Annotated in this window: 58 protein-coding genes and 1 riboswitch (2 of these 59 only partly in view); of the genes, 38 read left to right on the forward strand and 20 right to left on the reverse strand. The window is 65.9% G+C overall.

The window, feature by feature from the left end; translation table 11 throughout:
• From AC5RWA_RS06245 to AC5RWA_RS06265, 5 genes are all read left to right on the forward strand, one after another.
• Window positions 1-898 carry the 3' portion of an ABC transporter substrate-binding protein gene (locus tag AC5RWA_RS06245; protein WP_079598404.1) on the forward strand. It extends 392 nt beyond the left edge of the window, so 898 of the gene's 1,290 nt are visible here — the last part of the coding sequence; its start codon lies off the left edge, out of view; it ends in the stop codon at window positions 896-898.
• Between the two features lie 6 nt (window positions 899-904).
• Window positions 905-1,939, forward strand: coding sequence for a carbohydrate ABC transporter permease (locus AC5RWA_RS06250; RefSeq protein WP_079598405.1), 1,035 nt, complete (start codon window positions 905-907; stop codon window positions 1,937-1,939).
• Complete coding sequence (locus AC5RWA_RS06255; RefSeq protein ID WP_079598406.1) at window positions 1,936-2,832, forward strand: carbohydrate ABC transporter permease; 897 nt, start codon at window positions 1,936-1,938, stop codon at window positions 2,830-2,832. The genes AC5RWA_RS06250 and AC5RWA_RS06255 overlap by 4 nt, the downstream gene beginning before the upstream one ends.
• Entirely contained in the window at window positions 2,829-3,077 is a 249-nt protein-coding gene (locus AC5RWA_RS06260) for a hypothetical protein (RefSeq protein ID WP_079598407.1), read from the forward strand. The genes AC5RWA_RS06255 and AC5RWA_RS06260 overlap by 4 nt, the downstream gene beginning before the upstream one ends.
• A 115-nt stretch (window positions 3,078-3,192) precedes the next feature.
• Complete coding sequence (locus AC5RWA_RS06265; RefSeq protein WP_079598408.1) at window positions 3,193-4,245, forward strand: LacI family DNA-binding transcriptional regulator; 1,053 nt, start codon at window positions 3,193-3,195, stop codon at window positions 4,243-4,245.
• Between the two features lie 31 nt (window positions 4,246-4,276).
• On the opposite strand, the gene AC5RWA_RS06270 is transcribed toward AC5RWA_RS06265, so the two are convergent.
• Window positions 4,277-5,161 (reverse strand): DUF8083 family protein, encoded by an 885-nt coding sequence (locus AC5RWA_RS06270; RefSeq protein ID WP_494056953.1) that lies wholly within the window; start codon window positions 5,159-5,161, stop codon window positions 4,277-4,279.
• A 34-nt stretch (window positions 5,162-5,195) separates the two neighbouring features.
• Entirely contained in the window at window positions 5,196-6,002 is an 807-nt protein-coding gene (locus tag AC5RWA_RS06275; RefSeq protein WP_115526259.1) for an exodeoxyribonuclease III, read from the reverse strand.
• Window positions 6,003-6,160: 158 nt separating this feature from the next.
• On the opposite strand from AC5RWA_RS06275, the gene AC5RWA_RS06280 reads away from it, so the two are divergent.
• The 4 genes from AC5RWA_RS06280 to AC5RWA_RS06295 are packed head-to-tail and all read left to right on the forward strand — an operon-like array spanning window position 6,161 to window position 10,545.
• Entirely contained in the window at window positions 6,161-7,660 is a 1,500-nt protein-coding gene (locus tag AC5RWA_RS06280; protein WP_494056954.1) for a CoA-acylating methylmalonate-semialdehyde dehydrogenase, read from the forward strand.
• Window positions 7,660-8,784 (forward strand): enoyl-CoA hydratase/isomerase family protein, encoded by a 1,125-nt coding sequence (locus AC5RWA_RS06285; protein WP_494056955.1) that lies wholly within the window; start codon window positions 7,660-7,662, stop codon window positions 8,782-8,784. The genes AC5RWA_RS06280 and AC5RWA_RS06285 overlap by 1 nt, the downstream gene beginning before the upstream one ends.
• Window positions 8,777-9,772, forward strand: a complete 996-nt coding sequence (mmsB, locus tag AC5RWA_RS06290) for a 3-hydroxyisobutyrate dehydrogenase (protein ID WP_079598413.1) — start codon at window positions 8,777-8,779, stop codon at window positions 9,770-9,772. The genes AC5RWA_RS06285 and mmsB overlap by 8 nt, the downstream gene beginning before the upstream one ends.
• Window positions 9,769-10,545 (forward strand): enoyl-CoA hydratase, encoded by a 777-nt coding sequence (locus tag AC5RWA_RS06295; RefSeq protein WP_494056956.1) that lies wholly within the window; start codon window positions 9,769-9,771, stop codon window positions 10,543-10,545. Before mmsB ends, AC5RWA_RS06295 begins: the two co-directional genes overlap by 4 nt.
• Here the strand turns inward: AC5RWA_RS06295 and AC5RWA_RS06300 are convergent.
• Complete coding sequence (locus AC5RWA_RS06300; RefSeq protein ID WP_494056957.1) at window positions 10,532-11,524, reverse strand: NAD(P)/FAD-dependent oxidoreductase; 993 nt, start codon at window positions 11,522-11,524, stop codon at window positions 10,532-10,534. The two genes, AC5RWA_RS06295 and AC5RWA_RS06300, sit on opposite strands and share 14 nt — an antisense overlap.
• Before the next feature lie 66 nt (window positions 11,525-11,590).
• Between AC5RWA_RS06300 and AC5RWA_RS06305 the strand changes: the two genes are divergently transcribed.
• Together AC5RWA_RS06305 and AC5RWA_RS06310 are read left to right on the forward strand one after the other, a co-directional pair.
• A complete protein-coding gene (locus tag AC5RWA_RS06305) occupies window positions 11,591-12,175 on the forward strand; it encodes a helix-turn-helix domain-containing protein (protein ID WP_494056958.1) in 585 nt (194 codons plus the stop codon).
• Window positions 12,176-12,271: 96 nt separating this feature from the next.
• Entirely contained in the window at window positions 12,272-12,925 is a 654-nt protein-coding gene (locus AC5RWA_RS06310; protein WP_494056959.1) for a DedA family protein, read from the forward strand.
• Between the two features lie 40 nt (window positions 12,926-12,965).
• Here AC5RWA_RS06310 and AC5RWA_RS06315 read toward each other — a convergent pair whose 3' ends face one another.
• On the reverse strand, window positions 12,966-13,472 hold the full coding sequence (locus AC5RWA_RS06315; protein WP_494056960.1) for a MarR family winged helix-turn-helix transcriptional regulator: 507 nt from the start codon (window positions 13,470-13,472) through the stop codon (window positions 12,966-12,968).
• Window positions 13,473-13,600: 128 nt separating this feature from the next.
• Here AC5RWA_RS06315 and AC5RWA_RS06320 point away from each other — a divergent pair, with 128 nt between their 5' ends.
• Both AC5RWA_RS06320 and AC5RWA_RS06325 read left to right on the forward strand, forming a co-directional pair.
• Window positions 13,601-14,734, forward strand: a complete 1,134-nt coding sequence (locus tag AC5RWA_RS06320; protein ID WP_494057077.1) for an acyl-CoA dehydrogenase family protein — start codon at window positions 13,601-13,603, stop codon at window positions 14,732-14,734.
• Between the two features lie 155 nt (window positions 14,735-14,889).
• A complete protein-coding gene (locus tag AC5RWA_RS06325) occupies window positions 14,890-15,879 on the forward strand; it encodes an SDR family oxidoreductase (RefSeq protein WP_494056961.1) in 990 nt (329 codons plus the stop codon).
• A gap of 36 nt (window positions 15,880-15,915) precedes the next feature.
• Here AC5RWA_RS06325 and AC5RWA_RS06330 read toward each other — a convergent pair whose 3' ends face one another.
• The 5 genes from AC5RWA_RS06330 to AC5RWA_RS06350 form a co-directional block, all read right to left on the reverse strand.
• Window positions 15,916-16,701, reverse strand: a complete 786-nt coding sequence (locus tag AC5RWA_RS06330) for a MerR family transcriptional regulator (RefSeq protein ID WP_494056962.1) — start codon at window positions 16,699-16,701, stop codon at window positions 15,916-15,918.
• Between the two features lie 67 nt (window positions 16,702-16,768).
• Window positions 16,769-17,119: a hypothetical protein gene (locus AC5RWA_RS06335; RefSeq protein WP_115526248.1), complete on the reverse strand. Its 351-nt coding sequence runs from the start codon at window positions 17,117-17,119 to the stop codon at window positions 16,769-16,771.
• 133 nt (window positions 17,120-17,252) lie between these two features.
• Window positions 17,253-17,456, reverse strand: coding sequence for a cold-shock protein (locus AC5RWA_RS06340; protein WP_013599688.1), 204 nt, complete (start codon window positions 17,454-17,456; stop codon window positions 17,253-17,255).
• A gap of 132 nt (window positions 17,457-17,588) precedes the next feature.
• Entirely contained in the window at window positions 17,589-18,215 is a 627-nt protein-coding gene (locus AC5RWA_RS06345) for a response regulator (protein ID WP_079598421.1), read from the reverse strand.
• Complete coding sequence (locus tag AC5RWA_RS06350) at window positions 18,212-19,444, reverse strand: sensor histidine kinase (protein ID WP_115526246.1); 1,233 nt, start codon at window positions 19,442-19,444, stop codon at window positions 18,212-18,214. The genes AC5RWA_RS06345 and AC5RWA_RS06350 overlap by 4 nt, the downstream gene beginning before the upstream one ends.
• Window positions 19,445-19,642: 198 nt before the next feature.
• Here AC5RWA_RS06350 and AC5RWA_RS06355 point away from each other — a divergent pair, with 198 nt between their 5' ends.
• Together AC5RWA_RS06355 and AC5RWA_RS06360 are read left to right on the forward strand one after the other, a co-directional pair.
• The gene (locus AC5RWA_RS06355) at window positions 19,643-20,212 is read left to right on the forward strand and encodes a GlcG/HbpS family heme-binding protein (RefSeq protein WP_494056963.1); all 570 of its coding nucleotides are present in this window, start codon (window positions 19,643-19,645) and stop codon (window positions 20,210-20,212) included.
• Between the two features lie 9 nt (window positions 20,213-20,221).
• Window positions 20,222-20,941: an ankyrin repeat domain-containing protein gene (locus AC5RWA_RS06360; protein WP_494056964.1), complete on the forward strand. Its 720-nt coding sequence runs from the start codon at window positions 20,222-20,224 to the stop codon at window positions 20,939-20,941.
• A gap of 82 nt (window positions 20,942-21,023) precedes the next feature.
• Here the strand turns inward: AC5RWA_RS06360 and AC5RWA_RS06365 are convergent, their stop codons facing one another.
• Genes AC5RWA_RS06365 through AC5RWA_RS06375 form a run of 3 tightly spaced genes read right to left on the reverse strand, consistent with a single transcriptional unit; the run spans window position 21,024 to window position 23,647 of the window.
• Entirely contained in the window at window positions 21,024-22,220 is a 1,197-nt protein-coding gene (locus AC5RWA_RS06365) for an acetyl-CoA acetyltransferase (RefSeq protein ID WP_494056965.1), read from the reverse strand.
• Window positions 22,217-22,888, reverse strand: a complete 672-nt coding sequence (locus tag AC5RWA_RS06370; RefSeq protein WP_494056966.1) for a CoA transferase subunit B — start codon at window positions 22,886-22,888, stop codon at window positions 22,217-22,219. Before AC5RWA_RS06370 ends, AC5RWA_RS06365 begins: the two co-directional genes overlap by 4 nt.
• A gap of 27 nt (window positions 22,889-22,915) precedes the next feature.
• Complete coding sequence (locus AC5RWA_RS06375) at window positions 22,916-23,647, reverse strand: CoA transferase subunit A (protein ID WP_494056967.1); 732 nt, start codon at window positions 23,645-23,647, stop codon at window positions 22,916-22,918.
• A 176-nt stretch (window positions 23,648-23,823) separates the two neighbouring features.
• On the opposite strand from AC5RWA_RS06375, the gene AC5RWA_RS06380 reads away from it, so the two are divergent.
• Window positions 23,824-24,618 (forward strand): IclR family transcriptional regulator, encoded by a 795-nt coding sequence (locus AC5RWA_RS06380; RefSeq protein ID WP_494056968.1) that lies wholly within the window; start codon window positions 23,824-23,826, stop codon window positions 24,616-24,618.
• Between the two features lie 110 nt (window positions 24,619-24,728).
• Here AC5RWA_RS06380 and nadE read toward each other — a convergent pair whose 3' ends face one another.
• Window positions 24,729-25,583 (reverse strand): NAD(+) synthase, encoded by an 855-nt coding sequence (nadE, locus tag AC5RWA_RS06385; protein WP_079598440.1) that lies wholly within the window; start codon window positions 25,581-25,583, stop codon window positions 24,729-24,731.
• Window positions 25,584-25,657: 74 nt separating this feature from the next.
• On the opposite strand from nadE, the gene pyrE reads away from it, so the two are divergent.
• The 4 genes from pyrE to AC5RWA_RS06405 all read left to right on the forward strand — a co-directional run bounded on the left by pyrE (window position 25,658) and on the right by AC5RWA_RS06405 (window position 28,959).
• Complete coding sequence (gene pyrE / locus AC5RWA_RS06390; protein ID WP_494056969.1) at window positions 25,658-26,242, forward strand: orotate phosphoribosyltransferase; 585 nt, start codon at window positions 25,658-25,660, stop codon at window positions 26,240-26,242.
• 134 nt (window positions 26,243-26,376) lie between these two features.
• Entirely contained in the window at window positions 26,377-27,144 is a 768-nt protein-coding gene (locus tag AC5RWA_RS06395; protein WP_079598430.1) for a GAF and ANTAR domain-containing protein, read from the forward strand.
• 84 nt (window positions 27,145-27,228) lie between these two features.
• Entirely contained in the window at window positions 27,229-27,849 is a 621-nt protein-coding gene (locus tag AC5RWA_RS06400; protein WP_494056970.1) for a hypothetical protein, read from the forward strand.
• A gap of 69 nt (window positions 27,850-27,918) precedes the next feature.
• Window positions 27,919-28,959 (forward strand): alpha/beta fold hydrolase, encoded by a 1,041-nt coding sequence (locus tag AC5RWA_RS06405; RefSeq protein WP_494056971.1) that lies wholly within the window; start codon window positions 27,919-27,921, stop codon window positions 28,957-28,959.
• Here the strand turns inward: AC5RWA_RS06405 and AC5RWA_RS06410 are convergent.
• Window positions 28,956-29,786, reverse strand: a complete 831-nt coding sequence (locus AC5RWA_RS06410; protein ID WP_104443630.1) for an HAD-IIA family hydrolase — start codon at window positions 29,784-29,786, stop codon at window positions 28,956-28,958. The genes AC5RWA_RS06405 and AC5RWA_RS06410 overlap by 4 nt on opposite strands.
• Window positions 29,787-30,059: 273 nt before the next feature.
• On the opposite strand from AC5RWA_RS06410, the gene AC5RWA_RS06415 reads away from it, so the two are divergent.
• The 5 genes from AC5RWA_RS06415 (at window position 30,060) to AC5RWA_RS06435 (ending at window position 34,537) form a co-directional block, all read left to right on the forward strand.
• Window positions 30,060-31,073, forward strand: coding sequence for a hypothetical protein (locus AC5RWA_RS06415; protein ID WP_494056972.1), 1,014 nt, complete (start codon window positions 30,060-30,062; stop codon window positions 31,071-31,073).
• 20 nt (window positions 31,074-31,093) lie between these two features.
• The gene (locus AC5RWA_RS06420) at window positions 31,094-31,783 is read left to right on the forward strand and encodes a TrmH family RNA methyltransferase (RefSeq protein ID WP_494056973.1); all 690 of its coding nucleotides are present in this window, start codon (window positions 31,094-31,096) and stop codon (window positions 31,781-31,783) included.
• 244 nt (window positions 31,784-32,027) lie between these two features.
• The gene (locus tag AC5RWA_RS06425) at window positions 32,028-32,861 is read left to right on the forward strand and encodes a putative endonuclease domain-containing protein (protein ID WP_494056974.1); all 834 of its coding nucleotides are present in this window, start codon (window positions 32,028-32,030) and stop codon (window positions 32,859-32,861) included.
• A 231-nt stretch (window positions 32,862-33,092) separates the two neighbouring features.
• Window positions 33,093-34,112: a class II fructose-bisphosphate aldolase gene (gene fbaA / locus AC5RWA_RS06430; protein WP_050056496.1), complete on the forward strand. Its 1,020-nt coding sequence runs from the start codon at window positions 33,093-33,095 to the stop codon at window positions 34,110-34,112.
• 2 nt (window positions 34,113-34,114) lie between these two features.
• Window positions 34,115-34,537 carry a DUF3151 domain-containing protein gene (locus tag AC5RWA_RS06435; RefSeq protein WP_079598171.1) on the forward strand — a complete coding sequence of 141 codons (423 nt, stop codon included), beginning with the start codon at window positions 34,115-34,117 and terminating at the stop codon, window positions 34,535-34,537.
• Window positions 34,538-34,741: 204 nt separating this feature from the next.
• On the opposite strand, the gene AC5RWA_RS06440 is transcribed toward AC5RWA_RS06435, so the two are convergent.
• Window positions 34,742-35,371 carry a uracil-DNA glycosylase family protein gene (locus AC5RWA_RS06440; protein WP_494056975.1) on the reverse strand — a complete coding sequence of 210 codons (630 nt, stop codon included), beginning with the start codon at window positions 35,369-35,371 and terminating at the stop codon, window positions 34,742-34,744.
• 217 nt (window positions 35,372-35,588) lie between these two features.
• Window positions 35,589-36,794, reverse strand: a complete 1,206-nt coding sequence (locus AC5RWA_RS06445; protein ID WP_079598169.1) for a cobalamin-independent methionine synthase II family protein — start codon at window positions 36,792-36,794, stop codon at window positions 35,589-35,591.
• Window positions 36,795-36,807: 13 nt separating this feature from the next.
• Window positions 36,808-36,912, reverse strand: a riboswitch (SAM riboswitch).
• A gap of 213 nt (window positions 36,913-37,125) precedes the next feature.
• On the opposite strand from AC5RWA_RS06445, the gene AC5RWA_RS06450 reads away from it, so the two are divergent.
• The 6 genes from AC5RWA_RS06450 (at window position 37,126) to AC5RWA_RS06475 (ending at window position 42,611) form a co-directional block, all read left to right on the forward strand.
• The gene (locus tag AC5RWA_RS06450; RefSeq protein WP_494056976.1) at window positions 37,126-38,187 is read left to right on the forward strand and encodes a M14 family zinc carboxypeptidase; all 1,062 of its coding nucleotides are present in this window, start codon (window positions 37,126-37,128) and stop codon (window positions 38,185-38,187) included.
• Window positions 38,188-38,446: 259 nt separating this feature from the next.
• Window positions 38,447-39,736, forward strand: coding sequence for an adenylosuccinate synthase (locus tag AC5RWA_RS06455; RefSeq protein ID WP_079598167.1), 1,290 nt, complete (start codon window positions 38,447-38,449; stop codon window positions 39,734-39,736).
• 309 nt (window positions 39,737-40,045) lie between these two features.
• A complete protein-coding gene (locus AC5RWA_RS06460; RefSeq protein WP_079598166.1) occupies window positions 40,046-40,396 on the forward strand; it encodes a YegP family protein in 351 nt (116 codons plus the stop codon).
• A gap of 295 nt (window positions 40,397-40,691) precedes the next feature.
• Window positions 40,692-41,243, forward strand: a complete 552-nt coding sequence (locus tag AC5RWA_RS06465; RefSeq protein WP_494056977.1) for an RNA polymerase sigma factor — start codon at window positions 40,692-40,694, stop codon at window positions 41,241-41,243.
• Window positions 41,240-42,127 (forward strand): hypothetical protein, encoded by an 888-nt coding sequence (locus tag AC5RWA_RS06470; RefSeq protein WP_115526144.1) that lies wholly within the window; start codon window positions 41,240-41,242, stop codon window positions 42,125-42,127. The genes AC5RWA_RS06465 and AC5RWA_RS06470 overlap by 4 nt, the downstream gene beginning before the upstream one ends.
• A 58-nt stretch (window positions 42,128-42,185) precedes the next feature.
• Entirely contained in the window at window positions 42,186-42,611 is a 426-nt protein-coding gene (locus AC5RWA_RS06475) for a CoA-binding protein (protein ID WP_494056978.1), read from the forward strand.
• A gap of 27 nt (window positions 42,612-42,638) precedes the next feature.
• Here the strand turns inward: AC5RWA_RS06475 and AC5RWA_RS06480 are convergent, their stop codons facing one another.
• Window positions 42,639-43,667: an isopenicillin N synthase family dioxygenase gene (locus AC5RWA_RS06480; protein WP_079598162.1), complete on the reverse strand. Its 1,029-nt coding sequence runs from the start codon at window positions 43,665-43,667 to the stop codon at window positions 42,639-42,641.
• A gap of 45 nt (window positions 43,668-43,712) precedes the next feature.
• Here AC5RWA_RS06480 and AC5RWA_RS06485 point away from each other — a divergent pair, with 45 nt between their 5' ends.
• The 5 genes from AC5RWA_RS06485 to AC5RWA_RS06505 all read left to right on the forward strand — a co-directional run bounded on the left by AC5RWA_RS06485 (window position 43,713) and on the right by AC5RWA_RS06505 (window position 46,335).
• Window positions 43,713-44,120, forward strand: coding sequence for an MmcQ/YjbR family DNA-binding protein (locus AC5RWA_RS06485; RefSeq protein WP_115526146.1), 408 nt, complete (start codon window positions 43,713-43,715; stop codon window positions 44,118-44,120).
• Complete coding sequence (locus AC5RWA_RS06490; RefSeq protein ID WP_115526147.1) at window positions 44,113-44,670, forward strand: DUF1990 domain-containing protein; 558 nt, start codon at window positions 44,113-44,115, stop codon at window positions 44,668-44,670. Before AC5RWA_RS06485 ends, AC5RWA_RS06490 begins: the two co-directional genes overlap by 8 nt.
• Entirely contained in the window at window positions 44,667-44,984 is a 318-nt protein-coding gene (locus AC5RWA_RS06495) for a putative quinol monooxygenase (RefSeq protein ID WP_115526148.1), read from the forward strand. Before AC5RWA_RS06490 ends, AC5RWA_RS06495 begins: the two co-directional genes overlap by 4 nt.
• Complete coding sequence (locus AC5RWA_RS06500; protein ID WP_115526149.1) at window positions 44,984-45,277, forward strand: DUF503 domain-containing protein; 294 nt, start codon at window positions 44,984-44,986, stop codon at window positions 45,275-45,277. The genes AC5RWA_RS06495 and AC5RWA_RS06500 overlap by 1 nt, the downstream gene beginning before the upstream one ends.
• Before the next feature lie 248 nt (window positions 45,278-45,525).
• Window positions 45,526-46,335, forward strand: a complete 810-nt coding sequence (locus AC5RWA_RS06505; protein WP_494057078.1) for a type IV toxin-antitoxin system AbiEi family antitoxin — start codon at window positions 45,526-45,528, stop codon at window positions 46,333-46,335.
• 70 nt (window positions 46,336-46,405) lie between these two features.
• Here the strand turns inward: AC5RWA_RS06505 and purL are convergent, their stop codons facing one another.
• Genes purL through purS form a run of 3 tightly spaced genes read right to left on the reverse strand, consistent with a single transcriptional unit; the run spans window position 46,406 to window position 49,738 of the window.
• The gene (gene purL / locus AC5RWA_RS06510) at window positions 46,406-48,715 is read right to left on the reverse strand and encodes a phosphoribosylformylglycinamidine synthase subunit PurL (protein WP_494056979.1); all 2,310 of its coding nucleotides are present in this window, start codon (window positions 48,713-48,715) and stop codon (window positions 46,406-46,408) included.
• On the reverse strand, window positions 48,712-49,485 hold the full coding sequence (gene purQ, locus AC5RWA_RS06515; protein WP_079598155.1) for a phosphoribosylformylglycinamidine synthase subunit PurQ: 774 nt from the start codon (window positions 49,483-49,485) through the stop codon (window positions 48,712-48,714). Before purQ ends, purL begins: the two co-directional genes overlap by 4 nt.
• A 1-nt stretch (window position 49,486) precedes the next feature.
• Complete coding sequence (gene purS / locus AC5RWA_RS06520; RefSeq protein ID WP_003798434.1) at window positions 49,487-49,738, reverse strand: phosphoribosylformylglycinamidine synthase subunit PurS; 252 nt, start codon at window positions 49,736-49,738, stop codon at window positions 49,487-49,489.
• Window positions 49,739-49,994: 256 nt separating this feature from the next.
• Here purS and AC5RWA_RS06525 point away from each other — a divergent pair, with 256 nt between their 5' ends.
• A complete protein-coding gene (locus AC5RWA_RS06525) occupies window positions 49,995-50,180 on the forward strand; it encodes a hypothetical protein (protein WP_079598154.1) in 186 nt (61 codons plus the stop codon).
• Between the two features lie 250 nt (window positions 50,181-50,430).
• Window positions 50,431-53,420 carry the 5' portion of a S8 family serine peptidase gene (locus AC5RWA_RS06530; RefSeq protein ID WP_494056980.1) on the forward strand. The gene runs 142 nt beyond the window's last position, so only the first 2,990 of its 3,132 coding nucleotides appear in the window; it begins with the start codon at window positions 50,431-50,433; the stop codon falls past the right edge of the window.

Below are 53,420 nucleotides of genomic sequence, written 5' to 3' on the forward strand. Positions count from 1 at the left end.
TGTGGAAACCGAGGGCATGCTCGAACCCACTGTTGAGGCTGGTTCCTATAAGGGCACCCTCTACGCGGCTCCGGTCTCCTCCGATGGCGGCATCCTCTACTACCGCAAGGACCTGGTGCCCGAAGCGCCCAAGACCTGGGCCGAGATGATGGAGATGTGCTCCATTGCCAAGGCCAACAACATTGGGTGCTACTCAGGCCAGTTCAAGCAGTATGAAGGCCTCACTGTCAATGCTTCCGAGGCCATCAACTCTGCCGGCGGTTCTGTCCTGGATGACGAGGGCAAGCCGAACCTGAACACCCCGGAAGCTGAAGAAGGCCTGAACAACCTGGTGGAAGCCTTTAAGAACGGGAACATTCCCGCTGAGGCGATCACTTACCAGGAAGAGGAAAGCCGCCGTGCCTTCCAGGAAGGCAAGCTGCTGTTCCTCCGCAACTGGCCTTACGTGTACAACCTGGCCACCACTGAAGGTTCCTCGCAGGTGAAGGACGTTCTGGGCATGGCTGCCCTGCCCGGCGCGGACGGCCCCGGTGCCTCGTCCCTCGGCGGCCACAGTGCAGCCATCAGCGTCTACTCCGACCACAAGGCGACCGCCCTGGACTTCGTCAAATTCCTGATCGAAGAGGAACAGCAGAAGTTCTTCGCAACCCAGGGGTCCCTGGCTCCGGTATTCGGCGCTCTCTACGAGGACCAGGAACTGGTTGCCAAGCTGCCGTACCTGCCGGTCCTGAAGACCTCCATCGAGAACGCTGTTCCCCGTCCGGTGACGCCGTTCTACCCAGCTGTCACCCAGGCAATCCAGGAAAATGCCTACGCGGCACTGAAGGGTGAAAAGCCTGCCAAGGATGCGCTGTCCGACATGCAGAAGTCGATCGAGACCGCCGGCGCGGGATCGTAGCAAACCATGGCTACCGAATTGGGCCCGACGCCGGTCAAGCCGGCGTCGGGCGCCGCCCCGGTCCACCACGGACCTAAGGGTGTAGGCGAAGACAACAAGATCCTCAGCCAGGGCAAGTGGGCCACCTGGCTTCTTGCCCCGACCATCATTGCCCTGGGTATTGTGATCGTTTACCCGATCATCAGTGCCATCGTCATGTCCTTCCAGAAGGACGCGGGACTCGATCCGGTTACAGGTCTGTTTACGGCCGGCGGCCCGGCGGGCATCCAGAACTATGTGAACTGGCTGGGGCAGCAGTGTGCGGCCCAAGGGGGCGGCACGGTCGCTTGTCCGCCCGGCACCCTCGGAGGCCAGTTCTGGACGGCGACAGGCACCACGTTCCTGTTCACGGTAGTTACTGTGGCCTTCGAAACCGTCCTCGGTTTCTGGATGGCCATGATCATGTCCCGGACGTTCAAGGGCCGTGGGCTGGTCCGCGCGGCTGTGCTCGTCCCATGGGCTATCCCTACCGCCGTTACCGCCCAGCTGTGGCTCTTTATGTTCGATTTCAACGGCATCATCAATAAGCTGTTCAATGTCTCCATCCTGTGGACCGGCAGTGAGTGGCCCGCAAAATGGGCGGTGATCATTGCTGACACCTGGAAGACCACGCCGTTTATGGCGCTGCTCATCCTTGCCGGCCTGCAGATGATCCCTGCCGAAGTGTATGAAGCCGCAAAGGTTGACGGCACCACCGCCTGGCAGCGTTTCCGGCTGATCACCCTGCCGCTTGTGAAGCCTGCACTGATGGTCGCCATCCTGTTCCGTACCCTGGACGCGCTGCGTATGTTTGACCTTCCGTACATCCTCACCGGCGGTGCCAACAACACCACTACGCTGTCCATCCTGGTGATTAACCAGATCAGGCAAGGGTTTAATTCAGCAGCCGCGTTGTCCACCATTACGTTCATCATCATCTTCCTGGTCGCCTTTATCTTCGTCCGGTTCCTTGGTGCGAATGTTGTGGAGCAAAGCGGAGCCACCGGCAAGGGGAAGAAATGACAACCACAGCTGCCTCAACGGCATTGCGGGCGGAGCAGGACAAGGGGCGTAAGGCTTCGCAGACCCGTGAAAAGTGGGCGAGCGCCAGGACGTACATCAGCGCCGCCGTCATCCTGGTCTGGTGCCTTGCACCCGCGTACTGGATGGTGGTGACGGCCTTCCGTGAAGTGGGCTTCACCTACGACACGACGCCCTGGCCCACCCATGTGACGCTGGACAACTTCATCACGGCCTTCGATACCTCGTTCGGAAACCGGTTCGGCCAGGCCCTGCTGAACAGTATTTTTATTGGTGTCACTGTCACGGTGATCTCGCTGGTCATCGGTGTGTTCGCCGCGTATGCACTGGCGCGCCTGAACTTCCGGTTCAAGTACCTGGTGCTGGGCTTCATCCTCGGCGCTTCCATGTTCCCCGGCGTTGCCCTGATCACCCCGCTGTTCCAGCTGTTCACCAACATCGGCTGGATGGGCAGCTACCAGGCCCTGATCATCCCGAACATCTCCTTCGTCCTGCCGCTCACCGTCTACACCCTGACCTCCTTCTTCCGCGAGATGCCGTGGGAGCTCGAGGAATCAGCCCGTGTTGACGGCTGCACGCAGGGCCAGGCGTTCCGGAAGGTGATCATGCCCCTGGCAGCACCGGCCATCTTCACCACCGCGATCCTGGCGTTCATCTCCTCCTGGAACGAGTTCCTGATCGCCAGCCAGCTGTCGAATGAGGCCACGAAACCGGTCACGGTTGCCATTGCCAGCTTTGCCGGCGCGCAGCCGAACCAGATCCCGTACACGGCCATCATGGCCGCGGGCACCATCGTCACCATTCCGCTGGTGATCCTGGTGCTGGTCTTCCAGCGCAAGATTGTGGCCGGCCTGACGGCAGGTGCAGTCAAGTGACGGGCGATGCTTCCCGTTCCCGCTCCACGGGGGCGGGAAGCAGCCGCCGGCGTGCCAGGTCCGGCGAGGACTTCGACATCATCATCGGATTCCTCGGTTTTTGGGCCCTGGTTCTGCTGGTCGTCACCGTCTGGATGGAGGTGACGGCCCAGCCCGCCCTCGGCTGGGCCCTTGGCCTGCTCGCAACGCTCCTGGCGCTGTACGGCATGGTTCGGCTCCGCCGCAAGCTCCCGGCACGCAGGTAACCGGTCACATCCCGCTGCGTTTAACGCCGCGCCTGGACGGGATGCAAAAATACGAAGGTTTGGGGTAACGCAGGGCGGAGCGCCTTACGCTGCAAGGAGTTATTGAGGGGACACCGTGGCACGCACAACTGAGAGGTCCCAACGGGGCGGCCACAACGGCGTCAGTATTGAGGACGTTGCTGCGGCGGCAGGTGTCTCAACTGCCACCGTGTCGCGGGCGGTCCGGGGACTGCCCCGGGTTTCGCCGGCAACGCGGGAAAAGATCCTCGAGGTTGCCGCGAACCTGGGCTACGTGGCGTCGTCGTCCGCCTCCGGCCTTGCCACCGGCCGCACCAAGACCATCGGCGTTCTGGCCCCGTTCGTCAGCCGGTGGTTCTTTTCCAAGGCCATTGAGGGGGCTGACCGGGAACTCCATGCCCGGCACTACAACCTCTCCCTCTTCAACCTGGGCGGGCACGGCAGCAACCGGGAACGGCTGTTCAGCAAGACCATGGTCTACAAGCAGATCGACGCCCTCCTGGTCCTGTGTATGGCGTTGACGCACGAAGAGCTGGACCACCTGCAGAAGATCGATATCCCGCTTGTTGTGGTGGGCGGCCATGTGGAAGAGTGCGCCTACATCGGCATCGATGACTACGCCGCCGCCTCAACAGCAGTCCGGCACCTCATCGACCTGGGCCACCGGGACATCGCCCTGTTGCATGGCGACGACGAGACTGACCTCAACTTCGATGTTCCCCGCGTGCGTATCCTGGCGTTCAAGGACGTGATGACGGCGGCCGGACTTCCCACCCGGCCGGAGTGGGACGAATGGGGCGACTTCACTGTACGAAGCGGGCAGGAGGCCCTTCGCAGGCTGTGGTCCAGGCCGGGCGACAAACCAACCGCTATTTTCTGCGCCTCGGACGAAATGGCCATGGGGGTCATCTTCGAAGCATCCAGGCTTGGTGTCCGGGTGCCGGAGGACCTCTCGGTGGTGGGCATCGATAACCACGATTTTGCCGATCCCATGGGCCTGACCACAGTAGGGCAGCGGCCGGATGAGCAGGCGGAGCTGGCCACCAAGATGCTCCTTGACGAACTGGACGGCCAGCTGGGATCAGTCCAGTCCGCCGTCGCACCCCACGAACTTATCGTGCGGCGCACCACTGCCCCGCCGCAGGGCTAACAGTCCTGCTACACCCTAAGGCGCGCGGCCGTCAGGACGCGCGGGCCAGTTGCCGGATGGGGATCCAACGGGAAGCCAGCCGGCGGTAGGCGGCGGCCGCTCCGGTCATGTCGCCCTCCGCAAGGCACTCGATGCCCAGCCGGATGTCCATGGGGGAATCGTCCGGATACACCTTGTCCGCCACGGCGCCATAATCCAGTTCCACCATGGACTCCACGTGGAACTGTTCCAGCCACTCCGTGAGCTGGGCCAGATCGTCCAGCATGTCCAGGTCAGGTGCCGCCAGCGCCAGATTGGCCACCGCGTACCGGGCGCGTTCCAACGCTTCGGTGATGGGCGCCCACACCCGCACGGTCAGGATCCGCCCGGCGGCCTCCACAACGTCCTTGTGGTCCGACTCCATGAACAGCGAGAACCAGCTGAACGGGATTCCCCACGTGGACGCCCGCGTGTGCACCCGGATGGAACCGTCGCGGGCCTTGACCAGGTCGATCCGTTCCTGGTGCCGGTCCCGCTGCTCCTCGGGGATCAACAGTTCGGCCAGCGGACCGTGGATCCCTTCCATCAGGGCGTTGGCCGCCAGCCCCGCCCGCAGGACCAGCTGGCTGGGACAGTACAGGAGCACCGGCTCGGCATCGGCGTCGTCGTCGGACGTTCCGCCCTGGGAAGCCGGCGCCGTGGTGACCCGGACCAGGTCGGTGCGGCCGGTGGGGAACGGATCACCGCCGGAGCGCGTGATGCGGCCCAGGGATGCCAGCAGTTCAGCGTTTTCGACGGCGGCACGCGAGGCGGTGCGTGCGCCGGCGGCCTGGATGGCCGGGCGTTGCTCTTCCGGGAACGCGTCGAGGGGTTCGTAGACGCGCAGGGTCGAGGAGAATGGCAGGCCGGCCTGGCCCCGGTAGAGGTTTCCGGTCATCACGGTCTCCTTGGAAGGGTCCAGGGGGCTGCCATCAGTCCGCCAGTTCCACCAGCACGGGGGCGTGGTCCGAGGCGCCCTTGCCCTTGCGTTCCTCGCGGTCGATCGAGGCGCCGGTGACCCGGCCGGCCAGGGCGGGGGACGCCAGGACGAAGTCGATCCGCATGCCTTCGCGCTTGGGGAAGCGCAGCTGGGTGTAGTCCCAGTATGTGTAGACGCCGGGGCCCGGGGTGTAGGGGCGGACAACGTCCGTGAAGCCGGCGGATTCGAAGGCGTGGAATGCGGCACGCTCCGGAGGGCTGACGTGGGTGTACCGGTTGTTCACGAACAGGTCGATGTCCCAGACGTCGTCGTCGAAGGGCGCGATGTTCCAGTCGCCCATCAGCGCAACCTGGGCCTGGGGGTTCTCGGTGACAAGTCCCTGCGCGTGCGTCTTGAGGCTCTCCAGCCACTTGAGCTTGTACGGCATGTGTTCGTCGTCCAGCGAGCGGCCGTTGGGAACATAGAGGCTCCAGATCCGGATGCCTGCGCACGTTGCTGCCATGGCCCGGGCTTCCTGCACGGGGTCCTTGCCGGCCTTGCCGAAGGAGGGCTGGTCAAGGAACGTCCGCTCTACGTCTTCGAGCCCCACGCGGGAAGCGATGGCTACGCCGTTCCACTGGTTCACGCCAAAGTGGGCCACTTCGTAGCCCATCCGTTCAAAGAGTTCCCATGGAAAGTTGTCGTCCTTGCACTTGGTCTCCTGGATGGCCAGGACGTCGCAATCGCTGCGCTGAAGCCAGGCTTCAACGCGGTCGGCGCGGGCACGGAGCGAGTTCACATTCCAGGTAGCTATCTTCACAGTTCCTAACTTACCGTGGCGGCACCACCGCTGGTAAAGCGTGGCGGAAGCCTGCGCGGGCGCTTCCAGGGCCGGAAATGGCGGATGGAACTTAGTAGGAAGTCCGAGTATATTCGCAACCAGAGATGACCTGGACCACATGCGAAGGAGCATCAGCCATGGTGCGCGAGCTCTCCCATTACGTCGGCGGTCAGCAGACCCCCGGAACTTCAGGCCGCTTCGGCGACGTCTTCGATCCCTGCACCGGACGCGTCCAGGCCCGGGTTCCGCTGGCGGGCCGGGATGAGGTGCAGAACGCGGTAGCCACCGCCGGAAAAGCGCAGGCGGAATGGGCAGCCATGAACCCGCAACGGCGGGCAAGGATCCTGCTCGCCTTCGTGGACCTGGTCAACCGCAACATGGACGAGCTGGCCCGGCTCTTGTCCTCCGAACACGGAAAGACCCTCGCCGATTCCAGGGGAGACATCCAGCGGGGCCTGGAAGTGGTGGAGTTCGCGGCCGGAGCACCGCACCTGCTCAAAGGTGAGTTCTCCAGCGACGCAGGCGCGGGCATTGACATCCATTCGCTCCGCCAGCCGCTGGGCGTGGTGGCAGGCATAACCCCCTTCAACTTTCCCGCCATGATTCCGCTGTGGAAGTCGGGTCCGGCCCTGGCCGCGGGCAACGCGTTCATCCTGAAACCCTCGGAGCGGGACCCCTCGGTGCCGCTCCGGCTGGCGGAACTCTACAGCGAGGCGGGCGTGCCGGACGGGGTGTTCAACGTGGTCAACGGCGACAAGGAAGCCGTGGACGCGCTGCTCGAAGACCCCCGGGTCAAGGCGGTGGGCTTTGTGGGGTCCACACCCATTGCCCAGTACATCTACGCCACAGCTGCCGCGCACGGCAAACGGGCCCAGTGTTTCGGCGGGGCCAAGAACCACATGGTGGTCATGCCGGACGCGGATCTTGACCAGGCCGCGGACGCCCTGATTGGTTCCGGCTACGGCTCCGCGGGTGAGCGCTGCATGGCGATCTCCGTGGCCGTGCCGGTGGGCGGGGACACCGCTGACCGGCTGGTGGCCAGGCTCCAGGAACGTGTGAAGGCCCTCAAGGTGGGCCACAGCCTGGAGGCGGACACGGACTTCGGTCCCGTGGTGACGGCCGCCGCCAAGGAACGGATCGAAGGCTGCATCCGGGCAGGTGTGGACGACGGCGCCACCCTCCTTGCTGACGGCCGCGGGCTTCGCGTAGCGGGCTATGACGACGGCTTTTGGGTGGGCCCCACCCTCTTCGACCACGTCACCCCGGACATGGCCCTCTACCGCGAGGAGATCTTCGGCCCGGTCCTCAGTGTTGTCCGGGCGGCCGGTTACGACGAAGCCCTCCGGCTGTGCACCGACAACCCCTACGGCAACGGCGTAGCCATTTTCACCCGCGACGGCGATGCCGCCCGCGATTTCGCCACCCGGGTGGACGTGGGCATGGTGGGAATCAACGTTCCCATCCCCGTACCCCTCGCCTATTACACCTTTGGCGGCTGGAAAGCCTCCGGCTTCGGCGACCTGAACCAGCACGGCGCGGACGCCTTCCGCTTCTACACCAAGACGAAGACCGTCACCACGCGCTGGCCGTCCGGGATACGCCACGGGGCCAGCTTCGTGATGCCGGAGGGAAGCTGATGGCGGGCACTTCCGGCCGTGTGGACACGGTGCAGGGGGATGCGGGCAGTTTCGACGTGCTGTTCGAGCGCCGCGGCCGGCTCGCGGTGGCCACCCTCAACAGGCCCAGGGCAGTCAACGCACTGACCGCCGGCATGGTGGGCCTGCTCCTGGAGCAGCTGACCGCCTGGGCCGATGACGACGGCGTAGCCACCGTCCTGGTGCAGGGCGCCGGAGAGCGGGGCCTCTGCGCGGGCGGGGACATCGTGGCAATCTACGAGGACATCCCGCAGGGCGGTGCCCGGACCGCAGCTTTCTGGCAGACGGAGTACCGGGTCAATTCCCTGATTGCGCATTACCCCAAGCCGTATGTAGCGCTCATGGACGGGCTGGTACTGGGCGGCGGGGTGGGAATTTCCGCCCACGGGTCCGTCCGCGTGGTCACCGAACGCACCCGGACGGGCATGCCTGAGACCACCATCGGCTTCGCCCCCGACGTCGGCGGGACCTTCCTGCTGGCCCGCGCACCGGGGGAGGCGGGAACCCACGCGGCCCTGACCGGGGCGCACCTGACCGGTCCGGACGCGCTGCACCTGGGACTGGCGGACCACTACGTCCCGTCTGAGCGGCTGCCCGGACTCGTGGCCGCGCTGGAGAAGGAAAGCGCGGAAGACGCCGTCGGACGCTTTACTGCCGTACCTCCGCCCTCGGTGCTGGCCGGCCAGCGCGAGTGGATCGACGCCTGTTATGCCTTCGCCGACGCCGAGGACATCGTCCGGCGGCTCCGCAGCTGGAACGGACAAGGCACGGCGGACGCGGCACACGCCGCTGACACCATCGAAGGGAAGTCTCCCACGTCGGTCAAGGTCACGCTGGAATCCCTGCGGCGGGCCAGGACACTGGCGCTGGACGAGGCATTGGCCCAGGAGTACAGGGTTGGCCTGCGGTTCCTGTCCGGCCCCGACTTCCGCGAGGGCATCCGCGCGCAGGTGGTGGACAAGGACCGCACGCCCCGCTGGACGCCGCCAACGCTCGGGGAGGTGCTTCCGGAACACGTTGCCCGCTTTTTCGAACCGCTGGACGGCAGGGAACTGGACCTCCGTGCAGGCGGGGGACTGCAACTAGAGGAGACGGACCATGTCTGAAAAGTACACCGTGGCCTTCCTGGGCCTGGGGCACATGGGCGGGCCCATGGCCGCGAACCTGGTCAGGGCAGGCTATGGGGTGTCCGGGTTCGACGTGGTCCCGGCTGCCCTCGAAGCGGCCAGGGCCCAGGGAATTCCGGTTGCGGGCAGCGCCACGGAGACACTGAGGGGTGCTGACGTGGTGCTGACCATGTTCCAGAGCGGCCAGCAGGTGCTCGACGCCTACCGCGGAACCTCCGGGGAGCCGGGCCTGCTGGCAACAGCCGCTCCCGGGACCCTGTTCCTGGACTGCTCCACCATCAACGTTGACGAGGCACGCGAGGCGGCGCGTCTGGCTATCGAGGCAGGCCACCGCTCCGTGGACGCCCCGGTCTCCGGCGGCGTAGTGGGCGCCGAAGCCGGAACCCTCACCTTCATGGTGGGCGCGGACGCGGAAGACTTCGAGACCGTCCGCCCGCTGCTGGAGGTGATGGGCAAACGCGTGGTGCACTGCGGGGCACACGGGGCAGGCCAGGCGGCCAAAGTCTGCAACAACCTCATCCTGGGTGTGTCCATGATCGCCGTCAGCGAGGCCTTCGTGCTCGGCGAAAAGCTGGGCCTGACCCACCAGGCCCTCTTCGATGTTGCCTCGGCCGCTTCCGGGCAGTGCTGGGCCCTGACCACCAACTGCCCGGTGCCCGGCCCTGTTCCCGGCAGTCCGGCCAACCGGGACTACCAGCCGGGGTTTGCCGGCGCGCTCATGGCCAAGGACCTCAACCTCGCGGTCAACGCACTCCGCAGCACCGGGGTGGCGGGTCGGATGGGCCCCCTCGCCGCCGAAATCTACGATACGTTTGCCGCGGAAGGCGGCGCCGGCCGGGACTTCTCCGCGATCATCACCGATATCCGGGAGAAATCCGGAAACCAGGGCGCGGATGCCCCGGGGAAGGCGCAGGCAACGCCTGCAGCGCCGGCCACGACAGCACACGACGACGGGAGCCCTGAATGACGGAGTACGCCAACATCCTGGTGGAGCAGCGGGGCCGGGTGGGCCTGGTGACACTCAACCGGCCGCAGGCGCTGAATGCGCTGAACAAGGCCACCATGGAGGAGTTGGTTTCGGCCGTGACCGCCATGGATGCTGATCCCGGGGTGGGAGCGGTGGTGATCACCGGATCAGGCAAAGCCTTCGCCGCCGGCGCCGACATCAAGGAGATGGCGTCCCAGGGCTATATGGACATGTACGCGGCTGACTGGTTCCGGGGGTGGGAGGATTTCACCCGGCTGCGCATCCCCACTGTCGCCGCGGTGTCCGGGTTTGCCCTCGGCGGAGGGTGCGAACTGGCCATGATGTGCGACCTCATCATCGCCGGGGACAACGCCAAGTTCGGGCAGCCGGAAATCAACCTGGGCGTCCTCCCCGGCATGGGCGGGTCCCAGCGGCTGACCCGGGCCGTGGGCAAGGCCAAGGCGATGGACCTGATCCTGACCGGCCGGTTCATCGGGGCGGAGGAAGCCGACCGGTGCGGCCTGGTGTCGCGGGTTGTGCCTGCCGAGGACGTTGTGGCCGAGGCGATCAAAGCCGCCGAAGTCATCGCGGGAAAATCCAAGCCCGTGGCCATGGCCGCCAAGGAAGCAGTGAACGCCGCCTTCGAAACCGGGCTCGCCCAGGGGGTCCTGTTCGAGCGCCGGCTCTTCCATTCCCTCTTTGCCACGGAAGACCAGAAAGAAGGCATGGCGGCGTTCACGGAAAAGCGCCAGCCGGACTTTAGGCACCGGTAAGCGCCAGGGACTCCCGGTAGGCGCTGACGTCGCGGTCCAGTTCTTCAGCCATCAGGTGGTTGTTGATCACGACGGCGGTCCACGCCGCGGCCGCGGCGGACGCCAGCACCTGCGCCCTCAGGTCCGTGACGTTGCCCGCTGCCCAGACGCCGGGCACGGCGGTGGCGCCATCGGCGTCGGTTTCGAGGTAGTCACCGATGCCCATCGGGTGCGCTGTGGCGGACAGGCCCAGGCTGGAAAACGCCGCGAGGCGGGAATGGACCCGTGCTCCCACAACCACGGCATCCACCGCCACCTCCGGTCCGCCCGCCAGCGCCACCCCGCGCAGGGCATCGTTTTCCACCCTCACCGCTTCCACGGCGCCTGCCACTACCTTGACCCCGCGGGCGGCCAGCTGTTCGTGCTCCCCGTCCGAGGGATCCGTCCTGTCATTGAGGAACAGGGTGATGTTGCTGCTCCACTGCCGGAACAGCAGGGCCTGGTGCACCGACCACGGGCCGTTGCCGAGGATGCCGATGGCCTGGTCCTGCACCTCCCAGCCATGGCAGAAGGGGCAGTGCAGCACGTCCTTGCCCCACCGCTCCTGAAGCCCCGGAATGTCCGGCAGCTCATCCACCAGTCCGGTGGCGAGCAGGAGGCGCCGGCCGCGAAGCTGCCTCCCGTCGTCGAGCGTCACCTCGAAGCCCCGGCGCACGTCGCCGCTGGCGGCCATTACCTCACCCCGCACAACCACGGCACCGTAGTGCTCCGCCTCGGCACGCCCGATGGCCAACAGCTCTGCCGGGTCGATGCCGTCACGGGACAGGAAGCCATGCACACCCCCTGCCGGGGCGTTCCGTGGCTGGCCGCCGTCTACCACCGCCACTGAACGTCGGGTACGGCCCAGCATCTGGGCTGCGCTCAAGCCGGCAGCACCGCCGCCCACTATCACGACGTCATACATGGAATCGGCACTCTTGGTATTTCCCTTTTCAGTCATGGATTCATCGTGTGCCCCCTGCGCAAGTGTTGGCAAAGTAATTTGCCGGTATGGCAAAGTACCTGCATGGATGAAAACCTCGACGACGTCCTGGCGGCTGTTGGTCCACGGCTGCGGGCGCTCCGCCTCAGCCGCGATGTCACGCTGACAGCGCTGGCGCAGGAAACCGGGATTTCGGTGAGCACCCTGTCCCGGCTCGAATCCGGCCAGCGCCGGCCCAACCTCGAATTGCTCCTGCCGCTGGCAAAGGCGCACCAGGTCCCGCTGGACGAGCTGGTGGGAGCGCCGGACATGGGTGACCCCCGCGTACACCTGCGGCCCATCGTGGCGAGGGGCATGACCATCATTCCGCTGACCCGGAAGCCTGGCGGCATCCAGGCCTACAAGCACATCCTGCCGGCCGGCCCGCTGGAGGAGCCCAACCCGCAGGTGCATGAGGGCTACGAGTGGCTGTACGTGCTCAATGGAAAGCTGCGGATGGTGCTGGGAACCCAGGACCTGGTCCTCGGCGCGGGGGAAGCCGCCGAGTTCGACACCCGGGTACCGCATTGGTTTGGCAGGGCCGATGGAAAGGCCGTGGAGTTCCTGAGCCTGTTCGGAACGCAGGGGGAGCGCATGCACGTACGGGCCAAGCCGGCCGCGAAACAGTAGGGGTTTTCCAGGCTGCCAGCTTGTGCTCAGGACCGTAAGGTAGAAAAGACCGGCAGGGGTCGCGCAGGCGATGCAGCGGGAATCGGGGGAGAGTTGATGTTGGTTACAGCAATGGGGGCCGCAAGCCCGACGGACGGGCTGGACGGGCTGGTGGGCGTTGCCGCGCGGGCCATCGACAGCCTCGGCGAATGGGGCGTGGGCGCGTTCACCCTCGCTGAAACCGTGGTGCCGCCCATCCCCAGCGAGGTGATCCTGCCGCTCGCCGGGTACCTTGCCAAGCAGGGGTCCTTGAACCTGTTCCTCGTTTTTGTCACCAGCACCCTTGGCGCCTACCTGGGAGCGCTCTTGCTCTACTGGCTCGGAGCGAAGCTGGGGCTGGAGCGGTCCATCCGCGGCCTGTCCAAACTGCCCCTGGTGGACCGTGAGGACTTCGAGCATGCGGCCGGGTGGTTCCGCCGCCACGGCAGGTCCTCCATTTTCTTCGGCCGGCTCCTTCCGGGGGTGCGCAGCCTGATCTCCCTCCCCGCCGGGGCCGCGTCGATGCCGCTGGGAACTTTCAGCCTGTACACCCTGGCCGGCAGTGGGCTGTGGAACGGCGCCCTGATTGGCCTGGGGTACCTGCTGGGCACCCAGTACCGGCTGATCGAGCAGTACTCCCGGTTCCTCAACTACGCGGTGTACGCCGCCCTGGTGGTCACCGTGGTGCTGCTCGTTGCCAGGCGGGTCAAGCGGGCGAAGGCCCGGCGCTGACCTCCGTTTGACCATGGCTCTGACCCTGTGAAGGCTCCCGTCAATCGGCGAAGTCGCCCGCGTTCCGGCGGAAATCCCCGAGGATCCGGATCAACTCGTCAATATCGCCGGGACTGAACCCTGGATCGCTGAACACCTCACTGTTCAGGGCCGCCGTCGAACGCTTCGCCAGGCTGCGCCCCTCGCCGGTGAGCTCGATGAGAGTGGTGCGGCCGTCCGTGGGATGTGGTGAGCGGGCCACCAGGCCGGCCCGTTCAAGCCGGTCCACGGCGTTGGTGATGGAGGTGGGGTGGACCTGGAGCAGGGCGCTGGCCTTCTTCATGGGCAGCGAGCCCTTCCGCGCGAAGCTCAGCAGCGCCAGGAGTTCGTAGCGGGCAAACGTGAGACCGAACGGTTTAAGTGTTGCTTCGATCCTGGCCAGGAGGATCTGCTGGGTGCGCATCACCGCAGTTATGGCGGCCATGGGCGCGGCAACGTCCGGCCAGCCATGCTCTTCCCAGTTGCGCCGGGCGTCAGCAATGGGATCGCGGGACAACGGAGTACCCATGCCAGCCCCTTTCCGAAAAGCCTGTGAATATACTAGGACATCCAACGGTTTGGCGAGGGAAGGGATCGTAGCCCGTGCAGCCCCAAAGACGTGGCGGCGGCGAGCCGCCGTTTCCCGACGCGGACCTGATGCACGTCGTGGAGCTCCTGCCGCCTCCGGAGCGGGAACGGTATGCCCGCATCCGGGAGTTCCTCCAGGCGTCCGTCCGCCAGGCATCCATCGAATACTGGAACCGCGAGGAATTTCCCTTCGGCCTGCTTGCGGACATGGGAAGGCATGGGCTGGGCGCACTGCAGGCGGACGGCAGCTCGGCCCTGTTCAAAGGGCTGATGTACGTGGAGCTGGCCCGCGCCGATGTATCCCTCTCGGCCCTGGCCGGCATCCATAACGAGCTGATTGTCGGCATGGTCAGCCAGCTGGGATCCGACGAGCAGAGGCGCCGCTGGCTGCCCGGCCTCAGGAGCTTCGCCCAGCTGGGCGCCTTCGCCCTGACGGAGCCCGGCCACGGCTCGGACATCTCCAGGGGCCTCGAGGCTTCCGCCCGGCGGGCAGGCTCCGAATGGATCCTGAACGGGACAAAACGCTGGATCGGTGCCGGAACCATCGCCGACTTCGCGCTGGTGTGGGCCCGCGACGAGGCGGACCAGGCCATCAAAGGCTTCATTGTGGAGACCGACCGTCCCGGCTACTCGGCCACCAAGATCTCCAACAAAATCGGGCTGCGCATCATGCAAAACGCCGACATCGTGCTGCAGGATGTCAGGATTCCGGCTGCCAACATGCTCCCGGGGGCCGCCGACTTTGCTTCAGCCAATGGGCTGCTGCGGGATTCGCGTGCCTGGGTGGGGTGGCAGGCGGCGGGGATCCAGCTGGCGGCCTTCGATGTTGCCCGGGAGTATGCTCTGGAGCGCCGGCAGTTCGGCAGGCCACTGGCGGGATTCCAGCTGGTCCAGCAACAGCTCGCGGACATCCTGGGCAACGCCTCGGCGTCGCTCTCGCTGATGGTGCAGCTGGCGCGGATCCAGGCGGATGGCACGCTGGAGATGGCGCAGGCCGCCATGGCAAAAGCCACCACCACCCGCCTCGCCCGTTCCTCGGTGGCGATGGGCCGCTCGCTGCTGGGTGGCAACGGCATCAGCAGCGACTACGAAATGGCCAAGCTGTTCGGGGACGCCGAAATCCTCTACACCTACGAAGGCAGCTACGAGATCAACTCGCTTCTGGTAGGGCGGGCAGTCACCGGCATCTCTGCGTTCACCTGACAGGGGTGCCTTCACCTGACAGCCTGCGTTCATCTGACAACGCTTAAGGGGTGGCCGGAACGTTGTCCCGCGGGCCGTGCCTCGCTAGCATCGAAGAGGTAAGCCTACTTAGTTTTCTGGCTCCACGTTCGGTGGGGGTGCGGGAAGGAATCATGATGCGGGTCAAGGATTCTGTGGTGGTTATTACCGGCGCTTCAAGCGGCATCGGCCGGGCCGCCGCACTTCGCTTCGCGGGCAAGGGTGCACGGCTGGTGTTGGCTGCCCGCGGGGCGAAATCCCTCGAAACAGTGGCCAGGGAGTGCAGGAAGCGCGGCGCCAAGGCCATTGCGGTTCCCACCGATGTCACTGATCCTGACGCGGTGGAGGAGCTGGCGGCGCGGGCCGTCCGGGAGTTCGGACGCCTGGACGTATGGGTCAACAACGCGGCCGTGGGTGCCTTCGGCCGGCTGTCCGAGGTGCCGCCAAAAGAATTCCAGCGCGTCCTGGACATCAATATTTCCGGCTATGTCAACGGTGCACGCGCGGCACTGGCCCGCCAGATTGCCCAGGGATCGGGCACCCTGGTCAACGTTGCCTCGATTGTGGGGGAAATCCCGTTGCCCTACTCCGCGGCGTATTCCATCTCCAAGGCCGCAAACCGTGCCCTCAGCGTCAGCCTGCGTTCGGAACTGGCACGCGACGGAGTGTCAGGGGTCAAGGTGTGCAGCGTCCTTCCAGCCACCATTGATACGCCCTTCTACCAGCATGCAGCCAACTACAGCGGCCGCCATGCCTCGGCGATGCCTCCCGTATATACCCCGGAGCGGGTGGCGAAGGCCGTGGTCAAGGTGGTAGCCCACCCGCGCCGCGAAACCGTCGTGGGAGGACTGACCGGACGGCTGCTCGTCCTGCAGCATCGTGTTACCCCCGGTGCCGTCGAGGCCGCCACTGCGCGCCAGGTGGACACGAGCCAGCTTTCCCGGCGGCGGTCCACCCCGGTCACTGCCGGAAACCTGCACCAGGCGTCGGAGGCACTGCGGAAGGGCTCCATCCGTGGAGGCTGGGGCGGCGGATGGCGGACTGCCGGGCGCAGGGCCATGGTCGCGGCAGCTCTCGCCGGCACCGTCGCAGTGGCCGGCAACCGGCTGGCCAGGCCGTTGCGGTAGTCAGCGCGGCCTGGACCGGAAAGATCAGCCAGCTTCCTACAGATTCCTTTCAGCGAAGATGCGCAGGGCATCCCGCACAAAGCCGGCACCCTCCTCACCTCCGTAATTGGCGGCAAAACGGGGGTCGGCAACGTACATGTCCGCGAGTCCGGTGACGTAGCCCTTGGTGTCCCCGCCGTTCTCCGCGGCAGGCGTACCGGGGATGCATTCCAACCATGCGACGTGCCGCCGGGCGAGGTCCTGCGCTTCAGGGCTCTCGGGGGCTGCGCCCGAACCGGCGGCGGCCAGCCAGTCCTTCCCCAGCTGTTCGGAGCGGGTTTTCCACTCCCGCTTCTCCGCCTCGCCCATTCCCCGCCACCAGGAATCACTCTTCGCGTAGGCTTCCTTGCCCCAGCGTTCCTCCACCTCGTCCTTGTACTGCGTGTGGTCGAAGCCGTCGAACATTTTTTCGGCCATAAGTTCGCCTCCTTCTTGTGCTGTTTCGATCGTTTGCCGGACGGACAGGATTTGCCGGGACAGCCTGTCCTGCTCCTGCCGCAACCATTCCAGGTGGCGGGTCAGCGCCTTCACGGCATCCGTCTGCTGGTGGAAGACCTCCGCGATGGCGGGCAGCCCCAGGCCCAGCCCACGAAGGAGCAGGATCCGCTGCAGCTGCACCAGGGCAGTGCCGTCGTAGTAGCGGTAGCCGTTGCTGCCCACCCGGCTCGGCTTCAGCAACCCGATGTCGTGATAGTGGCGGAGCGTCCGGCTGGTGGTGCCGGCCATCCTGGCCACGTCCTGGATGGACCAGTCCTTTCCTGTTCCGGTCCCGGTTTCTTCCATGATCCGAGCGTACGGGTTGACGCTGCGTCAAGGTCAAGGGGTGCGGCGGAAAGGGGGACGGGCCCTGTCAGCCGGCCGGGCGGTTCCGCGGCGTACCCTTCCGGGGCCGGCGGTTACGGGCTTGGGCCACCAGCCGGCTGAACGCCAGGATGAAGACCGCTTCGATCAGGAGCATCAGGCCCACCAGCAGCCACTGTTCCTGGGAGATGAAGACAATGCAGCCGGTGAGCGCCAGGACCGTGCCCAGGGCAAGGGTGTAGGTGGCGAAACCGACGGCAACCCGGGCGCTGCGGACCCCCGTGCGGAAACCAAACCCCTGGGGTTCACCGCCGGGGTGCCCGGGAACCCGGTCCCGCGCGGCGGGCCCAAGGGAATCGAACTCTTCCCACGGATCCTTGTCCTGGCCTTGTCCGGTCATGCCTCAAGTATCCCAAAAAGGCGTCCGGTGCGGTCGGCAACGAAAGCCCGGGACGCAAAACAGCGGCCCCTCCAACAAGTGCTGGAGAAGCCGCTGGATGGTAGCTCCGGCAGCCGCCGGAGTTTTCCAAGTCTTAGAGCGGGCGGATGTTCTCTGCCTGCGGGCCCTTGGGGCCCTGGGTCACATCGAATTCGACCTTCTGGTTTTCGTCCAGTGAGCGGTAGCCGCTGCTGGCGATTGCCGAGTAGTGGGCGAAAACGTCAGCGGACCCGTCATCGGGGGCAATGAAGCCAAAACCCTTTTCGGCGTTGAACCATTTAACTGTGCCTGTTGCCATGGCTGCATTCCTTCATGTGACTCTGATTCTCTCTCCGGGTTTTCACCCCGGAGTGTGCGGAGAACGTCCCCCGCTGTCCCCAACGTACGGGGCTGGCGGCCTGCTTGCAAGGGTAAACACGGTTTCACCTGGTCAGCGCATGCCTTCGCGGCGTATTGCCGTCGCAATTGCGGCCGCCCTGGTTTCCACTCCGAGCTTGGCGTAGATGTGCGCGAGATGGGTTTTGACGGTGGCTTCGGAGATGAAAAGGCGCTGGCCCAGTTCGCGGTTGCTGAGGCCTTCGGTGAGGAGGCTGAGCAGTTCGGCTTCCCGGGGAGTCAGGATCTCGTCCGGGTTGCGCAACTGCTGGAACAGCCGGGACGCCACCGGCGGGCTCATCACGCTTTTGCCCTGGACGGCGCCGCGGATGGCCGCGAAGATTTCTTCCGGAGCGGCATCCTTCAGCAGGTACCCCATGGCGCCGGCATCCACTGCCCGCACAATGTCCGCGTCCGAGTCGTAGGTGGTGAAGACCAGGATTGCCTGCCGGCCGTTGCGTTCGCGGATTCGGCGGATCGCCTCGATGCCGTCCATTCCCGGGCCCATGGCCAGGTCCATGACCACAACGGCCGGCGAATGCTCCTGGACCCGTTCGAGGGCTTCCTCCCCGGAGGAGGCCTCCGCCACCACGTCGATATCCGGCTGGGTCCCCAGCAGGGCACGGAGGCCGCTGCGCACCACCAGGTGGTCATCCACCAGCAGTACAGTGATGGCGTTCATGCGCTGTCCTCCGCATCCTGCCGGGCGGCCGGCGCGGGGAGCTGGGCCGCCACGATGGTGCCTTCGCCCGGGGCGCTCTCCACCGAGAAGACGCCGCCCAGTTGCTCAACCCGCTGCCGCATCGCCCGCAGGCCGTAGCCTCCGGCGTCCGACGGCGGTGCTGCCGCCGCCGGATCAAAGCCGGCGCCGTCGTCGTAAATGTCCAGCGTGACGGCCTCCGGGAGGAAGCCGAGGGTCACGGTGGCGGCACTGGCGGAGGCATGCAGCCTGACATTGGAGGCCGCACTCTGGACCACCCGCAGCAGCGCGTGGCGGACGTCGGCGGAAACGGGCCGCGGCTCGCCGGTGACCAGGAGCCGGGCCTCCGGCACATACTGCCTGGCGGCAAGGAGAAGCGCCTCCGGCAGGGGCGAGGAGTCCAGGCCGGGGGAGGCAAGCTCGTGGACCAGGCTGCGGGTTTCGGACAGGTTCCCCCGCAACAATGTGGTGGCCTGCCGGAGTTCAGCCTGGGCGGCGGCGCTTGGCCAGGCCCGTCCTGCAGCCTCCAGCAGGAGCAAACTGCTCGCCAGTCCCTGCGTGACGGTGTCGTGGATTTCCCGGGAAACCCGTTCGCGTTCGGCAATGGTGCCGGCCCGGCGCTCGCTGGCGGCCAGCTGCCCCTGGGCGCGCGAAACCTCCGCGTGCAGGCGGCGCTGTGCCTCGGCGTCGTGCTGGATGCGGTCATAGACCAGGGTCAGCATGAGGCCAACGGCCAGCGGCCCCAGCAGCATGGCAAGGTCGGTGCCGCTGCTCATCTTGAACAGCCCGGCGGCAGTGGCGGCCGCCGTGGTTCCTGCCGCGACGTACGCAGCGGTTCCGGCCAGCGCGCTGCGGCAAAGGAAAAAGAGTGCGAACGAGCACCAGGCAAAGCTGGGTGCCGCGATCACCAGGACCGCCCAGACGGCCACCAGCGCGAACATCCAGGCCATCCCGGGCCTGCCGCGGCCGGCGAGCACGGCCACCGCGGCGTACAACAGGGAGGCTGCCGCAGCCAGGCCCAGGATCAGGAGATTGTCCGCGGGGCTGTGCCGCATGACATAACGGACCACGGATGCCACCAGGAGCACCGCGAAACCGAGATGCACCGCGGTGTCGATGCTGCCCAGCCCGGGGCGGCCTGGGTTCCGGGGGACCGGGTCTGCAGACGCGGCAGCGGCGGCCGGCGCAGCGCCGTGAACTCGGGTAGGCATGGGATGTCCCGTTCTGTGGTGGGGAACGCTCCCTCCCATGCTATTGCCCCCGCCGTTGCAGGGCTCTCAGCCATTTGGCTGATACGGCTGGCCTTTGGTCGGAGCAGTGTCCAGACGAAGGCCCGATGGCAGGCGCCGGCGCGGCCGGAAGGATTGATCCGTATCCACCCTGAAAGTTTGCCGATCCGAGGAGACACCATGAAGAAGTCCCACAAAGCACTTGCCGCAGCAGCCGCCGGCGCACTCGTCCTCACCGCCGGGGCCACTGCGGCCGCCAACGCCGGAACCGGCTCCGCGCCCGTGGCTGTCCCTGCCGTGGACATCGCGCCTGCGCCTGAGACCGTCGTCCAGCAGAACCGCATCAGCGTGGGGGCCTCGGCCACTGCCGTGAGTGCCGCACTGGCCAAGTGCCAGGCGGACAAGCTTCCCTTTGTCACGGTGGCCTTGGTGGACCGGTTCGGAACCGTCCAGGCTTTGCTCCGGGGTGACAACGCAGCAGAACACACCATCGAGGCCGCCAAGCAGAAGGCGTACACGGCCGCCGCCTTTGGTGCCCCCACCAGCGAACTCGCCAAGCGGATCAACGGAACCGGCCCCTCCATCGCCGACCTCCCGGGCACCCTCTTCCTGGCCGGCGGCGTTCCGCTGAAGGTCAATGGCGTGTCCGTGGCCGGCATCGGCGTTGGCGGGGCTCCCGACGGCACCCTCGACGAAGCCTGCGCCACGGCCGGGGCGAACGCGATCCCCGGCGCCGGGACTGCCAAGTAGGCTTCCCGTATGAGGCGCTTGAGGGGTGCGGCTGTGGTGGTCGCCGGCGGGCTGGCGGTGTTCCTTGCCGCGTGCCAGGCACCGCAGGGCGGTCCGCAGGATGTGCCGTCCACTGCAGTTGCACCAAACCCGGCATCCACCAGCCAGGCACCTCCCAGCCGGACACCCGTCCCGGACCCCACGCCATCAGCGCCGGCTGACGCCACGGTGTCCCCGCCGGCCCTGTCCGCAGAAGAACAGGCACAGCTGGACCAGGAGCTGATTGCCGCCGCGAAGGCCAACAACGCGCCTCTTGTGAAGGAGCTGATCAGCCGCGGCGGCAACGTCAATGCGAAGGACTCAATCCAGGATTCCGCGTTCCTCTATGCCGGCGCTGAAGGATTCAACGTGGTGCTGCAGCTGACCTTGGCCGCGGGTGCGGACGTGGCCAGCATCAACCGTTACGGCGGCACTGCCCTGATTCCGGCCAGCGAGCACGGCCACGTGGAAACAGTCCGCATCCTGATCGCCGCGGGCGTTCCGGTCAACCACGTCAACAACCTCGGCTGGACCGCGATGCAGGAGGCCATCCTCCTGAACGACGGCGGCCCGCGGCAGCAGGAGGTGGTGCGCCTGCTCCTCGAAGCCGGGGCGGACCCCGACATCCGCGATCCCGAAGGGCGTACCGCCCTGCAGAACGCCGAGCGGCTCGGTTTTGGGGAGATCGCTGCGCTGATCCGCGGCCGGTAGCTCCTGCCGGTAACAGCAACGCGGGGTCGGATATGGCCCGATAATCCGAGGTTTAAGGGCCGGATCTGACCCCGCGTTGCTTTTAGACGGTTTCGAGGATGCTGACGTAGTTGGCGATGCCCACGCCGCCCATGTTCTGGACGGCGGCGCGGCGCGGGTTCCCCAGCTGCTGCATGTCGCCGGCGGTGCCGGTCAGCTGCATTGCGGCCAGGACATGCTGGGATACGCCGGTGGCGCCGACCGGGTGGCCCTTGGACTTGAGGCCGCCGGAGAGGTTGATGGGCAGTTTTCCGTCCTTGTACACCCAGCCTTCCTCGAGGGCGCGCGTGCCTTGGCCGGGTTCGGTGAGCCCCATGGCCTCATACATGAGCAGTTCGGCGATGGTGAAGCAGTCGTGGACTTCGGCGAAGTCCAGGTCCTCGAGTCCGACGCCGGCCATCGCCAGGGCGCGCTGCCAGGACACCCGCGTGGCTTCGAACGCCGTGGGGTCCCTGCGCGCGGCGGGGAAGAAGTCGTTGGCCTGGCCGAATCCGGCAAGCCGCACGGGCGCAGTTGCCCCGCCCGTGGATGAGCCGGACAGCACGACGGCGGCCGCGCCGTCGGAGACGGGGGAGCAGTCGGTGCGGCGCAGCGGGTCGGCCACCATGGGGTTCTTGTCCGAGACGGTGCGGCAGAACTCCTCGCCGAGGTCCTTGCGGAGCTGCGCGTAGGGGTTGTCCACGCCGTTGCGGTGGTTTTTCGCGGCGATGGTTCCCAGCACGTCCCCCAGTTTCCCGTCGGCGTCGTAGCGCTTTGCGTAGTGCTTGGCCACCTCGGCGAAGAGGCCGGTGAATCCGGTGGTGGAGGCCTTGCCGGCCATGTCGTAGTCCGCGCCCAGCAGCCCGGCGCCCACCACGTCGGCTCCGGCGTGGGTCATCTTCTCTGCCCCGATGACCAGAACCGTCTTCGCGGTGCCGGCCAGCAGGGACTTGGTGCCCTGCTGGAAGGCTGCAGATCCTGAGGCACAGGCGTTCTCAACCCGGGTGGCGGGCACGTTTGCCAGCTCCGGGGAAACCTGCAGCGCCAGGGAAGACGGGAAAGCCAGGGGCATCATGCCGGAGTTGAACTGGCCGATATAGATCTCGTCGATCTGCCCGGGCTCAACGCCTGCGGTGGTGATGGCGTCAGTTGCCACCTGGACAATCAGCGATTCGAGGGTCTCCTCGGTGAGCTTGCCGAACCGGCTGTGCCCCCATCCGGTGATCAGGACGTCCTTGCCGAACTGTTCCTGCAGGCTCATGCGATGGCTCCTTCGCGCTCGAGGGCGATGTCGAATTCCGCGTCGGTCTTGTCATGGATCTCGCCGAGGGTCACGCCCGGCGCCAGGCGGGTGAGCGTGAGCCGCCGCCCGCCGTCGTCCTTCTTGGCGAGGTCGAAGACGGCAAGGTCGCTGATGATCCGGTCCACGCAGCTCAGCCCGGTCAACGGAAGTGTGCATTCGCGCACGATCTTCGCGGTGCCGTCCTTGGCGTTGTGTTCGGTGAGGACCACAACCCGGGGCGTCCCGGCCACCAGGTCCATGGCACCGCCCATGCCCTTGACCATCTTTCCGGGGATGGTCCAGTTGGCCAGGTCCCCGTTGTCGGAAACCTGCATGGCCCCCAGGATGGCCACCTTGACGTGCCCGCCGCGGATCATGCCGAAGGAGGTGGCCGAGTCGAAGATGCTCCCGCCGGGCAGCACGGTCACGGTCTGCTTGCCGGCGTTGATGAGGTCTGCGTCCTCCTCGCCCTCGTACGGGAACGGGCCCATGCCCAGCAGGCCGTTCTCGCTTTGCAGGACCACGCGCACGCCCTCGGGGAGATTGTTGGCCACGAGCGTGGGGATGCCGATGCCCAGGTTCACGTAGTCGCCGTCGTTCAGTTCCTCGGCTGCGATTGCAGCCATTTCATCCCTGGTCCAGGCCATGGGTTTCTCCTTCAGTGTGTTGGGCGCTTAGACGGACAGTGCTTCGGTTTCAACGGGAACAGGGCGCTGCCGGACGGTGCGCTGCTCGATGTCCTTGGTCCGGTCCGTGGCCTGCACCAGGCGCTGGACGAAGACGCCCGGCGTCACCACGTGGTTCGGGTCGAGCCCACCGGGCTCCACGATCACCTCGGCCTCAGCGATGGTGAGCCTGCCTGCCGTGGCGACCACCGGGTTGAAGTTCCGTGCGGTGTACCGGTAGATCAGGTTGCCGTCCGTGTCGGCAGTGTGGGCGTGGACCAGTGCGACGTCGGCAGTGATGGCCCGCTCCCGGACGTACGTTTCGCCGTCGAACACCTCGTGCGGCTTGCCCTCTGCAACCAGGGTGCCCACGCCCGTTTTGGTGTAGAAGGCGGGAATGCCGGCGCCGCCGGCGCGGAGGCGCTCCGCCAGGGTGCCCTGCGGCGTGAACTCCACTTCGAGGCGGCCGGCAATGTACTGCTCAGCGAACAGCTTGTTTTCCCCAACGTACGAGGCAATGACCTTCCGGACCTGGCCGGCTTCGATCAGGACGCCCAGGCCCTTCCCGTCCACCCCCATGTTGTTGGACACCACGGTCAGGTCCTTGGCGCCGGAATCGCGGACGGCTTCGATGAGGTCGGCCGGAATGCCGCTCAAGCCGAAGCCTCCCACTGCGAGGGTCATACCGTCCTGCAGTGCGTCCCGGAGGGCATCAGCTGCGGATGCTTGGAGCTTGGTCATGGCGTCTCCTCATCGAGAATTTCGTTTGTCCACTTTGTGGATGGGTGATCTGGAAACTGAGGCTACGGGCGTCGCTTGATGGGTGTCAAGGGGTGTATTTCCATGCTCTTTACCGCTTTTTACACTGTGGACGATATGCTGGTTGCTTTCCATATTATGGACACTAGGGGTGGAAAATGAGCAATCTTCCCGTGCAGGGCGCGCAGGTGGTCAGCCGCATCGCCGGATTGTTACGGCTGGTGGGACGGAGCGCTGACGGCATGTCACTGGCGGACCTGGTGCGCGAATCGGGCCTCACCCGGCCCACCGTCCACCGGCTGCTGTCCTCCCTGGCATCGGAAGGGCTGTTGGACCATGAGGCGGCGAGCGGCAACTGGGTGCTGGGACCGGAAATCCTCCTGATGGGTTCCGTGGCGTCCGCGCGGTTTCCCCTGGAGGACATCGCCCGCCCCAGCCTTCGCCGGCTGGCCGAAGCCACCGGTGAGAGCGCCTTCTTCTCGATCCGCCGCGGCGGGGAAACGGTCTGCCTGCTGCGGGAGGAGGGAAGCTTCCCGGTCCGTTCCTTCGTGCTGCACGAGGGGGTCCGGTTCCCCCTGGGCGTCGCCTCCGCCGGAACGGCCATCATGGCTTTCCTGCCGGAGGCTGAGCAGGAGGAGTTGCTGGACGGGTGGACGGCCCACGCCGGAGCCTTCGCTGCCGGCCACCCGCGCGAGCTGGTCCGGGAGAACCTCGCGCGGACACGCCTGCACGGCTACTCGGTGAATCCCGGGCTGGTGCTCGAGGGAAGCTGGGGCATGGGCGCTGCGGTGTTCGACCCGTCCGGCCGGCCCGCGTGGGCGCTGTCCCTGACCGGGATCGAGCCGCGCTTCCGGCCCGACCGCCAGGAAGAACTGGGCGGCCTCCTGATGGCGGAGGCCCACCGGATTACCCAGCAGCTGGGTGGGGAGGGAAAGGGGACGCGGCCCCGCTGAGTCTCCCCGCCTTTGCCAGGGAACGACGACGGCGCGCCCACCTTCCCGGTGCGGCGCGCCGTCGTTCGTCCCCAAAGGTGGGGAATTTCAGCGACTTTCCAGCTGGGTTCCTACAGTCCGGCCCGCGGTTCCTCCGGGCCCTCGTGCTTCCACCAGGTGTCGAAAATGCTGACGGGAACGGTGCGCTTGTGCCGGGTGCGCAGGTATTTCTGTTCGATCAGTTCGGCAACGTCATCCGGAACCTCGCGGCCCTCCAGGTAGTCGTCGATCTGGTCGTACGTCAGCCCGAGCTCGTCTTCGTCCGTCCGGCCGGGCCGGTCATCGAGCAGGTCCGCGGTGGGCACCTTTTCCCAGACGCGTGCAGGGGCGCCGAGTTCTGCCAGCAGTGCCCGGTTCTGCCGCTTGTTGAGGCCGAACAACGGAAGGATGTCCGCGCCGCCGTCGCCGTACTTGGTGAAGAAGCCGGTGACGGATTCCGCTCCATGGTCCGTGCCGATCACCAGGTAGTTATGCTCGCCGGCAAGGGCATACTGGGCGATCATCCGGGTGCGGGCCTTGGTGTTGCCCTTGTGGAAGTCCGAAATTTCGCTTCCCACGGTTTTCTCGAACTCATCCTCGAAACCGTCCACGGCGGCGGAGATGTTGAACGTCCACTCGGTCTTGGGCTGGATGAAGTCGAGCGCGGCCTGGGCGTCTTCCTCGTCATGCTGCACCCCGTACGGCAGGCGCACGGCAACGAAGTTGGCCTCCACGCCCTCGGCTTCAAGCTCCTCGACCGCCAGCTGGGCAAGCTTTCCGGCGAGGGACGAATCCAATCCGCCGGAGATGCCCAGGACGAAGCCCTTGGTCTGTGTGGCCTTGAGGTAGTCCTTGAGGAATCCGACACGTTTGCGCACCTCCCCTGCGGGATCGATCCGGGGCTGCACGCCCATTTCTTCGATGATGGTGGCCTGGAGTTCGCGCATGAGGTCCACACTAGCCAGCCGTGTCAACGGGGCTCAAGCATCCACACTGTCCGGCCGCTACTAAACTGGAGCGCATGACTTCCCACAGTGAGACTGCAGTAGACTTTGCAGCCGCCCGCGCCCGCCTGCTCGAACTGATCAAGGAACTCGCCGTGGTCCGCGGCAAGGTGATCCTCTCCAGCGGAGCAGAGGCGGACTACTACATCGACCTCCGCAGGATCACGCTGCACCACGAAGCATCCAAGCTGGTGGGACAGGTAATGCTGGCGCTCGCGGACCAGGCCGGGATCGATTTTGAGTGCGCCGGAGGCCTTACCATGGGCGCGGATCCCGTTGGAACTGCCGTCATGCACGCCGCCGCAGATGCGGGCCGTGCCGTTGACGCCTTCGTGGTCCGGAAGGCCCAGAAGTCCTATGGCATGGGGCGCCAGGTGGAAGGCCCCTCCGTGGAGGGCCGCAAGGTACTGGTCCTGGAGGACACCTCCACTACCGGAGGCTCTGCCCTCACCGCCGTGGAAGGCGTCCGCAAAGCCGGCGGCAATGTGGTGGCTGTCGCCGTGATCGTGGATCGCGATACGGGAGCCAAGGAAAAGATTGAAGCTGAAACCGGCGTGCCCTACCTGTTCGCCTTTGGCAAGGACGAACTGGGCCTCTCGTAGCCTTATTCTCCGCCGCAGCCGGATCCTTGCCGGTCCGGTTGCGGGGGCCAGGGGCCGGACTTTGTTGGATCCGAACTTGAGGGTGGCCTATTATTTGCGTTAACCCCCTTTAGTACCCGTTGGAGAACCTGCCCATGCTCACCCCCGAAAAACCTCTGAGCACCACGGACCAGGTCCAGAACCTCATCCTGGACAGCGCCGATTTCGAGGACTTCCTCAACGAGCTGGCGCGCTTCTCGGCACACCAGATGGCAGGCGACGGAGAGGACGCCCTCTGCGGCATCACCCTGCTCCGCGACCGCAAGGCCGCGACCATCGGCTGGAGCAGCGACTCCGCCCGGGAAGTGGACGAGATCCAGTACTCCCTGTCCCAGGGGCCGTGCCTGACGGCGGCCAAGGAGGAACGCGAAGTCCACGTTCCGGACCTTTTCGAGGAGAACCGTTGGGGCCCGGATTACGCGAACGCGGTGGCCTCGCACGGCCTCCGGTCGGTGCTTTCCCTGCCCTTCAACCTCCAGGGCGACGCCAAAGCGGCACTGAACCTGTACTCGGACGTCCCGCGCAAATTCGACGAGCGTGCCACCGCGAGGGCCCGTGGCTACACCCGGGAAATTTCGCAGGCCCTGCGGCTGGCGGTGCGGTTCTCGCTGCACACGGACAGTGCCGCGAACCTGCGCGCAACCCTCGAGTCCCGGACCATCATCGATATTGCCGTAGGCATCGTGATGGCCCAGAACCGGTGCAGCCAGGAGTCCGCGGTGAACATCCTCACCGAGGCGTCCAGCAACAGCAACACCAAGCTGCGGGACATCGCCAAATCGCTGGTGGATTCCGTGGGCGGCACGGGCACCCGGACCCACTACCAGGAACCCGGCCAGAGGCAATCGGACCAGACGGCCTGACGGACGGGTTGTGCCCGCTCCCGCTGGAGGATACGCTTGCCGAGGTTGAGCCGTCGGCCATAGACACCCTTTTTTGGAGTACCTATGGACCGCGCACTGAATGCCATCGTTAACCTCGATGTCCCCGCCGATACCGTCTGGATCGACGTCCGGGGGAGCCTGAACCACGAATCGCGCCCCGACCTCATGCACATCATCCGGCGGGTCAGGCGCATGGGTATCCGTTCCCACGTCAGGGTGGACCTCTCCAACGCCGTGCTGGTGGAGTCCTCTGCCCTGGCCGGGCTCCGGACAGACCTCAACGCCATGGATTCCACGCTGCCGGCCCTGCACGGTGCCGGCGTGTCGCTTCACCTCACCCCCGCCACTGACGGCTGGACGTCCCCCTCAGACACGGGCGAATCCCGCGTGCAGCCCCTTGTCATCGTTGACGACGACGTTGCCCTCCTGGGGACCGGGCACGATGCGTTCCCCGCCGCGCCGGCTGAACCGTTGGAGGAAATTTTCGGCCGGCCGCTGGCGGAGTACACGGACGAGGAACTCCTGGCGGCCAGCGACTCGCTGTTTGCCATGCTGGACAATCCGAAAGCCTTCGCCGGCGCCGATTTGCTGGGCCGCTACAACGACATTGGCCAGGAACTCTCGAGGCGCCGGCAGGAACCCGAAACACCATTCCCGGCAGCGGAGGATCAGGCAGCCAGCTGACGCGGCGTCACTGAATGGTTACACCCCGCTTCTTGCGGCGGTGTCTTCAGTTGTGCCTACGGTAGAGGTGTGCCGTATGAGGGGGACGTAAATCCGCAGAACCGGCGCGGGAGTTCCGCTGCCCGGCTGCTGGCGGAAGCTGCTGCCCTGAAACAGTTTTCACGGCGCGGTTTCCTCACCGGAGCCAGCGCCTCCGGTCTGCTGGCCGCAGACATGCTGCTCACCCGGCAGGTCCAGTCGCAGCGCCGGACGGACAGGATCCTGGCCGTTTCGGATGGTTTCGCAGACCTCTACTACCCGGACGCCAGCTGGTTCCTGTTCCCGGGCTACAAGACCAGCTGGGAGGAAGCGCAGTGGATCCTCAACTCACTGCGCGGGTCCCTGAACAAGCGGGCCAGGCTGGCCGCCGTCGGCTACTCCAACCAGGGGCTGGACATCGACAGCATCGTGATCGCCCTGATCGAGCACGTCCGTGCCCAGAAGATCACCAAGCTGTTCTTCTACGGGCACAGTTTCGGCGGGATGGTCGCAACCCAGGTGGCCGCCCGGCTGCTGGAGATCCACGGTGTGGAGGTGAAGTTCATCGTGCTCGACTCCAGCCCCTACAGCAAGCACGATGTCCTGGACCAGAGCTGGTTCGACGGCGTGGTGTTCCTTTACGAGCGCGGATTCCGGTTCCCGTCCACCCTCCGCGGCGGCTACGAGCTGGGCGAACGGGTCATCCACAAGGATGAACGCAGCTGGCGCCAGATCCTGGACCAGACGATGGAACAGCTGTCCCCGATCGCTCCGTCCAGCGTGCTCGTCCAGACGGAGTCCGCGTACATCTACCACTTCGAAGGTGCCCGGTTCGCGGGCAAGATCGGCACGGCCAAGATGGCCTACGTCGGCAATCCCCGGGACCGGACCGTCCGCTACCAGACGGCAGCCGAAGCCTGGGCCGTGGCGTTCAAGGACAACATCGTGTCGACGGACCTGCAGACCACAGGTGCCGCCCCGGCGCATGCGAGCCCGGGCTGGAACCCCAACATCTACCGGCCAATACTGGACGAACTGCTGGACGGGTTCTTCCCCCTGCCCCGCGGCGGCTCCAGGGTGACCGTGTTCTAGATCTGGTTCTTCAGGTCCGCCACGGAATTCAGGACCTGGTTGGGCCGGAACGGGTAGGCACCGATGTCCTCGCGCCGGGTGATGCCGGTCAGGACCAGGACCGTATGCAGCCCGGCCTCCATGCCGGCGATGATGTCCGTGTCCATCCGGTCACCGATCATGGCGGTGGTCTCGGAATGCGCATCAATCTGGTTCATGGCGGAGCGGAACATCATGGGGTTGGGCTTGCCCACCACATAGGGCTCCCGGTCCGTGGCCTTGGTGATCAGCGCGGCGATGGCACCGGTGGCGGGCAGGGGGCCGTCCTTCGACGGGCCGGTGGCATCCGGGTTGGTGGCAATGAAGCGGGCGCCGGCCAGGATGAGGCGGATGGCGGTGGTGATGGCCTCGAAGGAATACGTGCGTGTTTCGCCGAGCACCACGAAGTCCGGGTCCTGGTCGGTGAGGATGAAGCCTGCCTCATGCAGCGCCGTCGTCAGTCCTGCCTCGCCGATTGTGTAGGCGCGGTTGCCCGATCCTGAACCCTGCACCTGGTCCTTCAGGAACTGGGCGGTGGCCAGGGCGGAGGTCCAGATGTTCTCCTCCGGTACTTCCAGTCCGGAAGCGCGGAGCCGGGCGGCAAGGTCACGCGGAGTGAAGATGGAGTTGTTGGTCAGCACGAGGAACCGCTTGGACGTGTCAACCCACCGCTGGATGAGCTCCGCGGCCCCGGGCACCGCCTGGTTCTCGTGGACCAGCACACCGTCCATGTCCGTCAGCCAGCACTCGATGTCCTGGCCGCTGCGGTAGACCGCCGGGTTTCCCTTGACCGTGTCCGCTTCTGCCATGTTTTCTCCTCCAGGTTCATCTGCCGGTTGCGGCTCCCAGTCTTTCATCCTTCTGCCCGAACAACCTGGACCCCTGGAGGGAAGGGCCCGGCGGCCAGCCTGGCTGCCCGGTCCACTAGGCTCTTAGCTGGCACCAAGGTGCCAGCGGCTGCGGATCCGGGGATGTCCGCAGTGTTTGTTGCGCCGGCACGCGCCAGCACGTCCCTTTGAACAGAGACCACCTGGCACCGTGCGGGAACCGCAGGCTGCCACCAGCACCTGAAAGGGACTGCCATGAGCAACAGCAACTACAGTGCCCCGCCACCGCCCAGGGATGCCGCCGGGGCCTACGCGCCGCCGCCGCTTCCCGGCCAGCACCCCAACCAGCAGTATTCCGGCCCGCAGTACCCCGGGCAGCAGTACCCGCAACCTGGTGCCCCGCAGCAGCCGCAGCACGAGCCGCCCCGCAACAACAAGACGCTGTTCATCGTCCTGGGGGCAGTTGCGGCAGCCGTCATAGCCGCGCTCGTCGCCGTTTTTGTGTGGGTGGTCCCGGTGTTCACCGCGCCGCGGGCCGCAGATTCCCCGTCCGCGGGGGCGTCGTCCCCGGCGCCGGAGGAAAGCCCAGCGGGTGAAGAATCGGCTGCACCATCCGGCCAGGCTGCGGACGATGTGCCGGCCGGCGCCATTCCCCTTCCCCCGGGCTGGGCGGACCTGCAGGGGCCGGCCAACATCCCCGCCGAGGGCGATCCGCTGTTCAGCCGCTTTGTCACAGGAGAGTCCTCCTTCCAGTACCTCACATCCTGGACCGCCGATGACACCTTCGGAATTACCACGGATCCCACCACCGGTACGCCCATGCAGCAGAAAGCCCAGGGCACGGAGGAGCGCGACGGCGACGGCATCGCCCTGGCCTACGCGTTCTTCGCCGAAGCCGAGGAAGGCAAATACGGCAAGGAACCCGGGAAGGTGCAGGCGGCCATAGCGGAGATCCAGGCGAAGTTCGCCGCCATGCCCGCAGCCGACCTGCCGCAGCACCTGGTGGGCCACAAATGCACGGGCAACTTCAAAACCACCACTCCCGAGACCCGCGAATTCCGCCGGACGGCCGCCGTCGTCATCGGTTTTACCTGCACCAACGCCCGCGGCGAAACCATCCGGGCCGTGAACCTGTTCAGCGTCACCCCGTGGGGAACTCCGCAGATGGTGGGCGTCAGCGGCCACGAGACGTACTGGAACGAACACCCGGACCTGCTGGAGCAGATCTCCAACTCCTACCGCGCCAACCGCTGGAAACTGGACGGCTGACCCGCGGCTAAAGTTGAAGCGTGACTGACCAGCCCCAGACTCCGCCGCCGTCCGATCCGCCGTCCGGCGAGGCAGCGCCGGGGGAGGACTCCGCGCCCAAGGCGGAGGTCGGCGTCGGGCCCTGGGAAGGGGAACTGCCGGAAGGCGACCACTGGGATCCCGACCTCCTGGCCGACGGCGACCGGCGCAACGTCCTGGACAAGTACCGGTACTGGAAGCACGAGGCGATCGTGGCGGAGCTGGACTCCCGGCGCCACAACTTCCACGTGGCCATCGAAAACTGGCAGCACGACCTCAATATCGGCACGGTGGTGCGCACCGCCAACGCGTTCCTCGCCAAGGAGGTCCACATCATCGGCCGACGGCGGTGGAACCGCCGCGGGGCCATGGTCACCGACCGCTACCAGCACGTCCGGCACCACCCCACCGTTGCCGACTTTGTCGAGTGGGCGCGGGGGGAAGGGCTGGCCATCATCGGGATCGACATCTTTCCGGACTCCGTCCCGCTGGAGACGTACGAGCTGCCGAAGGACTGTGTGCTGGTGTTCGGCCAGGAAGGTCCCGGGCTCACGCCGGAGGTCCACGAGGCGGCGGTCGCCACCCTGTCCATCGAACAGTTCGGCTCCACCCGGTCCATCAATGCAGCGTCCGCCGCCGCGATCGCCATGCACGCCTGGGTGCGGCGGCACGTCTTCAACCAGCTCACCTAGTACCGCCCCTTCCCGCGAGATGGCACTTAACGGCAGTCCAAGCGGCCGGAACTGCCGTTAAGTGCCATCTCGCGGGGCGGAGGGCACCCAGGCTGTGGATAACTCCTATCCTGGCTCCGTGAACGAGCCAGAATGAGGGATGCGCAGGGCCATCCTTCCCGACCATTTGAACAATGGTTCATTTTCCCTTCGGGCCTCGGACAAGGCCGGAGTCACACGTACCCGCACGGCGGCAAAGGACCTGATGACGGTTTCACGGGGTATCCGGGTGCCGGTGCAATCGGGCGCCACGGGATCAGCAGCTTTGCGTGCCTACACGGACCTTGACGACACCTCCATCCTCACGTCGTTGTCGGCCGCCCGCGTCTGGAGTGCGCCGCTGCCCGCCACGCACAGCGGCGATTGGCGGATCCACCTTGCCCGGCGGCGGGGCTTCAGCTTCCCGCGCCGCGCCAACGTGGTTGGACACGTGCTGACATTCTTCCCGGACGAGGTGCTGGAGTACGACGGCGTCCGGCTCACGTCGCCTGCGCGGACGTGGCTGGACCTAGCTGGTCTGCTGACCGTGGAGGAGTTGGTAGCCGTTGGCGACTATTTGGTCTGCTGCCACGGGCCTGCATTTCCGATGCCCAGGGCCGCTATATGCAGTATCGATGACTTGCGCGATGTTATCGGGCGGCACCGTGGCATGCGGGGTATCCGTTCAGCACGGGAGGCAGTTGAGCTGGTCCGCGTGGGCAGCGACTCGGTCCCTGAGACCAGGATGCGCCTCGCGCTCGTTGATGCAGGCCTGCCCGAACCCGTCCTGAACCAGGTGTTGTTTGACAGCCGGGGCGTCCCGGTCCTGTGGCCGGATGCGGCCTATCCGCGCTGGGGTATCGCGTTGCAGTACGACGGCGGACATCATGCCGGCACGGAACAGCATTTGAGGGATATCAATCGGCAGGACCGGACCGAGATCCACGGCTGGCTGGAGGTCAGGATCGGCAAACATCATCTCGAAGGTGACCATCCCGCCGTCGTACCCAGGGTCCGGCGGGCACTGCAAAGCCGGGGCTGGACGCGAGATGACAGTTAACGGCAGACGCGCGGCCCGTCATTGCCGTGAACTGCCATCTCGAGTAAGCCCAGGCCCGGCCGGGCGGTGGGCGCACGCCCGCAGGGTTCCCTGGCCGAGCTTGCGGGGCGAGGGTGCGGGCGGGGCGTAACCAGGAGCACACCCAGTGCGGTAATGACTAGGATGGTGCCTAGCCGTACAGCGGTCTACGGGTTACCAGCCCCACAGACAAAACTCAGCATAGGAGTCAGCATGCCCATTGCAACCCCAGAGATCTACTCCGAGATGATCGACCGCGCGAAGGCAGGCGGCTTCGCGTTCCCGGCCGTGAACGTGACGTCCTCCCAGACTCTGAACGCCGCGCTGCGCGGTTTCGCGGAGGCTGAGTCCGACGGCATCGTCCAGGTCTCCACCGGCGGCGCCGCGTACTGGTCCGGCGCCTCCACCAAGGACATGGTGGCCGGTTCCCTGGGCTTCGCCGCGTTCGCCCGCGAAGTGGCGAAGAACTACAACGTCAACATCGCCCTGCACACCGACCACTGCCCCAAGGACAAGCTGGACGGTTTCGTCCTGCCGCTGCTGGCCGCATCCGAGGCTGAGGTCAAGGCCGGCCGGAACCCGCTGTTCAACTCCCACATGTGGGACGGCTCCGCCGAAACCCTGCAGGAGAACCTGCGGATCGCCCGCGAACTGCTGGAGCGCACCGCGGCGGCCAAGATGATCCTCGAGGTTGAGATCGGCACCGTGGGCGGCGAAGAGGACGGCGTCGAGAACGAGATCAACGAAAAGCTGTACACCACCGTCGAAGACGCCCTGGCCACCGTTGAGGCCCTCGGCTCCGGGGAGAACGGCCGCTACATCACCGCGCTGACCTTCGGCAACGTCCACGGCGTATACAAGCCCGGCGGCGTCAAGCTTCGCCCGGAGATCCTCAAGGACATCCAGGCCCAGGTGGGCGCCAAGATCGGCAAGGACAGCCCGTTCGACCTGGTGTTCCACGGCGGCTCCGGCTCCTCGGACCAGGAAATCGCCGACGCCGTGTCCTACGGCACCATCAAGATGAACATCGACACCGACACCCAGTACGCCTACACCCGCCCCGTGGCGGACCACATGTTCCGCAACTACGACGGTGTCCTGAAGGTGGACGGCGAAGTGGGCAACAAGAAGACCTACGACCCCCGCGTCTGGGGCGCCTCCGCCGAAGCCGGCCTCGCAGCCCGCGTCGTGGAAGCCACCAAGCAGCTCGGCTCGGCCGGAAAGACCTTCTAGGAATGTCAGACGAGTTCCGCAAGAACCTGATGGGCCCCGAGCCCACGCTCCTGCCTGCCGAGACCGAGGTCTACCAGCAGCTGGAAGCAGGCCAGGAAGCCCTGGACCTCGTGGAAAAGCACCCCACCTCCTCGCTGCTGTGGGCCGTGCTGGCGGAAGAGGCCTGGGCTGAGGGACGCACCATCGATTCCTACGCCTACTCACGTGTGGGCTACCACCGCGGCCTGGACTCGCTGCGCCGCAACGGCTGGCGCGGCGTGGGGCCCATCCCGTGGGAGCACGGGCCCAACCGTGGCTTCCTCCGTGCGCTGTACTCGCTGGGCCGTGCCGCGGCCGCGATCGGCGAGGCGGAGGAACCGGAGCGGATCGAGAAGTTCCTGAACGACTCGGACCCCACTGCCAAGGCAGCCATCGAAGGCAAGTAGCAGAAGCAACGCGGGGTCACTTTTAGCCCTCTCCGGGCACCGGACTGGGCCGAAAGTGACCTTGCGTTGCGTTTAAAGTACGACGGCGGGCGGTCACCTTCCACACGAAAAGTGACCGCCCGCCGTCGTACTGCCCGATGGTTGAGCCTGCCGAAACCTGATTTCGACAGGCTCAATCACCGGAGGTCAGGCTCAGTCTGATGCCTATGACTTCTGGAGGCCGGTGCGGGCCATGGCGTCGGCGTAGGCCACGCGCATGTCCTCGAGGTACTCCTCCTGGCGGGCCGGGGAACCGGCGAAAGCGCGTCCGCTCAGGGACCGCACCTTGTAGGTCTTCAGGCCGCGGCGCCAGAGCAGCGGCACCTCGGTCTTCAGCAGCAGGTTGGCCAGGCGGTTGGCTTCGGTGCCGTGGGCCACGATCACCGAGGCGCGCGGGACCAGCGCCAGGAACTTCAGCAGCGGCTTGAGGCCGGCCTGGATCTGGTCCGGGGTGAACTTCCCGTTGACCTCGCCCGGGACATGCCAGGGATGCACGTTCCAGGGCATGACAAACTCGGGGCGAAGGCCCAGCTTCCACTGGATGCCGAGCATCCGGGTAGCGGCGTCCTGGTCTCCCGGGGTGATGAAGCCGGACTCGTCGGCCCCTCCGATGTTCGAGAAGAGGCTGATAATGCGGCATTCGTCCACGTCATGCATGGGGTCGACGTAGGGCACTACCGTGCCGGGCCGGGTCTCCTGCAGGGAATCGCACAGTTCATTGACGGCGGCAACATTGGGTTCGTAGCGGCGGCTCAGGAGCTGCTCATGGAAAGATTCGGGGGCCAGGGCTGTCATGTAGTGCTGGATCTCCTGCGGGGATTGGCGGTGCTGCCGCCGGCGGATATGGGCGCACGAAGGCGCCACACATGAGCGGCGGTTGAGATGGGGTGGACCGATTCCGGGTCGGCCTGTTCCAGTTTAGCAAGCCCGGAGAAACGAAACGCCGGTCCCCTGCATCCAATACTGTGGAGCAGGGAACCGGCGGTCCTGGCTGGCGGAGAAGGGGCGGCTGTTACCAGAGCCGCTTGGTTGCCCGGCGGGCGCCTTCTCCCAGTGCTTCAAGCTTGGCGACGGCGATCTGGGGGTGGACGCGCCCGCCCAGGCCGCAGTCCGTGGACGCAATGACGTTCTGGCGGCCAACTACCTCGGCGAAACGGACGATGCGGTCTGCCACGAGGTCCGGGTGCTCCACCACGTTGGTGGCGTGCGAGACGATGCCGGGGATGATGACCTTGCCCTCGGGAAGCTTGGTGTCCTCCCACACCCGCCACTCGTGTTCGTGGCGGACATTGGCGGCCTCAAAGGAGTACCCGCCGGCGTTGATCTGCAGCATTGTGTCCACCAGGTCCGCGAACGGGAGGTCGGTGGTGTGGGGGCCGTGCCAGGAGCCCCAGCAGAGGTGGAAGCGCACCTGCTCCTCGGGAAGGCCGCGGAGGGCGTAGTTCAGCGCTTCCACCCGGATCTGCGTGAATTTGAGGTAGTCCTCAACGGTGGGTTCCGGACTGATCTGGTCCCAGTTCTCAGCAATGGAGGGATCATCGATCTGCAACGTGAGGCCGGCGTCCACGATGGCCTTGTACTCCTCGCGGAGTACGTCCGCGCAGGCGTAGATATACTCCTCCTCCGTGGCGTAGTACTCGTTGGTGATCCGTGATGCGCTGCCGGGGGAGAGCGCTGCCACGAATCCTTCCTTCAATCCGGTTGCGGCAAGGCCCGCCTTGAGGTTGGCGATGTCCGAGGCCACCGCCTCCTGGCCCGTGTACACCAGCGGTCCCGTGACCTTCGGGAACGGCTTCGCGCCGCCGGTGAAGATGCCGCTGGTGGGATCGTTGTAGGCCTCGGCAAAAAGGACGCGGTCGCGGCGGTGGATGAATCCCGTCAGCTGGACGTTGCCGGGGGTGGATTCCTTCGGTTCAACGGCCCATGTGGCGTCATTGTCCAGTTCCAGGCCACCCATCCGGGCAAATGAGTAGGACCACCATGCGCCGTAGTCCACAGCGGCGGACATCGCGTGGCCGTACTCGCCGTCGTTCGGAATATCGATGCCCAGGCTTTGCTGACGCTGGACCAGGTCCACAACGGAAGCGGTGAGGAGTTCGTTGTATCCCTCCACGTCGGCCGGGTTTTCCTCGCGCGCCGCGTTGGCGGCGATAAGCTCGGGCGTGCGCGGCAAGGAACCTGCGTGGGTAACGCGGATGTGGTCGGTATTCAGGGACATGCTGGATTTTTCCTTTCCATCGGTCCTGGCAGTAGCACCTTCTGCGGGCAGGACGTCCTGCCCTGACGGGTTGCTGCGGCGTCATTGAGCCAGGTCTCTTGGCCGCTCCGGATGGTTCACTCTCACTTAAATCCAGCACTGCGGGCGGGAGCAAATTCGCTTCGCCATATGTCGCGCCGCGTTGACAGCTTTCGATTCGTAATAACTGGGTGCGGATAACCGTCATGTCCATTGACAGGTTTTGTCCAGCACGGTTGGCTGATGTCACAGCCGGCAATGGGGGACATAGCGGGCTGGACGCACCTAATGCACTCGAAAGAGGTAACGCACCGTGAGAAAAACCCTGGCAACTTTCAGGACCCTGGCCGCCGGAGCCCTTGCTCTTGCCGTTGTGGCAGGACCCGCACCGCTCGCCCATTCGGTGGGCGAAGGTCCCAACTACGACGGCAACGGCCAAATCACCACCTCGAAGCTGGCCACCTATGACCAGATGGTTTCCTTCCTGAAGGACCAGGATGCCCGCCAGTCCGCCATGGAGCTTGAGGTCATCGGGCAGACCGTCAAGGGACGCGACATCCACCTGGTCAAGTACATTTCGGACCCGGCGAAACCCACCATCCTGTACCTCACGCAGCAGCACGGCAATGAGCAGCTCACCACCGAGGGCGCCCTGGAATTCGTCAAGCACCTCGGGACGGGCAAGTCGGAGGACATCCTGGACGGTGTGAACATCCTGATCGTTCCAATGCTCAACGCGGACGGCGCCATGGGGGACGTGAACTTCCCGCTGGATGACTACCTGGCCAAGGGCGACCGGAACATGACCCGCTACAACGCCGAGGAAGTGGACCTCAACCGCGACCACGTAGACAAGGTCCAGCCGGAAACCCAGGCGCTGCACAACAATGTGATGCGCAAATACACGGTGGACTACATGATCGACCTGCACCACCAGGGCACACGCAGCGAACGCGACGGAAAGCTGGTCTCGGGGTCCATCCTGTACCCCACCACACCCAACGCCGATCCTGCCGTGGTGGAAAAGTCCAAGCAGCTGGGCGCCGTGGTTTTTAACAACGTCGACTCCACCGGCTGGGGCCACCTGGGCAAGTATGTGGGTGGCAGCGCCGAAACCATCAGCCGCAATGGGATTGCCGTTGAGTACGATATCGCAACCTTGCTCTTCGAAATGCGTGGCATGTCCGACCACTACGCGGACGGCGTCGCCCTGGGCCTGCGCAGCAACGGTTACCTGATCCAGCAGACCGTGACCACGCTGACTGCAACCGCGGCAGCAATTGCGGACGGCTCCATCGCCGACGCCGACACCTCCTTCTGGGACAGCCTTGCCACCCAGACGTCCCGGCCGGGCGAGGAAGCCGACGGCGAGTAACCATAACGCCCACCCGCCGCGGTCCTTGCCTGCAGGAGTCCTTTACCCTGCAAGAAGGACCGCGGCGGCCCAACGAGTGGACAAAGTCGCTCATCGGCTAAACTTGGGTGGTAAGAGCCCCGGAACTCTTGCATCGCTGCCCCGTCCCGCGGACCAGCGACGGCCGGTCCATTCGGGGCATTCTCATGAACGGCGCCGCACCGGGCAAGCCACCTCCATGGCCGGACCCGGGCAGCCCGAACGAATGGGGGAGGATCCCATGCCAGCAATTGTGATCGTAGGAGCCCAGTGGGGCGACGAAGGAAAAGGCAAGGCCACTGACCTTCTGGGCGGCCGCGTTGACTACGTCGTCAAGCCCAACGGCGGCAACAACGCCGGGCACACCGTCGTCGTAGGCGGTGAAAAGTACGAACTCAAGCTGCTGCCGGCAGGCATTCTCAGCCCCAACGCGGTTCCCATTATCGGCAACGGCTGCGTGGTGAACCTCGAAGCGCTCTTCCAGGAAATCGAAGGACTGCAGGCCCGCGGCGCAGACACCTCCAAGCTCCGGGTTTCCGCGAACGCCCACCTCGTGGCCCCGTACCACCAGGTCCTGGACAAGGTGACCGAGCGGTTCCTGGGAAGCCGCGCCATCGGAACCACCGGCCGCGGCATCGGCCCGGCCTACATGGATAAAGTGGCCCGGCTGGGCATCCGCGTGCAGGACGTCTTTGACGAGTCCATCCTCCGCCAGAAGGTGGAGGGCTCCCTGCGCCAGAAGAACGAACTGCTGGTGAAGGTCTACAACCGCCGCAGCGTCCTGGTGGAGGAAATCGTGGAGTACTTCCTCTCCTTCGCCGAGCGGCTCCGTCCGCTGGTCATCGACAGCACCCTGGTCCTGAACACCGCACTCGATGAGGGCAAGGTGGTCCTGATGGAAGGCGGCCAGGCAACATTCCTGGACGTGGACCACGGAACCTACCCGTTCGTCACCTCCTCCAACCCCACTGCCGGCGGCGCCTCGGTGGGTTCCGGCATCGGCCCAACCCGCATTTCCCGCTCCATCGGCATCATCAAGGCGTACACCACACGCGTGGGCGCCGGTCCGTTCCCCACCGAGCTTTTCGACGAGATGGGCATGTACCTGCAGAAGACCGGCGGGGAATTCGGCGTCAACACCGGGCGCCCGCGCCGCTGCGGCTGGTACGACGCCGTCCTGGCCCGCCATGCATCCAGGGTCAACGGCTTCACGGACTACTTCGTCACCAAGCTGGACGTCCTCACCGGCATCGAGCAGATCCCCGTGTGCGTGGCCTACGACGTGGACGGCGTGCGCCATGACGAGATGCCCATGACGCAGACCGAGTTCCACCACGCCAAGCCCATCTTCGAATACTTCGAAGGCTGGACCGAGGACATCACGGGTGCCCGCACCCTTGCTGACCTGCCCGAGAACGCCCGCAACTACGTGCTGGCCCTGGAAAAGCTGTCCGGCACGCGGTTCTCCGCCATCGGCGTGGGCCCGGACCGTGACCAGACCATCGTGGTGAACGACCTTATCAACGACTGACGTGTGGGCCCACGCCCGCAGGGTTCCCTGGCCGAGCTTGCGAGGCTAGGGAGTGGGTGGGGACGACGACGGCGGGTCACCCGAGTGGGTGGCCCGCCGTTTGTCTTCCCAAAAGTATGGCAATTTACATAGGGTTAACCCGGCTGGTCTTGTGAGGCTGCGTCATTGGACGACAGACTTATCAACACCACGTGATGCAATCACCAATTCGTTCGACCAAACCCGCGGGAACATGCGCAGCACCGCGCACAGACCAGCTGGCGACAAGGATGTCGCCGGGCAGGATCCCGCAGACCGGAAGGATTTCTTATGGCCGGAAAGTTCGAAGCTTTTGTCGACTCAGATTCGTTTTTCAGGTTCCGGCTTCTGGCCCCCGATGGCACGGTGATGGCGGTGTCCGGGCCTTTTGAGGACAAGTCCGCACTCGCCGCCGGGATCGCCGCCGTCCGTGAATGCGCAGGTACCGGTCTGGTCACCGATCTCTGCCCTGCCGGGGCAGTAACCAGGAGCTCCGCCGCGGCTCCCGCTGTTGCTCCAATGAGGCCCCAGGCTGACTGCGATGACCAGCGCGTCCCCGCCAGGGTGCACGCTTTTACGATCGCCAAGGAACCGCGCCGGCAGGGGAGTGCACCGCGCTGGATCCCGGCCGCGGCCCGCTGAACCTCCTCCAAAAAGTTTTGGAAAGTTTTTTCAGGAACGCGTAACCCTTTCGCCGTCGTCAGCGATTACCCCTATGTAGCGCCGGTCTGGAACTTGTCCCCCATCACGTTCCAGACCGGCTCTTTCATTGATCCGGTGGCAGGGGCAGCTGCCTCATGCCGGAACCGGTGACGCCCGTGGCGGTCCCGGCGCAGTGGTTACCGAGGGGTAAAGTAATGCGGGGAAAAGCCGTTCCACCCCTGTGGAAGGCCTTCCCGGGCAAACAAACCCCTCTTTGACTGGAAGCACTACGTCCGTGACCGATGCACTGACCGACGAGGCTTTGCGGGATGAATCCCGCCAGGCTGACGTGTTCAGCCTCGTCTACCGGACGTATGCATCACAGGTTCTGGGCTATCTCACAGCCCGGGGAGTCGAGGATCCGGAGGCGGCAATGCAGGAGGTGTTCCTCTCCGTCCTGCCCCGGTTTGCCACTATGCACGGTGGTGCCGCAGGACTTCGCACATTTATTTTCTCTGTAGCCCACGCCCGCATGGTCGATGACCACCGCCGGCAGAACCGCACCCCCGCAAAACTGCCGTTCGAGCCCGAACTGGACCGGCGGGAAGACTCATCGGCCGAAGACGTGGCGCTGGAGCGCATCTCCCCGCAGGAGGTCCTCCGGCTGCTGGACGGACTTCCCGGTGACCAGCGGGAAGTGCTGTCGCTTCGCCTGGTGGCCGGGCTCACCGTTGAGCAGGCGGCCGAGGCCATGGGCAAAACGGCGGGGGCCGTGAAGCAGCTTCAGCGGCGCGCGCTCCTCAAGCTGCGGGAGCTGTCCGGCGTGAAGGAGTACCTCACACCATGACGCGCTCCCCGGACAGCCTGCACCACCTGGTGGATGACATGCTCAGTGACGCTGGCCAGGCCGGCGATTCCGATCTCCGTAGCATCCTCCTTTCACTCGGATCTTTGGCGTCCCTTCCCGTGCCCGCTCCCTCCGGCCCGCTTGCCCGGTTGATGGCGGGTTCCGCGACGGAAGCCGTGGAACCTGCGGCAGCGGGCTTAAACGTGCTGAAGGATGTCCAGGATGCTGCCGGCGATGAGCTGGCGCTGCGGCGGCGGTTGCGCCGGCACCGGCCAACTGTCCTGGGCCTTGCCCTGCTTGCCGGCATGGGCACCGGGATAGGAGGAGTCGCTGCCAGTTCACCCGCTCCCGACGGAGGCAGCCACTCTGTTCAGCAGCTGCTGGAAAACTGGTCACCGTCCTGGACCATCCAAGGACAGGCCGCCGCCGGACTGGTGCAGCCGGATGACCCGGATGGCGTGGACGGTCCCGGCGCAGGGCAGCCTGCCGCGGAACCGGTGTCAGCAGGACCCGGTCCTGCTGACAGCCATCATCTGCAGCAGGACCCCGCACCCGGGCCGCAGCAGGCAGCGGAACCCCGCCCGTCGGCCGTGGCCTCCGGTGAGGCAGGAAAAGCTCCACGTGCCCTTGCCGGCGGGCAGGAACCCGGACGGCGCAACCCTGCCGCCGGGACTGCCACCCCAGGAGAAGGCGGGCAGCGGCAGCCGGGCGGCGGCGGCCCTGCATCCGGCCTGGAGAAAGAACCTGCTGATGAGGCCGTCCTGCCGCCCGTGAGCATTGTTGTGGAGCCGCTGGAGGACGTTGTCCTGCAGGCTGAAGATGCCATCGGGGCAGTGGCTGAGCCTTTGCCGGGGAACAGGTGGCTGCGGAAGTTCAGCCGGTAGCCCAGACTGGGCGCCGGGGCATGGCCGGGACGCAAAGTCCGCCCGGTAGGCTAAGCGCATGGGCCATACCAACGATCCTGCTGTCATTGAACGCCTTATGCGCACCAAAGGCCGGTGGGCCATCGTGGGCCTCACCACCAACGAATGGCGCGCCGCCTATGACACGTCGCTGTTCATCAGGGACCGGCTGGGCATGGAGATCATCCCCGTCAACCTGCCCGGTGATCCGGTGCACGGCCAACAGGGGTACCGCACCCTGGGTGACATCCCGCGTGAAAAGCACCCCATCGACGTCGTGGACTGCTTCGTAAACTCCCACAGGGTGGGAGCGGTGGTGGATGAGGCCATTGCCGTGGGCGCCAAGGCGGTCTGGCTCCAGCTGGGAGTGATCGACGAGGATGCGGCGGCGCGGGCGAAGGCTGCCGGCCTGGACGTGGTGATGGATGCCTGTCCCGCCCAGCAGGCCTGGATATTCAACACCTGATCCTGCCGTCCGCCCCGGCCGGGCTCCTCAGCGTGTCATCAGGTGGGGATAGTGCCGTTCGGTGACATCGGGGTGGGCGCGCATCCGGCCCTTCAGCATGTTGAGCCCGAACGAGGCCAGCAGCGGGTTCGCGGGGTCATCCGTGATGCCCCTCGCCGCTGCCTTCAGTTCGGGCGGCAGGGGTACCGGCTTGATCACGGCGTCCAGCCGGGGGGACCAAAAGAACGGGACGGAGTACCGGTCCACGCCCGGCGGCGGTGCCTGCACGCGGTGGATGGTGGCGGCGAGGTATCCCTCGGTTGCCACTTCCAGCATCTCGCCCAGGTTCACCACCAGGGCGCCCGGGATCGGCTCCACGGGCAGCCAGCCGGTGGCCCCCGGGGGCTGCACCTCCAGACCGCCCACGCCGTCCTGCAGAAGGAGCGTCACGAACCCGTAGTCCGCGTGCGAGCCCACGCCCTGGTCTCCGGCTGCCTCCACCACGCCGCCAACGTAGTGCACCAGCTTGCCCATCCAGGCAGGAGAGTCGCGGAACGGTTCGTCGAAGTAGTCCTCGGGCAGTTGGAGGGACACCGCAATGGCCCGCAGGAGCTCCATTCCCACCGCGGACATCAAATCGGCCCACGCCATCGCCGCCGGCTTGAGCTCGGGGAAGGACTCGTCCGGCCAGAGGTTCGGCCCCTGAAGCAACCAGTAGGGCTCGTCCGCCGAATAGCTGCTGACGGGCTCCCGTTCCGGCGAGTAATCGATCTGCTCACGCGCGTCTGCCCTGCCCTGCGTCACCTCGGTGCCCATCCGGGTGTATCCCCGGAAATGGGGTGAGAGCCGGTTGTCCAGCTTCATCCGTTCCTCGAGGGGGAGGTCGAAGAAGCGCCTGATGACATCCAGGAGGTGTTCAGCCTGGCCGGGGGAGGCCCCGTAACCCGTGATCTGGAAGAAGCCGACGTTATGGGTGGCATAGCGCAGTTGCTCGATGAATTCCGGACTGAAAGACCCGTAGGGCTGCCGTGCGGTGCTCAGGTCCAGAACAGGAATGGTGCCCTGATCGTGTGACATCCTCGCAGACTAGCACCGCAGTGGCCCGCTTTATAGGCTGGCGTGATGGACCCCGAAGCATTGAGGAAAATCTGCCTGTCATTCCCCGGCAGCTATGAGGATTATCCTTTCGGCCCGGAGACGGCGGTGTTCAAGGTCCGGGCCCACACCGCCGCCGGTGCCCGGCAGGAGGCCAAGCTCTTTGCCCTGTCCTCGATGGACCCTCAGGACTTCTACGTCAACCTCAAGTGTGAACCGTCCCTTGCGGTGCAGCTCCGTGCGGCCAACCCCGAAATCACGGGTGCCTGGCATATGAACAAAACGCACTGGAACGGTGTCCGGCTGGACGGCGCGCTGCCGGACAGCATGGTCAGGGACATGGTGGAGGACTCCTACGACCTGGTGGTGGCGGGCCTCAGCCGGAAGCAGCAGGCGCAGCTGGGATGGGCCCGACTGGGAGCGCCGGATGCGTGACGGGAAGCGGCACGTGAAAGGGGTCCTCGACTACCCCGGAATAGGAAGTACCGAACAGGGCAACGCACCCGCGGACTACTCCCGGGTGCTGAAGGAGGTCCACCTGGGCAATGGGCTTGCGGTCTACGGGCGTGTGGCCCGCGGCATCCTGGGCTGGGAACTGCAGCGGCGGGCCGGGCTGCGTGTCCGTGCCGATTCGCCTGAGGCGGTCACGGGAGCGCGGGTGGTGAGCGGGTTCGGCGTCGGGCCTTTCAGGCTCAACGCGCCGTGTGAAGTGGTCTGGGTGCGGCAGCCCTCCCCGGACGGCTTGCCGCAATCGGCAGGGTTCGGATACGGGACGCTGCCGGGGCACCCGGCCCGTGGCGAGGAATCCTTCGAAGTGGAGATCGACAGCAATGGGGACGTGTTCCTTCGGATCCGGGCTTTCAGCCGGCCCGCCAACTGGTTCTACTCTGCAGGCGGACCGGTAACCCGGGCCGCCCAGCGCTACGTCACCTCCCGGTACATTAAAGGGGCACGCATCCTCGCCGCGGAAGGGACATCCCCGTGATTTTTATCGTCGTCAAATTCAAGGTCAAGCCGGAGTGGTCGGAGCGCTGGATGGACCTGGTGGCTGACTTCACCCGGGCCACCAGGGAGGAGCCCGGCAACCTGTGGTTCGACTGGTCCCGCAGCGTGGAAGACCCAAACGAGTTCGTCCTGGTGGAGGCCTTCAAGGACGACGCCGCAGGCGACCATGTCAACAGCGCCCACTTCAAGCAGGCCATGGCGGACATGCCCCAGGCCTTGGCCGAAACACCCCGGATCATCAGCCGCCAGCTCGACGGCGACGGCTGGGACAGGATGGGGGAGCTGACCATCTGATGTGGATCGGCTGGATTGAATTCGACATCCTCCTGGGCGACGTCCAGAGCCTGAAGGAGAAGCGCTCCGTCATCAGGCCCCTGCTGGCCGAGCTCAAGCGCCGCTTTGATGTCTCCGTGGCCGAGGTGGGGGACCACGACCAGTACCGGCGCTCCCAGGTGGGGGCCGGCCTGGTGGCAGCAGACCGCGCCCACCTCGTGGAGGTGCTGGCCGCCGTCGAACGTCTCGTTGCGGGCAGGCCCGAGATCGAGCTGCTCAGCGCCCGGCAGCGGGAGATCCACAGCGAGGACTGACCCATCGATTGCTCCGTAGCTGCCGTTCTGATCCGGGAAAACGACATGTACGGAACTTTCGATAAGAGGTGTGGATAACTTCCGCGGTCTTTCGCTGATTCTGGTGTCATGGACCGATGAAGACCCCACGTCCGCTGCCGGAGGAGCTCCGGGGGCGCCCCTTCACCATTGCTGACGCGTCGTTCACTGGAGTGTCTCCGCGGCGCTGGCGGCACCGCTCGTTGGAGCGCCATGGCAGGGGTATCCGAATGGAACGCACGACGGCGGAACTCCCCTTGAATGCCAGGGTGAGGCCTTTCATTGAAGTGAATGAGCGGTGCGCCGCCTCCCACCTGACGGCGGCGGAGCTCCTTTCGCTGCCGCGTCGACAGCGAAAGGAGCCAAACGATATGTTTCACATCATCCGTCCCGAAGGTGCGGCACACCTCAACCGGCCGCACGTAATCGTGCACCGAATGAAGCTCTACGACGACGAAGCCACGGTCCATCAGGGTATCCCTGTCACCACGCCGGAACGTACGTGGCTGGATCTCGCTGAATTGCTGACCGTGGATGAACTTGTAGCGGCTGGGGACAGCTGTGTGCGTGTGCCCCGTCCGGAGTTCGATGGCCGGGACATGCCGCTGTGCACCATTGCCGATCTTCAACGGATGATCGACAGGCACAAGGGAAAGCGTGGGCTGCGCAAAGCCAAAGAGGCCATCAAGATGGTCCGCGTTGGCTCCGACTCACCCCAGGAAACACTGCTTCGGCTGGCTGTGGTGCGGGCCGGACTGCCCGAACCCGAACTGAACGTTCCCATCATTGCGGAGGACGGGACACGGCACCACGAACCGGATCTCTCCTACCGGAAGTACCGCATCGGTATCGAATATGAAGGTGAGCACCACGGGGAGGAACTCCAGGTGGTCCGGGACATCAGTCGGTCAGAACGATACTCTGCCCTGGGGTGGACCGAAGTTCGGATCTCGAAGCGCCACATGCCCAACGACGCGAAACCCGCGGTGGCCAAGATCCGCACGGCGCTGATTCAAGCAGGCTGGCGGGGGAGTGATTAAGAATCGATTGCTCCGCACTTGTCGTTCTGAGAGGTCAAAACGACAAGTACGGAGCAATCGACGGAGACTATTAGCCGAAGTACTTCGGCAGCGTCCCCTCGTGGGCTTCGCGGAGGGCGTCCAGGGACAGGCTCTCCACGCCGTTGATGTCCAGTGTGCCGCTGGCTGCGTCCACGACACCGATGCGGGTGTGGGCGAAACCGCGGGCGGTGCACATGTCGGTGAAGCGGACTTCCTCCGAGCGGGGCACGCCCACAACAGCGCGGCCCTGGGACTCGGAGAACAGCGCCGTGAACAGGTCCACGCCGTCCCGGTCCAGGACGTCCTGCAGCGCAATCCTGGCGCCGACGCCGTAGCGCAGCGAGGACTCCACCAGGGCAGCGGCGAGGCCGCCCTCGGACAGGTCGTGGGCCGAATCGATCATGCCGTCCCGCGACGCGTTGATCAGGATCTCACCCAACGCACGCTCGGCGTCGAGGTCCACCTTCGGCGGCAGGCCGCCCAGGTGGCCGCGCATGTTGGCCCACTCGGAACCGTCCAGCTCGGCGGCCGTGGTGCCCAGCAGGTAGATGGCCTGCCCGTCCTCACGCCAGCCCGACGGCGTGCGGCGGGCGACGTCGTCGAGCTTGCCCAGGACCGCCACCACGGGGGAGGGGTGGATGGGGGTGGTGCCCGTCTGGTTGTACAGGGACACGTTGCCGCCCGTGACCGGGATGCCCAGCACCATGCAGGCGTCGGACAGGCCGCGGATGGCCTCGGCCAGCTGCCACATAACATCCGGGTCCTCGGGGGAGCCAAAGTTCAGGCAGTCGCTGACGGCCATGGGAACGGCGCCGGAGGTGGCAACGTTCCGGTAGGCCTCTGCCAGCGCCAGCTGCGCGCCGTGGTAGGGGTCCAGGTAGGTGTAGCGTCCGTTGGCGTCGGTGGCCAGGGCCACGCCCAGCCCGGTTTCCTCGTCCACGCGCACCACGCCCGCGTCATCCGGGAACGCCATGGAGGTGTTGCCGCCCACGTAGCGGTCGTACTGGTCCGTGATCCAGGACTTGGAGCACATGTTCGGCGATGCCACCAGCTCGGTGACGGCCTTGGCCAGCTCAGCCGGAGCGGAGGGGCGGCCGGCGTCCTGCACGGAACCGGTGAAGGTATCCCCCTGGACGTCGTCCTGCCACGAGGGACGCGCAAACGGGCGGTCGTAGACCGGGCCGTCGTGCGCCACGGTGCGGGGATCGACGTCGACGATTACCTCGCCTTCCCAGGTGATGATGAGGCGGCCGCTGTCGGTCACCTCGCCCAGCCAGGCGTATTCCACAGCCCACTTGTCCATGACAGCCTCAAACGCTTCAACATTCTCCGGCGTAACCACGGCCATCATGCGTTCCTGCGACTCGGACATCAGGATTTCGCCCGGGGTCAGCGTGGGGTCGCGCAGCAGCACGGAGGTCAGCTCGACGGCCATGCCGCCGTCGCCGTTGGAGGCGAGCTCCGACGTGGCGCAGGAGATGCCCGCGGCGCCCAGGTCCTGGATGCCCTCAACCAGCGAGCCCTTGAACAGTTCCAGGCAGCACTCGATCAGGACCTTCTCGGCGAAGGGGTCGCCCACCTGGACGGCGGGGCGCTTGGAGGGCTTGGTGTCGTCGAAGGACTCGGACGCCAGCACGGAGGCGCCGCCGATGCCGTCGCCGCCGGTGCGCGCACCGAACAGGACCACCTTGTTGCCCTTGCCCGAGGCGTTGGCCAGGCGGATGTCCTCGTGGCGCATCACGCCCACGGCCAGCGCGTTCACCAGCGGGTTGCCCTGGTAAACGGAGTCGAAGACCATCTCGCCGCCGATGTTGGGCAGGCCCAGGGAGTTGCCGTAGCCGCCGATGCCGGCAACGGCACCGTGCATGACGCGGGCCGTGTCCGGGTGGTCGATGGCGCCAAACCGCAGCGGGTCCATGACAGCGACCGGGCGGGCGCCCATGGAGATGATGTCGCGGACAATGCCGCCGATGCCGGTGGCTGCACCCTGATAGGGCTCCACGAACGACGGCGAGTTGTGCGATTCGATCTTGAAGGTCACGGCCCAGCCGTCCCCCAGGTTGGTCACGCCGGCGTTTTCGCCGATGCCCACCAGCATGTCCTTCTTCATCTCCGGGGTCACCTTGTCGCCGAACTGGCGCAGGTGGTTCTTGGAGGACTTGTAGGAGCAGTGCTCGCTCCACATGACGGAGTACATGGCCAGCTCGGCGCCGGTGGGGCGGCGGCCCAGGACCTTGACGATCTCGTCGAACTCGTTCTGCTTCAGGCCCAGTTCGGCCCAGGGCAGTTCCGTGTCCGGAGTCTTCGCGGCGTTCTCGACGGTGTCGATATTGAACTTCTTGGTGGTGTCGATGCTCACTTGTCGCCTCCCACAATCTTGGTCAAAACGGAGGTGAAGAAGCCCAGCCCGTCGGTGTCGGAGCCGCCGATGCCGTCCAGCGACTCGGGGCCGAAGCCCGGTTCCGTGGCGTGCTCCGGGTGCGGCATGAGGCCCACCACGTTGCCGGCGGCGTTGGAGATGCCGGCGATGTCGCGGCGGGAGCCGTTCGGGTTGAAGCCCACGTAGCGGAACACCACGCGCCCCTCGGCCTCAAGGGCGTCCAGGGTCTTCTCGTCGGCGATGTACTGGCCGTCCTGGTTCTTCAGCGGGATGGTGATCTCCTGGCCCGCCTGGTAATCCAGGGTCCACGCGGTGTTGCTGTTTTCGACGCGCAGCACCTGGTCGCGGCACAGGAACTTCAGGTGGTCGTTCTTGATCATGGAGCCGGGCAGCAGGTGCGATTCCGTGAGGATCTGGAAGCCATTGCAGATACCCAGGACAGGAAGCCTTGCGTCGCTGTTGGCGGCGTCGATGATCTTCGACATCAGCGGAGCGAAACGCGCGATGGCGCCGGCCCGCAGGTAGTCGCCGTAGGAGAACCCGCCGGGGATGACGACGGCGTCCACGTCACCGAGTTCGGTGTCGCCGTGCCAAAGTTCGACGGCGGTGCCACCGGCGAGGCGGACCGCGCGGGCGGCGTCGCGGTCGTCGAGGGTGCCGGGAAAGGTGACGACGCCGATGCGGGCGCCGGCAAGGCGCGGCTCGGCCGCGACTGCAACGGCTTCGCCAATCAGGGGAAGTTCAGTCATTTCAGGCCTCGACGACCTCGACGTTGACGACGTCCTCGATCACGGGGTTGGAGAGGAGGGTCTCTGCGGCGTCGCGGGCCTGGGCCAGGATGTCCTCGGTCACCTCGCCGTCGACCGTCAGTTCAAAACGCTTGCCCTGGCGGACAGAGCTGAAGCTGGTGAAGCCCAGCCGGGGGAGAGCGCCGACGATCGCCTTCCCCTGCGGGTCCAGAATCTCGGGTTTGGGCATGACGTCAACAACGATCCGGGGCATCCGGTAACTCCTGTGCGTGAGCTTGGGTAAGGGCGCAGCGGAGTGGTGCCGTCTCACGCCGTACCGGGTTGGGGAAACTGTTGTGGTTGACAGTGAGGACGGGCGCTCCGCGAGCTTGCCATCCCATTCTACCGGCCTCAACGCCCCTGCTTGTATTCGGCCAGTCCAAGCCTGCGGGCACGGTGTTCGGGGGGTCCTCCTGACCTGGTCTGTCCAGGTTCTGGAGTTGCCGAACCGGCTTCACTAGGATTGCGGGATGGCAGAGAAATCGAAGTCCGTCCTGTTGCCGATGGTTGCTGCGGCGGTATTCGCCGGACTCGGCAGGATGGTTCTGCAGAAAGTCAAGGCTGACCGCTTAGCGCGGGAAAACCGCGTGGCCGGTCCGGTCGATGAGAAGACCCGGCAGTGGATCAGCGACGTGGTCCGGACGCCGCGGCAGTAGCCCGGCCAGCTCCTCCGCGCCGCCATCAGGGCGCCCTTCGGGGTGCCCTTTTTTCGTGCCCGGATCATGCTGCGGGCGCCCGGGGGGAAGGCAATTTTGCAGCCTGTGTCCTATGTCATATTCGGCTATCACTCTGTACTGTTTGAACCGGCTGGTCTCATTGATTACAAGACCTGTAAACCAATATGCCAGGCCTGTCGTTTCGGGCCCGCAACCATAGCTGGGCCGGTACATCGTGAAAGGGTTGCACGTGAGATCAACTGGAAAGAGCCCCGTCAGGGGCGGGGGATTTCGGAAGGCGGCGTCGCTCGCCGTCGGCCTGCCGCTTCTCCTGACGTCGATGGCCATAAGTCCCGCCACCGCGGTGCCAGCCAGCCAGGACCGGCAATCAGCAACAACACAGTCCGGGGCACCGCAGTTCAACGACGGCCGCTACATCGTGGTGCTGGCCGGGGCGGCGGCAGCAGCATACGAAGGGGAAACGCCCGGACTGGCCGCAACCAAACCCCAGAAGGGCAGGAAGCTGGACGCCGGCAGCTCGAACTACAACGCGTACGACGCGCACCTCCGCAAGCAGCAGCGGGACGTAGCGGCAGCCCAGGGCGTCACGCCAGCCAAGCAGTACACGGCAGCCCTCAACGGTTTCAGCGCCGAGCTGACCGCGGCCCAGGCCTCCGCCCTGTCAAAGGACAACCGCGTCCTGGCGGTAGCGCCGGATGTGGAAAACGCGCCCGACTACACCACTACGGATTTCCTCAAGCTCACGGGCCCCGACGGTGTCTGGGCAAAGCAGTTCGGCGGGGAAGCAAACGCGGGTAAAGGCGTGGTGGTGGGCGTCATCGACTCCGGCTACGCACCGGACAACCCCTTCCTCCAGGGTGAACCGGTGCAGCCGCTTCAGGGCCAAGCGCAGGTGGGCGTTCCCTACCGCACGGCTGACGGCAAGATTGCCATGCTCAAGGCCGACGGCACCACGTTTACCGGGGAATGCCAGAAGGGCGAAGGGAGCGGCGCGGCCTTCGACGGTTCACTGTGCAACTCGAAAGTCATCGGTGCGCGCTACTTCGCGGACTCCTTCCTGCAGTACGTGGCCCCTGGAAACCGCGCACCGCAGGAACTCATTTCACCCGTCGACGTCGGAAGCCACGGAACCCACACCGCCACGACGGCCGCCGGGAACGCGAACGTCGACCAGGTGATCGACGGTGCCGGCTTCGGCAGGAGCTCGGGCGTTGCTCCCGCCGCGAAGGTGTCGGTCTACAAGGTGTGCTGGGAAGACACCAGCCCGGACACCGGTGGCTGCTACTCCTCCGCTTCCGTAGAGGCAGTGGAAGCCGCCATCAAAGACGGCGTGGATGTCCTGAACTACTCAATATCGGGCAACAACAACGGCACCACCGATCCCGTGGCATTGGCCTTCCTGAACGCTGCCGCGGCCGGTGTGTTTGTCTCCGCCTCCGCCGGCAACTCCGGTCCCGCCGCCTCCACGGTCAACCACGCCTCGCCCTGGCTGACCACCGTTGCCGCGTCCACTTTCCCGAGCGAGCTGCTCGGTACCGTGAAGGTCTCCGACGGCTCGCTGTACCGCGGTGCGTCCATCATGAAAACGGAAGTTGCGGACAAACCTGTGGTGGTCGCTGCAGCGGCAGCCGCGGCGGGAGCTGCGAACCCCAACCTCTGCGGCCCCGGCAGCCTCGACCCGGCCAAGGTAGCCGGCAAAGTGGTGGTGTGCGACCGCGGGGTGGTGGACCGGACGGCCAAGAGCCAGGAAGTCCAGGCCAAGGGCGGCGTGGGCATGATCCTGGTGAACCTCACCAGCAGCTCCGAGGACGCGGACAACCATGTCCTCCCCACCGTGCACGTCAACGCCCCGAAGAGCCTGGAACTGAAGTCCAAGCTGGAGGCTAACCCCGCCCTGACGGTCAGCCTGGTCAAGGGCGACCTGACCGGTGAACCGCCGGCCGCCGTCCCGCAGATCGCCGGATTCTCCTCCCGCGGCCCCTCCCTGGCATCCGGCGGTGACCTGCTCAAGCCCGACATCGCAGCACCCGGAGTCAATGTTTTGGCCGGCGTCTCCACCATCGGAAACGACGGGGAACAGTTCGGGTTCATGTCCGGCACGTCCATGGCCGCACCCCACATCGCAGGTTTTGGTGCCCTGGTCCTCAGCAGGCAGCCTGCGTGGAGCCCCGCCATGGTGAAGTCCGCGATGATGACCACGGCCTACCCGCTGGTCAACGCGGACGGCTCCGCCAACACCGATCCCTTCCAGGGCGGTGCCGGCCACATTGATTCCACCCGGGTCCTTGACCCCGGGCTGGTCTACAACTCTGGCATCAAGGACTGGCTGGGCTTCTTGAACGGGCAAGGAGTGGACACCGGGGTACCGCAGGCAGGCACCATCGCCGCCCGCGACCTCAACCTGCCGTCCATCGCGCTGGGCAGCCTTGTGGGGGAAGTCCAGGTCAAGCGGCAGCTGACGGCGCTGGTCCCGGGCATGTACCGCGCGGAAGTCACCATGCCGGGCTTCAGCGTCCAAGTGGAACCCCAGTCACTGAACTTCTCCAAAGCAGGCCAGAGCCGCGAAGTAACACTGACCATCCGCAACGTCAGTGCCGCCGTCGGCACGTTCAGCACCGGAACCCTGGCCTGGAAGGGTCCCCGCACGGTGACCTCGCCTATCGCCATCCGGCCTGTTGATGCACAGATCGCTCCCTCCTTCTCCTTCAGCTCCGCCACCGGCAGCGGCAGCGGCACCATGGAGCTCGTGTCCGGCTCGGACGCCCCGATAGCAGTCGGCGTTGAGGGGCTTGCCCCACTCAGCCAGACCGCCATTACCAAGACCCCCGGGGCGTATGCGCCCACCAACGATGCGCACAATGCCCTGATGCAGGTGAATGTTCCGGCGGGAACGTCCTTTGCCCGCCTGGGCGTCCAGGCCCAATCCGACGACGTCGACTGGGACATGGTGGTATACGCGCCGAACGCCTCGGGTGGACTGACGACAACCCAGGTGGCCACCGCCTCTGCCAGCGAGTTCCTGGAACTTGAGGCACCGCGGGCGGGCACGTACTACATCGTGGCCAACCTGTACTCCACCCCGGACAACGGGGCGGCCAGCGCGGCGGTCCAGGCAGTGACGTTTGCCGGTGATGCCGGCAACCTCACGGTGGAGCCAAACCCCATTGTCGCTCCGAACGGCACGGCCACCTCGGCCACGGTGTCCTGGTCTGGCCTGTC

Source organism: Arthrobacter sp. 210 2 (assembly GCF_059093025.1).

What these genes read in the sequence shown, in the direction of transcription:
- AC5RWA_RS06330 (WP_494056962.1), bottom strand. Translation starts at nt 16,701, where the DNA reads ATGGAAGAAACCGGGACCGGAACAGGAAAGGACTGGTCCATCCAGGAC.
- AC5RWA_RS06490 (WP_115526147.1), top strand. Translation starts at nt 44,113, where the DNA reads ATGCGTGACGGGAAGCGGCACGTGAAAGGGGTCCTCGACTACCCCGGA.
- nadE (WP_079598440.1), bottom strand. Translation starts at nt 25,583, where the DNA reads ATGCGCGAACTCCAGGCCACCATCATCGAAGAAATGGGCGTGCAGCCC.
- AC5RWA_RS06480 (WP_079598162.1), bottom strand. Translation starts at nt 43,667, where the DNA reads ATGTCACACGATCAGGGCACCATTCCTGTTCTGGACCTGAGCACCGCA.
- AC5RWA_RS06315 (WP_494056960.1), bottom strand. Translation starts at nt 13,472, where the DNA reads ATGGGTACTCCGTTGTCCCGCGATCCCATTGCTGACGCCCGGCGCAAC.
- AC5RWA_RS06365 (WP_494056965.1), bottom strand. Translation starts at nt 22,220, where the DNA reads ATGAGCCTGCAGGAACAGTTCGGCAAGGACGTCCTGATCACCGGATGG.
- purQ (WP_079598155.1), bottom strand. Translation starts at nt 49,485, where the DNA reads ATGACTGAACTTCCCCTGATTGGCGAAGCCGTTGCAGTCGCGGCCGAG.
- AC5RWA_RS06400 (WP_494056970.1), top strand. Translation starts at nt 27,229, where the DNA reads ATGGACCGCGCACTGAATGCCATCGTTAACCTCGATGTCCCCGCCGAT.
- AC5RWA_RS06375 (WP_494056967.1), bottom strand. Translation starts at nt 23,647, where the DNA reads ATGACCAAGCTCCAAGCATCCGCAGCTGATGCCCTCCGGGACGCACTG.
- AC5RWA_RS06415 (WP_494056972.1), top strand. Translation starts at nt 30,060, where the DNA reads ATGAGCAACAGCAACTACAGTGCCCCGCCACCGCCCAGGGATGCCGCC.
- AC5RWA_RS06295 (WP_494056956.1), top strand. Translation starts at nt 9,769, where the DNA reads ATGACGGAGTACGCCAACATCCTGGTGGAGCAGCGGGGCCGGGTGGGC.
- purS (WP_003798434.1), bottom strand. Translation starts at nt 49,738, where the DNA reads ATGCCCCGGATCGTTGTTGACGTCATGCCCAAACCCGAGATTCTGGAC.
- AC5RWA_RS06325 (WP_494056961.1), top strand. Translation starts at nt 14,890, where the DNA reads ATGCGGGTCAAGGATTCTGTGGTGGTTATTACCGGCGCTTCAAGCGGC.
- AC5RWA_RS06440 (WP_494056975.1), bottom strand. Translation starts at nt 35,371, where the DNA reads ATGACAGCCCTGGCCCCCGAATCTTTCCATGAGCAGCTCCTGAGCCGC.
- AC5RWA_RS06340 (WP_013599688.1), bottom strand. Translation starts at nt 17,456, where the DNA reads ATGGCAACAGGCACAGTTAAATGGTTCAACGCCGAAAAGGGTTTTGGC.
- AC5RWA_RS06475 (WP_494056978.1), top strand. Translation starts at nt 42,186, where the DNA reads ATGGGCCATACCAACGATCCTGCTGTCATTGAACGCCTTATGCGCACC.
- AC5RWA_RS06360 (WP_494056964.1), top strand. Translation starts at nt 20,222, where the DNA reads ATGAGGCGCTTGAGGGGTGCGGCTGTGGTGGTCGCCGGCGGGCTGGCG.
- AC5RWA_RS06270 (WP_494056953.1), bottom strand. Translation starts at nt 5,161, where the DNA reads ATGACCGGAAACCTCTACCGGGGCCAGGCCGGCCTGCCATTCTCCTCG.
- AC5RWA_RS06310 (WP_494056959.1), top strand. Translation starts at nt 12,272, where the DNA reads ATGTTGGTTACAGCAATGGGGGCCGCAAGCCCGACGGACGGGCTGGAC.
- AC5RWA_RS06370 (WP_494056966.1), bottom strand. Translation starts at nt 22,888, where the DNA reads ATGGCCTGGACCAGGGATGAAATGGCTGCAATCGCAGCCGAGGAACTG.
- AC5RWA_RS06425 (WP_494056974.1), top strand. Translation starts at nt 32,028, where the DNA reads ATGACGGTTTCACGGGGTATCCGGGTGCCGGTGCAATCGGGCGCCACG.
- AC5RWA_RS06250 (WP_079598405.1), top strand. Translation starts at nt 905, where the DNA reads ATGGCTACCGAATTGGGCCCGACGCCGGTCAAGCCGGCGTCGGGCGCC.
- mmsB (WP_079598413.1), top strand. Translation starts at nt 8,777, where the DNA reads ATGTCTGAAAAGTACACCGTGGCCTTCCTGGGCCTGGGGCACATGGGC.
- AC5RWA_RS06485 (WP_115526146.1), top strand. Translation starts at nt 43,713, where the DNA reads ATGGACCCCGAAGCATTGAGGAAAATCTGCCTGTCATTCCCCGGCAGC.
- AC5RWA_RS06395 (WP_079598430.1), top strand. Translation starts at nt 26,377, where the DNA reads ATGCTCACCCCCGAAAAACCTCTGAGCACCACGGACCAGGTCCAGAAC.
- AC5RWA_RS06455 (WP_079598167.1), top strand. Translation starts at nt 38,447, where the DNA reads ATGCCAGCAATTGTGATCGTAGGAGCCCAGTGGGGCGACGAAGGAAAA.
- AC5RWA_RS06470 (WP_115526144.1), top strand. Translation starts at nt 41,240, where the DNA reads ATGACGCGCTCCCCGGACAGCCTGCACCACCTGGTGGATGACATGCTC.
- AC5RWA_RS06355 (WP_494056963.1), top strand. Translation starts at nt 19,643, where the DNA reads ATGAAGAAGTCCCACAAAGCACTTGCCGCAGCAGCCGCCGGCGCACTC.
- AC5RWA_RS06445 (WP_079598169.1), bottom strand. Translation starts at nt 36,794, where the DNA reads ATGTCCCTGAATACCGACCACATCCGCGTTACCCACGCAGGTTCCTTG.
- AC5RWA_RS06525 (WP_079598154.1), top strand. Translation starts at nt 49,995, where the DNA reads ATGGCAGAGAAATCGAAGTCCGTCCTGTTGCCGATGGTTGCTGCGGCG.
- AC5RWA_RS06505 (WP_494057078.1), top strand. Translation starts at nt 45,526, where the DNA reads ATGGAACGCACGACGGCGGAACTCCCCTTGAATGCCAGGGTGAGGCCT.
- AC5RWA_RS06460 (WP_079598166.1), top strand. Translation starts at nt 40,046, where the DNA reads ATGGCCGGAAAGTTCGAAGCTTTTGTCGACTCAGATTCGTTTTTCAGG.
- AC5RWA_RS06410 (WP_104443630.1), bottom strand. Translation starts at nt 29,786, where the DNA reads ATGGCAGAAGCGGACACGGTCAAGGGAAACCCGGCGGTCTACCGCAGC.
- AC5RWA_RS06305 (WP_494056958.1), top strand. Translation starts at nt 11,591, where the DNA reads ATGGATGAAAACCTCGACGACGTCCTGGCGGCTGTTGGTCCACGGCTG.
- AC5RWA_RS06345 (WP_079598421.1), bottom strand. Translation starts at nt 18,215, where the DNA reads ATGAACGCCATCACTGTACTGCTGGTGGATGACCACCTGGTGGTGCGC.
- AC5RWA_RS06300 (WP_494056957.1), bottom strand. Translation starts at nt 11,524, where the DNA reads ATGACTGAAAAGGGAAATACCAAGAGTGCCGATTCCATGTATGACGTC.
- fbaA (WP_050056496.1), top strand. Translation starts at nt 33,093, where the DNA reads ATGCCCATTGCAACCCCAGAGATCTACTCCGAGATGATCGACCGCGCG.
- AC5RWA_RS06350 (WP_115526246.1), bottom strand. Translation starts at nt 19,444, where the DNA reads ATGCCTACCCGAGTTCACGGCGCTGCGCCGGCCGCCGCTGCCGCGTCT.
- AC5RWA_RS06280 (WP_494056954.1), top strand. Translation starts at nt 6,161, where the DNA reads ATGGTGCGCGAGCTCTCCCATTACGTCGGCGGTCAGCAGACCCCCGGA.
- AC5RWA_RS06285 (WP_494056955.1), top strand. Translation starts at nt 7,660, where the DNA reads ATGGCGGGCACTTCCGGCCGTGTGGACACGGTGCAGGGGGATGCGGGC.
- AC5RWA_RS06380 (WP_494056968.1), top strand. Translation starts at nt 23,824, where the DNA reads ATGAGCAATCTTCCCGTGCAGGGCGCGCAGGTGGTCAGCCGCATCGCC.
- AC5RWA_RS06255 (WP_079598406.1), top strand. Translation starts at nt 1,936, where the DNA reads ATGACAACCACAGCTGCCTCAACGGCATTGCGGGCGGAGCAGGACAAG.
- AC5RWA_RS06335 (WP_115526248.1), bottom strand. Translation starts at nt 17,119, where the DNA reads ATGACCGGACAAGGCCAGGACAAGGATCCGTGGGAAGAGTTCGATTCC.
- AC5RWA_RS06435 (WP_079598171.1), top strand. Translation starts at nt 34,115, where the DNA reads ATGTCAGACGAGTTCCGCAAGAACCTGATGGGCCCCGAGCCCACGCTC.
- AC5RWA_RS06500 (WP_115526149.1), top strand. Translation starts at nt 44,984, where the DNA reads ATGTGGATCGGCTGGATTGAATTCGACATCCTCCTGGGCGACGTCCAG.
- AC5RWA_RS06320 (WP_494057077.1), top strand. Translation starts at nt 13,601, where the DNA reads ATGCACGTCGTGGAGCTCCTGCCGCCTCCGGAGCGGGAACGGTATGCC.
- pyrE (WP_494056969.1), top strand. Translation starts at nt 25,658, where the DNA reads ATGACTTCCCACAGTGAGACTGCAGTAGACTTTGCAGCCGCCCGCGCC.